The sequence below is a fragment of the Streptomonospora arabica genome, from assembly GCF_039531585.1.
Lineage (GTDB): Bacteria > Actinomycetota > Actinomycetes > Streptosporangiales > Streptosporangiaceae > Streptomonospora > Streptomonospora halophila.
The window spans coordinates 1-57,671 of the sequence record NZ_BAAAQI010000002.1 but is presented as its reverse complement, the minus strand read 5'-3'; the positions used below and the strand labels follow the sequence as shown (position 1 = coordinate 57,671).

The 57,671-nt window shown below is 73.2% G+C and carries 45 protein-coding genes, 2 tRNA genes and 1 pseudogene (1 of these 48 running past the window's edge); 37 read left to right on the top strand and 11 right to left on the bottom strand.

Features of this window, described 5'->3' with window-relative positions; all coding sequences use genetic code 11:
• The 5 genes from ABD284_RS03385 to ABD284_RS03365 all read right to left on the bottom strand — a co-directional run.
• A protein-coding gene (locus ABD284_RS03385) for a Fic family protein (protein WP_344140834.1) crosses the window boundary here: on the bottom strand, positions 1 to 949 show its 5' portion. The gene continues 344 nt to the left of window position 1, outside the view; the window shows 949 of its 1,293 coding nt (coding positions 1–949); its start codon is at positions 947 to 949; its stop codon lies off the left edge, out of view.
• Positions 950 to 1,235: 286 nt separating this feature from the next.
• Complete coding sequence (locus tag ABD284_RS03380; protein ID WP_344140832.1) at positions 1,236 to 1,610, bottom strand: hypothetical protein; 375 nt, start codon at positions 1,608 to 1,610, stop codon at positions 1,236 to 1,238.
• Positions 1,611 to 1,745: 135 nt separating this feature from the next.
• Complete coding sequence (locus ABD284_RS03375; protein WP_344140831.1) at positions 1,746 to 2,945, bottom strand: hypothetical protein; 1,200 nt, start codon at positions 2,943 to 2,945, stop codon at positions 1,746 to 1,748.
• Positions 2,946 to 2,958: 13 nt separating this feature from the next.
• Entirely contained in the window at positions 2,959 to 3,267 is a 309-nt protein-coding gene (locus ABD284_RS03370; protein ID WP_344140830.1) for a hypothetical protein, read from the bottom strand.
• A gap of 165 nt (positions 3,268 to 3,432) precedes the next feature.
• Positions 3,433 to 4,950, bottom strand: coding sequence for a plasmid pRiA4b ORF-3 family protein (locus ABD284_RS03365; protein ID WP_344140829.1), 1,518 nt, complete (start codon positions 4,948 to 4,950; stop codon positions 3,433 to 3,435).
• A gap of 476 nt (positions 4,951 to 5,426) precedes the next feature.
• Here ABD284_RS03365 and ABD284_RS03360 point away from each other — a divergent pair, with 476 nt between their 5' ends.
• A complete protein-coding gene (locus tag ABD284_RS03360; RefSeq protein WP_344140828.1) occupies positions 5,427 to 6,431 on the top strand; it encodes a recombinase family protein in 1,005 nt (334 codons plus the stop codon).
• Here the strand turns inward: ABD284_RS03360 and ABD284_RS03355 are convergent.
• Positions 6,397 to 6,481, bottom strand: a tRNA-Leu gene (locus ABD284_RS03355). The genes ABD284_RS03360 and ABD284_RS03355 overlap by 35 nt on opposite strands.
• 139 nt (positions 6,482 to 6,620) lie before the next feature.
• Between ABD284_RS03355 and ABD284_RS03350 the strand changes: the two genes are divergently transcribed.
• The 4 genes from ABD284_RS03350 to ABD284_RS03335 all read left to right on the top strand — a co-directional run bounded on the left by ABD284_RS03350 (position 6,621) and on the right by ABD284_RS03335 (position 12,032).
• Complete coding sequence (locus ABD284_RS03350) at positions 6,621 to 7,943, top strand: M20/M25/M40 family metallo-hydrolase (RefSeq protein ID WP_344140827.1); 1,323 nt, start codon at positions 6,621 to 6,623, stop codon at positions 7,941 to 7,943.
• 381 nt (positions 7,944 to 8,324) lie between these two features.
• Positions 8,325 to 9,380, top strand: coding sequence for a hypothetical protein (locus ABD284_RS03345; RefSeq protein WP_344140826.1), 1,056 nt, complete (start codon positions 8,325 to 8,327; stop codon positions 9,378 to 9,380).
• A gap of 175 nt (positions 9,381 to 9,555) precedes the next feature.
• The gene (locus ABD284_RS03340; protein WP_344140824.1) at positions 9,556 to 10,305 is read left to right on the top strand and encodes a chaplin family protein; all 750 of its coding nucleotides are present in this window, start codon (positions 9,556 to 9,558) and stop codon (positions 10,303 to 10,305) included.
• A gap of 305 nt (positions 10,306 to 10,610) precedes the next feature.
• Positions 10,611 to 12,032: a hypothetical protein gene (locus ABD284_RS03335; RefSeq protein WP_344140823.1), complete on the top strand. Its 1,422-nt coding sequence runs from the start codon at positions 10,611 to 10,613 to the stop codon at positions 12,030 to 12,032.
• A 542-nt stretch (positions 12,033 to 12,574) separates the two neighbouring features.
• On the opposite strand, the gene ABD284_RS03330 is transcribed toward ABD284_RS03335, so the two are convergent.
• On the bottom strand, positions 12,575 to 12,760 hold the full coding sequence (locus tag ABD284_RS03330) for a DUF5703 family protein (RefSeq protein ID WP_311543013.1): 186 nt from the start codon (positions 12,758 to 12,760) through the stop codon (positions 12,575 to 12,577).
• Positions 12,761 to 12,991: 231 nt separating this feature from the next.
• On the opposite strand from ABD284_RS03330, the gene topA reads away from it, so the two are divergent.
• The 6 genes from topA (at position 12,992) to ABD284_RS03300 (ending at position 22,734) form a co-directional block, all read left to right on the top strand.
• Positions 12,992 to 15,850: a type I DNA topoisomerase gene (gene topA / locus ABD284_RS03325; RefSeq protein WP_344140821.1), complete on the top strand. Its 2,859-nt coding sequence runs from the start codon at positions 12,992 to 12,994 to the stop codon at positions 15,848 to 15,850.
• A gap of 504 nt (positions 15,851 to 16,354) precedes the next feature.
• On the top strand, positions 16,355 to 18,796 hold the full coding sequence (gene tmk, locus ABD284_RS03320) for a dTMP kinase (protein WP_344140820.1): 2,442 nt from the start codon (positions 16,355 to 16,357) through the stop codon (positions 18,794 to 18,796).
• 206 nt (positions 18,797 to 19,002) lie between these two features.
• Entirely contained in the window at positions 19,003 to 20,202 is a 1,200-nt protein-coding gene (locus ABD284_RS03315) for a DNA polymerase III subunit delta' (RefSeq protein ID WP_344140818.1), read from the top strand.
• 160 nt (positions 20,203 to 20,362) lie between these two features.
• On the top strand, positions 20,363 to 21,982 hold the full coding sequence (locus ABD284_RS03310) for an alpha/beta hydrolase (RefSeq protein ID WP_344141468.1): 1,620 nt from the start codon (positions 20,363 to 20,365) through the stop codon (positions 21,980 to 21,982).
• A 163-nt stretch (positions 21,983 to 22,145) separates the two neighbouring features.
• A tRNA-Thr gene (locus ABD284_RS03305) sits at positions 22,146 to 22,218 on the top strand.
• A 168-nt stretch (positions 22,219 to 22,386) separates the two neighbouring features.
• A complete protein-coding gene (locus ABD284_RS03300; protein WP_344140816.1) occupies positions 22,387 to 22,734 on the top strand; it encodes a hypothetical protein in 348 nt (115 codons plus the stop codon).
• A gap of 187 nt (positions 22,735 to 22,921) precedes the next feature.
• On the opposite strand, the gene ABD284_RS03295 is transcribed toward ABD284_RS03300, so the two are convergent.
• Entirely contained in the window at positions 22,922 to 24,301 is a 1,380-nt protein-coding gene (locus ABD284_RS03295; protein ID WP_344140814.1) for a family 4 glycosyl hydrolase, read from the bottom strand.
• A 186-nt stretch (positions 24,302 to 24,487) separates the two neighbouring features.
• Here ABD284_RS03295 and ABD284_RS03290 point away from each other — a divergent pair, with 186 nt between their 5' ends.
• Positions 24,488 to 25,639, top strand: a complete 1,152-nt coding sequence (locus ABD284_RS03290; protein ID WP_344140812.1) for a carbohydrate kinase family protein — start codon at positions 24,488 to 24,490, stop codon at positions 25,637 to 25,639.
• 31 nt (positions 25,640 to 25,670) lie between these two features.
• Here the strand turns inward: ABD284_RS03290 and ABD284_RS03285 are convergent, their stop codons facing one another.
• Positions 25,671 to 26,519: an exonuclease domain-containing protein gene (locus ABD284_RS03285; protein WP_344140810.1), complete on the bottom strand. Its 849-nt coding sequence runs from the start codon at positions 26,517 to 26,519 to the stop codon at positions 25,671 to 25,673.
• Between the two features lie 326 nt (positions 26,520 to 26,845).
• On the opposite strand from ABD284_RS03285, the gene ABD284_RS03280 reads away from it, so the two are divergent.
• Both ABD284_RS03280 and ABD284_RS03275 read left to right on the top strand, forming a co-directional pair.
• Positions 26,846 to 27,109 carry a hypothetical protein gene (locus ABD284_RS03280; protein ID WP_344140809.1) on the top strand — a complete coding sequence of 88 codons (264 nt, stop codon included), beginning with the start codon at positions 26,846 to 26,848 and terminating at the stop codon, positions 27,107 to 27,109.
• A gap of 541 nt (positions 27,110 to 27,650) precedes the next feature.
• Positions 27,651 to 28,019 carry a hypothetical protein gene (locus ABD284_RS03275; protein WP_344140807.1) on the top strand — a complete coding sequence of 123 codons (369 nt, stop codon included), beginning with the start codon at positions 27,651 to 27,653 and terminating at the stop codon, positions 28,017 to 28,019.
• A gap of 16 nt (positions 28,020 to 28,035) precedes the next feature.
• Here ABD284_RS03275 and ABD284_RS03270 read toward each other — a convergent pair whose 3' ends face one another.
• Complete coding sequence (locus tag ABD284_RS03270; protein ID WP_344140806.1) at positions 28,036 to 28,593, bottom strand: hypothetical protein; 558 nt, start codon at positions 28,591 to 28,593, stop codon at positions 28,036 to 28,038.
• 702 nt (positions 28,594 to 29,295) lie between these two features.
• Here ABD284_RS03270 and ABD284_RS03265 point away from each other — a divergent pair.
• Positions 29,296 to 29,982, top strand: a complete 687-nt coding sequence (locus tag ABD284_RS03265; RefSeq protein WP_344140804.1) for a hypothetical protein — start codon at positions 29,296 to 29,298, stop codon at positions 29,980 to 29,982.
• 186 nt (positions 29,983 to 30,168) lie between these two features.
• On the opposite strand, the gene ABD284_RS03260 is transcribed toward ABD284_RS03265, so the two are convergent.
• The gene (locus ABD284_RS03260) at positions 30,169 to 30,690 is read right to left on the bottom strand and encodes an inorganic diphosphatase (RefSeq protein WP_344140802.1); all 522 of its coding nucleotides are present in this window, start codon (positions 30,688 to 30,690) and stop codon (positions 30,169 to 30,171) included.
• A 139-nt stretch (positions 30,691 to 30,829) separates the two neighbouring features.
• Here ABD284_RS03260 and dacB point away from each other — a divergent pair, with 139 nt between their 5' ends.
• From dacB to ABD284_RS03150, 22 genes and pseudogenes are all read left to right on the top strand, one after another.
• Positions 30,830 to 32,125, top strand: coding sequence for a D-alanyl-D-alanine carboxypeptidase/D-alanyl-D-alanine endopeptidase (dacB, locus tag ABD284_RS03255; protein WP_344140800.1), 1,296 nt, complete (start codon positions 30,830 to 30,832; stop codon positions 32,123 to 32,125).
• Between the two features lie 183 nt (positions 32,126 to 32,308).
• Entirely contained in the window at positions 32,309 to 33,454 is a 1,146-nt protein-coding gene (locus ABD284_RS03250) for a zinc-dependent metalloprotease (RefSeq protein WP_344141467.1), read from the top strand.
• Positions 33,455 to 33,479: 25 nt separating this feature from the next.
• The gene (gene tilS / locus ABD284_RS03245) at positions 33,480 to 34,496 is read left to right on the top strand and encodes a tRNA lysidine(34) synthetase TilS (protein WP_344140799.1); all 1,017 of its coding nucleotides are present in this window, start codon (positions 33,480 to 33,482) and stop codon (positions 34,494 to 34,496) included.
• A gap of 248 nt (positions 34,497 to 34,744) precedes the next feature.
• A complete protein-coding gene (gene hpt / locus ABD284_RS03240) occupies positions 34,745 to 35,299 on the top strand; it encodes a hypoxanthine phosphoribosyltransferase (RefSeq protein WP_344140798.1) in 555 nt (184 codons plus the stop codon).
• A gap of 438 nt (positions 35,300 to 35,737) precedes the next feature.
• Positions 35,738 to 37,855 carry an ATP-dependent zinc metalloprotease FtsH gene (gene ftsH / locus ABD284_RS03235; protein ID WP_344140796.1) on the top strand — a complete coding sequence of 706 codons (2,118 nt, stop codon included), beginning with the start codon at positions 35,738 to 35,740 and terminating at the stop codon, positions 37,853 to 37,855.
• A 29-nt stretch (positions 37,856 to 37,884) separates the two neighbouring features.
• Entirely contained in the window at positions 37,885 to 38,481 is a 597-nt protein-coding gene (gene folE, locus ABD284_RS03230) for a GTP cyclohydrolase I FolE (protein WP_344141466.1), read from the top strand.
• A gap of 386 nt (positions 38,482 to 38,867) precedes the next feature.
• Entirely contained in the window at positions 38,868 to 39,719 is an 852-nt protein-coding gene (gene folP / locus ABD284_RS03225) for a dihydropteroate synthase (RefSeq protein ID WP_344140795.1), read from the top strand.
• On the top strand, positions 39,716 to 40,180 hold the full coding sequence (locus ABD284_RS03220) for a nuclear transport factor 2 family protein (RefSeq protein ID WP_344140794.1): 465 nt from the start codon (positions 39,716 to 39,718) through the stop codon (positions 40,178 to 40,180). The genes folP and ABD284_RS03220 overlap by 4 nt, the downstream gene beginning before the upstream one ends.
• Positions 40,177 to 40,581, top strand: coding sequence for a dihydroneopterin aldolase (gene folB / locus ABD284_RS03215; protein WP_344140793.1), 405 nt, complete (start codon positions 40,177 to 40,179; stop codon positions 40,579 to 40,581). Before ABD284_RS03220 ends, folB begins: the two co-directional genes overlap by 4 nt.
• A gap of 43 nt (positions 40,582 to 40,624) precedes the next feature.
• Positions 40,625 to 41,140 (top strand): 2-amino-4-hydroxy-6-hydroxymethyldihydropteridine diphosphokinase, encoded by a 516-nt coding sequence (gene folK, locus ABD284_RS03210; protein ID WP_344140792.1) that lies wholly within the window; start codon positions 40,625 to 40,627, stop codon positions 41,138 to 41,140.
• Positions 41,141 to 41,203: 63 nt separating this feature from the next.
• Positions 41,204 to 41,752 carry a DUF3180 domain-containing protein gene (locus tag ABD284_RS03205; RefSeq protein WP_344140791.1) on the top strand — a complete coding sequence of 183 codons (549 nt, stop codon included), beginning with the start codon at positions 41,204 to 41,206 and terminating at the stop codon, positions 41,750 to 41,752.
• Positions 41,753 to 42,348: 596 nt separating this feature from the next.
• Complete coding sequence (locus ABD284_RS03200; protein WP_344140790.1) at positions 42,349 to 42,792, top strand: PH domain-containing protein; 444 nt, start codon at positions 42,349 to 42,351, stop codon at positions 42,790 to 42,792.
• Between the two features lie 2,328 nt (positions 42,793 to 45,120).
• Entirely contained in the window at positions 45,121 to 46,389 is a 1,269-nt protein-coding gene (locus ABD284_RS03195; RefSeq protein WP_386699743.1) for a PH domain-containing protein, read from the top strand.
• Between the two features lie 312 nt (positions 46,390 to 46,701).
• On the top strand, positions 46,702 to 46,944 hold the full coding sequence (locus tag ABD284_RS03190; RefSeq protein WP_344140789.1) for a DUF320 domain-containing protein: 243 nt from the start codon (positions 46,702 to 46,704) through the stop codon (positions 46,942 to 46,944).
• Between the two features lie 1,408 nt (positions 46,945 to 48,352).
• Positions 48,353 to 48,610, top strand: a complete 258-nt coding sequence (locus tag ABD284_RS03185; RefSeq protein WP_344140788.1) for a DUF320 domain-containing protein — start codon at positions 48,353 to 48,355, stop codon at positions 48,608 to 48,610.
• 398 nt (positions 48,611 to 49,008) lie between these two features.
• Positions 49,009 to 49,899 carry a Rossmann-like and DUF2520 domain-containing protein gene (locus ABD284_RS03180; RefSeq protein ID WP_344140787.1) on the top strand — a complete coding sequence of 297 codons (891 nt, stop codon included), beginning with the start codon at positions 49,009 to 49,011 and terminating at the stop codon, positions 49,897 to 49,899.
• A gap of 89 nt (positions 49,900 to 49,988) precedes the next feature.
• Positions 49,989 to 50,864 carry a pantoate--beta-alanine ligase gene (gene panC, locus ABD284_RS03175; RefSeq protein WP_344141464.1) on the top strand — a complete coding sequence of 292 codons (876 nt, stop codon included), beginning with the start codon at positions 49,989 to 49,991 and terminating at the stop codon, positions 50,862 to 50,864.
• Between the two features lie 61 nt (positions 50,865 to 50,925).
• Positions 50,926 to 53,550 (top strand): L-aspartate oxidase, encoded by a 2,625-nt coding sequence (locus ABD284_RS03170; protein WP_344140786.1) that lies wholly within the window; start codon positions 50,926 to 50,928, stop codon positions 53,548 to 53,550.
• A gap of 31 nt (positions 53,551 to 53,581) precedes the next feature.
• The gene (locus ABD284_RS03165) at positions 53,582 to 54,361 is read left to right on the top strand and encodes a type III pantothenate kinase (protein ID WP_344140785.1); all 780 of its coding nucleotides are present in this window, start codon (positions 53,582 to 53,584) and stop codon (positions 54,359 to 54,361) included.
• A 72-nt stretch (positions 54,362 to 54,433) separates the two neighbouring features.
• A complete protein-coding gene (gene lysX / locus ABD284_RS03160) occupies positions 54,434 to 55,930 on the top strand; it encodes a bifunctional lysylphosphatidylglycerol synthetase/lysine--tRNA ligase LysX (protein WP_344140784.1) in 1,497 nt (498 codons plus the stop codon).
• Positions 55,931 to 56,543: 613 nt separating this feature from the next.
• Positions 56,544 to 56,864 (top strand): LuxR C-terminal-related transcriptional regulator, encoded by a 321-nt coding sequence (locus ABD284_RS03155; protein WP_344140783.1) that lies wholly within the window; start codon positions 56,544 to 56,546, stop codon positions 56,862 to 56,864.
• 148 nt (positions 56,865 to 57,012) lie between these two features.
• Positions 57,013 to 57,534: pseudogene (locus tag ABD284_RS03150) on the top strand (amino-acid N-acetyltransferase); the annotation flags it as partial.
• Between the last annotated feature and the right edge of the window lie 137 nt (positions 57,535 to 57,671).

The following is a 57,671-nucleotide window of genomic DNA, read 5'->3' as shown; positions in this document are numbered from 1 at the left end:
TGGTCCAGTCAGAACGGAGCTCTTCGATCTGTTCCACGAGCGTCCGCGACTGTTCGACAGCGACAGCGGAGGCCTGAACGAAGGTCGACAGCCATCCGTTGATAGATGCACTCGCGTTCACGCCGGCAGCAGGCGCATCGTGGCGGTACGAGTTCAGTCCGGTGATGTAGGCGTCTCGCAGGGTGGCGAGTACAAGGCTGATGGGTAGAACGGCGCGTTCGGTCAGTCCGCGGCGGGCGAGGACTGTGTGGATGAGCGCACGGCCCACGCGTCCGTTGCCGTCGGTGAAGGGGTGGATCGTCTCAAATTGCGCATGGACGACAGCGGCTTGGATCAACGGAGCATGGGCGGCCCCGTTCATGTAGTCGATGAGGTCGGCCATCAGTTCGGGTACCCGGTCGGGGTCCGGCGGGACGAAGTCCGCTCCGACCGGGCTCCAGTTCGAGCCGCCGATCCAGTTCTGCACTGTGCGCAGGCCGTGGTGCTGCGGCTGGTCGGGAAGCAGCGACTGGTGGAGCCCCACGACGTGGTCGACCGTCAAGGTGTCGACCTCGACGAGCTCGGTCGTCGACTGCCGCACGATCGTCATATTGTTGGCCACGACTTGCGCCTGTTCGCTTACACCGCGGATGGCCTCAGACTGACCCAGCTCAGCGAGGGCGACCTGCTGTGCCGATGGGGAGATGCCTTCGATGCGCGAGCTGGCGATCGCCTCGGAACGCAGTAGGAATCGTGCGATGCCGGCCAGATTCTCCGCCCCCAGATCGTTGAGGGCGCGGATGTTTCGTTCGATCGCGGTGACCTCACGCGAGAGCCCTCCGTCGACACCCAGCGCGAAGCCGTCGATGGTGTCGGGAACGTACCGCTGGTACGGCCCCGAGCGTCGCGCGGAGCGCGGTAGGCCAGCGTCCACGCTGGACTCCCAGTGGGCTTCCTCCCACCTTGCCATCAGCGGTTTTTCCTTTCATGGGACTGTCCTCTATTAAAGGATAGTAGTCTTAGTTTTGATGGGTATGTGATCTGTTCAAGGATTTCCGTGAGTCCGTCCGTCCCATCGCGCGACGCCATGCGGAGTGCGGAGGAGTCGTGCCGGTGAGCCGTCGCAGCCGAGTCAACACGCCGCGTGACATCCGCTGGCAAGGCTGTGCGAAGTTCCGGAGGCAAGCGGATCCGGATCAGAGGAGTCCGCTCAGGAGGAGGCGCTGCATAAGCCTGTGGTGCCCCGCCCGTGTGTGCTACGTGTCGCGGAGCGAGTCCAGGAGCTTTCCGGTGTCGCTCACCCGCCAGAACCGCCAGCCGTTGGTGTTGGCGTTGCGTGCCGGGTTGTAGTGAGTGACGACCGCGATGGCGGCCGCGCTGGGTTTGGCGAACTCCTCGCCGTTCCACGGGGCGGACTCGATTGTCACCGTGTGGGTGTTCGGGTCGTACGTTCCCTCGACGCGGACCTGTCTGTAGACGGCGTGCACCGAGATGCGGCCATGCTCTCGGGGCTTCGGCTCGGGCCTCCGGTCGAGGAGGCGGGCAACCACCTCTCCTGCGGATATCCCTTCCCACGTGGCGATTGCGGAGAGCCTCGCATAGGTATCGCGACTGACTTCGATGTTCGTCATGGCCAGACTCTAGCATGAGGAGAACTTATAGTCGCAATAGTGCTTCCATGGAGAGTCGCTACCGCCCGGTTCGGTACCTACGGCCCCACACGTGGGTTCGGGGACGCTTGCACTCACCGCCGGCGCAGGTGCGCTTCAGCGAGCCACACCATCAGGTGGTGACGCGGCGCTGAGCCCCGCCCGATCGAACCGGGCGATGAGGCTGGGTTTGCGTCGATGCTCCTTGCGGAGTCGGGACAATCGCTGCGCGAACTCGTCGGTCTGGCCGACACGCTCGGCGACCTCCCGCAGACCATCGAGGAGATCGACGGCTGCGTCGTAGTCGCTCTGCCTGCGGGTGTGGATCAGTGCGTCGACGCGCTCCCAGGCTGCCTCGTGGTCGCGGGCCAGGGCGTCGAGTCGCTTCTCGCGGGCCAGCGCCTGTTCGTGTGCGCGGCGGGCTTCCTCTTCGGCGTGGGCGGCTTCGGCGTGCCGTCGGCGCTCCTGACGGGTGGTTGCGGCGGCATCCAGCAGTTCGGCCACCGAGCGGCGGGGACGGGCGTCGTCGCGGAGGCTGCCGGGCTCGCCGCGGAATCGGCGCAGCAACTCCATCCCGACCCGTGCACCGTGGCCTTGGGCGGTGCGGACCAGGAGCGTCTCCTTTTCCCTAGTGGGCAGGCCGCTGATCCACCGGGCCAGTTCGCGCCGGTCGGCTCCGCTCGCCGTCAGAGGTGGGCTGGCCTGGGCGGCGATCGCGAGAAGGGCGGGGTCAAGGCGAAGGAAATCGGCAAGGGCCCGCTGCGGCGTGGTGAGGTTGCCCAGACCGGCGGGCACCGGCGGTTCGCCTTCGTCCTCCTCCTCGTCGTAGTCGAAGGCGACCTCGTCGCGTTCCCACGTGCCGGAGCCGGCCAGCCAGGCCAGGTAGAGCGGCCGCAGGTCGCCGGCGGCGAGTTCGGCGCGGACACCCACGATGGCCGACAGGGACACCTCGGTCTCCGGATCCCAGTCCTCTTCTTCGGCTTCGCTGGTCAGATCGAGGATGAGGTGTTCCGTGGTGGTCCAGGCGTCCACGTAGGGGTCGATGCGGTACGGCTCGACGGTCTCGGGTTCGAGGGGGGCGAGGGGAAGGCGCAGCATGACCCGGTGGGTGCCCCAGTTGGCGAGGTAGAGGTGGGCGTCGTAGTAGCGCTGCATCAGGGTGTGCGGGTCGCCGCGGAAGTCGCCCCAGTGGTACTCGTTGGTGAAGCTCGTGGGGGTAATCCGGGCCCGTGTGGACACGGCGCGGACTTCGGCCTGTTGCCGCTCGTCCAGGGGCAGGTCGACGGCCAGGAATTCGTAGTACTGGTATTCGCTCATCGTCGCCGCGCTTTCACCGGGCCCAGTTCCGGTAGGCCTCGACCCATTCTGCGCCGGGCGGGGCCGGAGTGGGCAGCGGCAGGTCGAGGATGCCGATCGCCTGGCGGTGCTTGCCGCGGGTGCAGATCGCCACGATGTCGCTACCGGGTACCAGGTCGATCTTCGCGACGGTCACCTCGACACCGAGGACGGTGGTCTGGAACGGGACGGCGAGGTTGTCCTCGATCGCAGTTTGGAGGGCCGTGAACTGCTCGTCCTCGCCGTAGGCGTCGACGACGGCCTGCTCCACCAACTTTTCGAGTTCGGCTTTGCCCGGTTTCACCACAGTTGCACCTTACCGGCGCAGTGGGAGAAAACGCTGTCCGTTGAGGGAAACGGTAGAGCAGGGCCCTTCCTCTCTTGCGGTGGTGTGTCGTCCCGGTGGCGACTCTCCGGGCTCGGCGGTGCTGGTTTCGTGCCGGTCGAGGGCGGGGTCGTCGAGATCCCGTCAGCCGGTCCAGGAGCGCAGGGCGGTACGGGCGAAGGCGGGGCCGTGGGGGAGGGCGCGCAGGTGCCAAAACGCCCCGGCGGTTTCGGTGGCGCCGATGCGGTTCAGGATGTCGGTGGTGTCGCGGGCGGAGTGGAAGGCCTCGACGGGGCCGACCGGGGTGTGGTCCTCCAGACGCCAGCCGAGCCCGTTGAGGAGGTCGGCGACGAGCTGGAAACCGTCGCTGCGCTCGGCGGCGACGGCGAGGAGGACGAGGAGTCCGGCCTGGCGTGCGTGCGCGTGTCGGGTCGTCGGCGGCAGGCGCTGGGCCAGGTGGTTCCACAGGGCCGCGGGGTCGCCTGCGGCCTGCTGGCCCGCGGCGGTACGCAGGAGCCGGCCCCGGTGCTTGCGGAGCAGTCCCACGTCCTGAGCCGATGTGCGCAGGTGGAACACCGGGTAGGTCAAGCTCTCCCGGTTGAGCTTGCCGATCCCCTTTTCGTTCAGGCCGAGTTCCGCCGCTGCGGCCTCGACGCTGGCGGGCGGTAGGTAGCCGGCGCCGGTGAGTTTGATGCCTTCGGCGCCGATGTGGTCCAGCAGCCAGGAATAGGGGTGCACCATCGCTGCCGCGGCCGTTGGGTCGATGTCGGCGGGTTGGTCCAGGTGGGCCTGAAGGAACAGCTCCTTGAGGCGGCGTTCGGTGGTGGGGTCGACCGCGGCGGCCATCAGATCGGCGAGGGGTTTGGGAAGGTCGTCCGGGGGAGGGGTGAACAGCGCGGTCAGGGCGGTGTTGGTCGCGTCGATGTCGAACGGTGTGGGGGCGAAGTCGTCGGGGTCGGACTCGACTCCGAAGGCGGCGCGGTATTCGGCGAGGGCCGCGGTGTGGTCGCGGTGGCCGGGGTCGGTGGCCGCGGCCAGGAACTCATAGCCGCCGATGCCGCCGCAGTCTTCGGCCGGTGCGGGGCGCTTGCCTGCGGTGCACACCGCGCGTGGGGCGTCCTCGGCGCGCGGCAGTACGGCTTGCAGAGTGAGCCGGTGCTGCCAGTCGTCGCCGAAGTCGTAGATGTAGAACAGCCGGTCACCTGTCTCGGCGAGGACCTCGTCGAGGCGCACCTGCTCCGCGGGAATGCCCATCTCGCCCTCGTCGGCCTCGAACGGGCAGAAGTAGCGCTCGGTCTCGTCGCTGTAGTAGTCGGAGTCGCAGGCGAAGCGGTACAGGTGGTAATCCTGCCAGGCGAACACGGCTTGCAGGATGTCGTGCACCTCGTTGAGGAACAGGTCGGAGGCCAGCTCCAAGCGGCGGTAGAGCGGCGGTTTCGTCCCCGTGATCTCCACCCGCACCCGGTAGGTCGCGGCGTCGTCGCGGCGCGGCCGCCGCCGTGAGGCGGGCGCGGGTCGGTCGGACGGGTCGCCTGAAGAGCGCAGCGCGGCGAGCAGGCTGGTGATCGATGTCGGCTCGCCTGTGCTGCGGGACGTTGCCGCGTCCTGTACGGAGACGTCCGAGCGGTCGGAACCGGTGTCTGGGTCAGCATCGCAGGCCATAGGCACAGCCTAGGATGCAGGCCGGCACCCGGTCTGACGATCATGCCGACGGCGGCCTCGGCGGTGGAACCCTCCAGTGACGTCAGCACGTTCGCCGTCTCTATAGGAGATAGGTGCCGATCGCTCGCGAAGCGCCGATTCTGCGCGGCGTCGGTTTAGGGATCGACAGCAGCAGGTCCGCGTCTTCAGCAGCGGCAGTGTGTGGCGCCGCATCAGAGAACCTTCGGCTCATGTTTCGACGGTGCCCTGCGGAGTCTTGGGAAGCGGATCGGGATACACCGTCATAGACGGCCATGCGCTCCGTTCAGGGGGTAAGGACCCGGTTCAGTGGAAGGGGCGGTATGGCGGGGCGAGCAGCGCAGGGGCCCGATGAGCTGCGGCGGTGGATCAGTCGTGGTCGGTGCAAGGACCGGCGTAGCCGGCATGCGGTCCGGCCGCCCGGGGTGCGGTTCGCGTTCTACGGGCGCACGTCCACGGTGGAGTTCCAGGACCGGGACTCTTCACGTGGGTGGCAGCGTGAGGCCGCCGAGGAGGTGATCGCCGACTACGGCGGCATCGTGGCGGAGTTCTTCGACGCGGGGTGTTCGCGGCAGGTGGCGTGGGAGCAGCGTCCGCAGGCGGCCGCGCTGCCGGCGGCGGCTGCCCAGAGCGGGCGGCCATTCGACGCGGTGGTGGTGGGCGAGTACGAGCGGGCGTTCGCTGGCGGCCAGTTCGAGGAGGTCGTGGCCAAGTTGGCGGGATGCGGGGTGCGGGTGTGGTTACCGGAGGCCGGGGGACTGGTGGACCTGTCCGATCCGGAGCATGCGGTGTTGATGCGGGTGCTGGGGGCGCAGTCGCAGCGGGAGGTGTTGCGGTGCCGGTACCGGGTGCTGGCGGCGATCCTGGCCAACCCTCGCTATACCGGCCGCCAGGTCTGGCAGCGCTCGGGCGCGCGCTCGCCGGATAGCGGGGCGGGGCGCCCTGGCCGGGAGGAGTGGGCGGTGTCGAAGGAGGCGGCGCATCCGGCGCTGGTGAGCGAGGGGGAGTTCGTGGCGGCCCAGGCGGTGCGAAAGGCTCGTCCGACCAAGGACGGCAGCGCGCGCGAGTACGTGTTCGCGGGGCTGCTGGTGTGTGGGGTCTGCGGTCGGCGGATGGATGCGCACTGGCTCAATGGGCGGGCGGGGTATCGGTGCCGCCACGCATACAGCAGTTCCCGGCCGCGCGGCGTCATCCGGAAGAAGAGCCTGTACTTGCGCGAGGACCGTCTCCTGGAGGCTATTGCCCTCGGCCTTCCCGGGCGCGACTCGCTCGGTATCGCCCGGTATTTGCGCGCGAACGAGCTGGCGGTCGTGTGTGACACGGCGACGTGGGAGGTTGTCGGGGCCGAACACGCGAAAGGCCCGTCCCAAAGCGACCTCGTCGAGGCGCCCGAGCCGGGCCAGTACCCGCTTATGGGGAAATGGTTCGTGTCCGAGGGGGGACTTGAACCCCCATGCCCTTAACGGGCACTAGCACCTCAAGCTAGCGCGTCTACCTATTCCGCCACCCGGACGTAGCGGCCCTGCGCTCGGTGCGCGGGCTGGGTTAACCATAGCAAAGGTCCGGGGCCGCTCGGACATCGTTTTCTGCTCGTGGGGGAGCATGGAAGGGTCAGCGTGGAAGTCCGTGGTGGAGAGGAGGCGGTTCGCGTCATGGTGGGGGTTGGTGACGAGGTGAGCGCTGCCGAGCGCGAGGTCGTGGATCTGTGCCGGGAGCTCATCGCCATCGATACGTCCAACTACGGTGACCACTCCGGGCCCGGTGAGCGGGCGGCCGCGGAGTACGTCGCCGAGAAGCTCGACGAGGTCGGGATCGAGCCGACCGTCTACGAATCGCATCCCGGGCGCAGCAGCGTCGTGGCGCGGGTGCCCGGGGAGGACTCCGGGCGGGCGCCGCTGCTGGTGCACGGGCATCTGGACGTGGTCCCCGCCGACGCCGCCGACTGGACGCACGACCCGTTCGGCGGCGAGATCGTCGACGGGTGCGTCTGGGGGCGGGGCGCCGTCGACATGAAGGACATGGACGCCATGGTCCTCGCCGTGCTGCGCCGGCGCATGCGCGAAGGGCGGCGTCCGCCGCGGGACATCGTGCTCGCGTTCCTCGCCGACGAGGAGGCCGGCGGCACATGGGGCGCCCGGTGGCTGGTGGACCGCCACCCCGAGCTGTTCGCCGACTGCAGCGAGGCGATCAGCGAGGTCGGCGGGTTCAGCGTCACGGTCGCGGAGAACCGGCGGCTGTACCTGGTCGAGACCGCGGAGAAGGGCATCGCCTGGATGCGGCTGATCGCCCGCGGCACCGCCGGGCACGGGTCGATGACCAACGACGACAACGCCGTCACCGAGCTCGCCGACGCCGTCGCCCGCCTGGGCCGGCACCGCTTCCCCATCCACCTGACCAAGACTGTGCGCACCTTCCTGGAGGAGGTCTGCGCCGAGTTCGGCATCGAGTTCGACGAGAACGACGCCGAGGCGACGGTCGCCCGCCTGGGGTCGGTGGCCAGCATGATCGGCGCCACGCTGCGCCACACCGTCAACCCCACGGTGCTCGACGGCGGCTACAAGGCCAACGTCATCCCCGGCGCGGCAACGGCGCAGGTCGACGGGCGTTTCCTGCCGGGCCTGGAAGAGGAGTACTTCGCCGAGATCGACCGGCTCCTCGGCCCCAACGTGAGCCGCGAGTTCATCCACCACCTGCCGTCGGTCGAGACCGAGTTCGAAGGCGGGATCGTCTCCGCGATGTCGGAGTCGCTGCTGGCCGAGGACCCCGGAGCCAAGGCCGTGCCCTACTGCCTCTCCGGCGGCACCGACGCCAAGAGCTTCCAGTCGCTGGGTATCCGCAACTACGGCTTCGCGCCGCTGCGCCTGCCTCCGGAGCTCAACTTCGCCGGCATGTTCCACGGTGTCGACGAGCGGGTGCCCGTCGACGGCCTCCGGTTCGGGGTCCGGGTCCTCGACAGGTTCATCGGCATGAGCTGACCCCGTTCGCGACACACTCGCGGCCGGCCGTCCCCCGGCCCGCCACCCCGCGACCCCGCACCCGTTCGCACCGCCCGCTCCGCCCCGCCGCCCGGCGCCCGGCGGCAACCGGGGCGCGCGGTCGCCCCAGGTCCGGGGCGGACCGGCGCCGCGATGCGCCCTTCGCCCCCTTTGTCGCCCCGGGGAACCGGCACCGGAAAAAACCGCGGCCGGTTCCCCGGGTTTTGCACTTCACATCGCCCTCGGTGATGTTACGGTGACTTTCGGTTCGCAGGTGATCACTCTTTGCGAACCCCTCCGTGCGGCGGGTGACGCCGCATCCCAGCTTCCATCCGGTGTTCGCCGCAGAGCGAAGGGTTGTCCATGGTGCAGGCAGGTCGCATGAGGCGGGGTCGCCCCGCTCTCGCGTGCTGCCGCGCAGCGGGGCGCACCCTGCGCCGGGCAGGTCTGCTGACCGGCCTGGCCGCCGCCGGATGGCTCCTCGGTGGAGCCGCGGCCGCCGCGGACGACCTTCCCGGCCCGGGCCTCGAACCCGTCGCCGCGGTCGCGTCCGAGGCCGGCGGCATCGCCGGCACCGCACCGCAGGAGACCGGTCACGCCGACGAGCACACCACCAGGCACACCGCCGATGACGCGCCGGAAGCCGCCGCGGGCCGCGCCGACGCCGCCGGACGGGGCGGCGCCGCCGGGACCGGGGTGGCGGCGCTCGATTCGGTGGCCCAGCCCGGCGGCGTGACCGAGGCCGCCGGCGCAGCCGGCGCCGGAGCCCGCGACGTGGTGGAGACCACCGCGCAGGGCACGGGCGAGGTCGTCGCCGGCACCGTGAACGCCGGCCGCGAGGTCGGCGGGTTCGCGGAGGGCTCGCTGGGCGAAGGCTCGCTCGCCGATTCCGAGCTCGCGGGAGCGGTCTCCGACGGCCTCGTCGGCGACACCGGCCGCATCCAGGGCCGACTGGAGAAGACCATCCAGGAGGGCCCGCGGACCGGAATCGAGGGAATCGGCGGACTCGACGGCGTCTCCGCGACGCTCGTCCCGCACGGTCCCGCCGGCGACCGGGGCGAGGGCCCCGGCCGCCGCGGCTCCGAGGCCGCCAAGACCGAGGAGTCCGCAGCCGAGGACGGCGCCTCCCAGGCGCGTCCCGCACAGCACGCCCTGACCCGGGCCGTGCCCGCCGCCGCTGCCGAAGCGGAGCACACCGGAGCGGAGCCGTCCGCGGACTCCGCCGACTCCGGCGCCCCGCTGACCGGAGCGTCCTGGCACGACACCTCCGACTCCACCGGTACGGTGTCGCCCTCGCCGGTCCCCGCCGCGCCCGCCGGCTTCCTGATGAGCCGCGGCCACACGCTTCGGCTCGTCGCCCAGCGTGTCGCGCTGCCGGAGGACCCGGCCGTGGTCGTCCGCTACACAGCCGACGACCCGTCTTTCTCGCCTGACTAGTACGCGCCGCTCCGGCGTGCCTTCCGGGCACGCCTGACCGCGGCGCGCTTTCTCGCGCCCCGCCATCACCGGCGCCCGCTCCGCCAGCCTGCCGACGCGGTCCGACGGTTCCCGCTCGCCCGCTCGGCTGTCCGAAGCGATCCAGTCTCAGCCCGACTTCCCAAGGAATGGCCATATGTCCAGGAAAACCACCACGGCCCTCGCCGCCCTCGCGGCGGCCGGACTCCTCTCCGCCGCGCCGCTCGCCCACGCCGACACCACCACCAGCGGGAACGGCTCCGTCCTCGGCGGCAACCAGCTGGGCGCCGACGCCGACGTCCCCGTCAACCTGTGCGGCAACGCCATCGCCGTCCTCGGCACGGCCGGAGCCAAGTGCGAGGGCAGCGGCGCCTCCACCGGGTCCGGCGGCTCCGGTAGCGGAGCGTCGGTCTCGGGGTCCGAGGGCGACACCACGACCAGCGGAAACGGCTCCATCGGCGGCGGCAACCAGGCCGGCGTCGACGCCGACGTCCCGGTGAACGCGTGCGGCAACGCCATCGGCGTCGCCGGCAACGCGGGCGCCGACTGCGAGGGGGAGGGGAAGAAGGAGAGCGAGCCGACCCCGCCCGACGACAAGACCAGCCCGCCGGACGACGAGACCACCCCGCCGGACGACGAGACCACGCCGCCCGACGACAAGACCAGCCCGCCGGACGACAAGACCAGCCCGCCGGACGACAAGACGACCCCGCCCGAGTACGAGACGACTCCTCCGGACCACGGGACCACCCCGCCCGAGGGCCCGAGCGCGCCCCCGGTGAGCGACGGCGGCCTGCCGGTCACCGGCGCCGGGCTGCTGCCGCTGCTGGCGGCCGGCGTCGGCGCGGTGCTCGCCGGCCTGGGCGTGCTGGCCCTCGTCCGCCGCAAGGCCGGCCGCTCGTCCTGACCGGCTCGGCTCCCCGGTCCTCGGACCGGGGGGTTGACGCGAGCCCCGCGGTGCGGCCACGCCGCGGGACTCACGTCAGCCTCCTCGAACCAGAGGGAGCTGGTCCGGTGTGCGCCGCCCGCCGGGCGCCCTCCTGGCGCCGGGCGGGGGCACGCCCCGCGCTCCGCGTAGCCCGTACCCCCCAGGTGCGCAGCCGCGGAACGCCTCCGGACACGGAAGCCGGCGCCCCACCCAGGGGCGCGGGCGCCGGGTCCTCGCTACATCCATCTCGTAAAGCTGCACATTCGTCTCGAAAGGAATCCCACATGCACAAGTGGGTTCGCACCACCGCCAAGGCGGCCGTGCTCACGGCCGGCTTCGCGGCCATGGGCGCCGGCGTCTCCTTCGCCGACAGCCACCCCACCACCAGCGGGAACGGCTCCGCGCTGAGCGGCAACCAGCTGGTGGGCAACCTGGACCTGCCGGTGAACGTGTCGGGCAACGCCGTGGGCGCGGTCGGCGGGATCGCCGGAGCCAAGTCCGAGCACGACGGCGCCGCGGTCGTCGACCACGGCGGCAGCGGGCCGCACACCTCGGGCAACGGCTCGCTGCTCAGCGGCAACCAGGCCGTCCTGGACGGCGACGTGCCCGTGAACGTCTCGGGCAACGCGGTCGGCGCGGTGCTGGGCACCGCGGGCGCCGCCTCCCACGGCAGCGGCTCGGCGGTCGTCGAGGGCGACGGCGGCCACCACCACATGGGCGGCGACACGATCAGCTCCAGCGGCAACGGGGCGCTGGCCAGCGCCAACCAGCTCGTGGCCGACCTGGACATCCCCGTGAACGCGTCGGGCAACGCCGTGGGCGCGGTCGCCGGGATCGCCGGAGCGGCCTCGGAGGACACCGGCGCCCTGGTGGTCGAGGACGGCGGGCACCGCCACGGCCACCACGACAACGGCCACGACGGCTACCACGTCCACCAGGCAGCGCCCGGCGAGTCCACCGGCCTGCTGGAGTGGGCCAACCTGGGCCGCCCGCTGCACCTCAGCCCCAACTCGGTCGACGCGGGCCCCGTGCTGCACCAGCGTGCGGGCCACGGCGGCGACGACATCATGACCTCCGGCAACGGCTCGCTGCTCGGCGGCAACCAGCTGGTGGGCGACCTGGACGTCCCGGTGAACGTGTCGGGCAACGCGGTCGGCGCCGTCGGCGGCGTCGCCGGTGCGGCCTCCCACGACGCGGGTGCGGTCGTCGTCGACAAGGGCGGCGACGACATCACGACCTCGGGCAACGGCTCGCTGCTCGGCGGCAACCAGGCCGTCCTGGACGGCGACGTGCCGGTGAACGTCTCGGGCAACGCGGTCGGCGCGGTGCTGGGCACCGCGGGCGCGGCGTCCCACGGCGACGGTGCCGCAGTGGTGGAGGGCGTCGGCCACGACGTCCGGCACACCTCTCACGAGACGGTGCCCCAGGCCGCGGGCACGCTGCCCGAGGCCTCCGAGGTCGCCGACAAGGTGACCGAGCAGCTGCCGCTGCGCAACGAGCTGCCCGACCCGTCCGGTGTGCTGCCGCTCAACGCGGAGGTGCCGGGCTCGCAGGCCGTCGAGGCGCAGGTGCCCGCCGAGGTGCCCGAGGCCTCCGATGTCGCTCCCGCCGAGCTGAGCGGCCTGGCCGAGGCCACCGGCCAGGCCACGCAGGCCGAGCCCGTCGACCAGGTCGAGAACCGGGTCGGCACCGACCTGGGCCTCTAGGCCGGTTCGCGGCCCCTCCCGGCGCAGGCCGGGTGGCGGCGGGCCGCGGAGAAGTAGGAGATGGACCGGCGCGCGGCCGGTGCGGTGCTCTCCCGCCAGTAAGGATGTCGTGGTGGACATCGGGAGAGCCGGGACGGCGGCCGCGTCGCTGGAGCGGCGAGTCCTTTCGGGGCTTCCGTGATGGACCGGCATGCGGCCGGGCGCGCTCTCCCGCCAGTAAGGATGTCGTGGTGGACATCGGGGGAGCCGACCGGCCGCAGCGGCGGCCCTCTCGGAGCTTCCGAGGGGGCTCGCCGCTCGCGTGTGCGCGACGGCACAAGTGTGATCTCCGCTGGGCGCCCCGGCCGGGCGCGCAGGCGCCCCGGCCGGCGGCGGCCGCGGCCGGAACCCGGCGGATCCGCCCCGGTGGGCGGCGCACCGGGGCGGGTGTGGGCAGGCCGGTTCCCGGCGCCGGGCGCCGGGAACCGCGGCGGTCGGTCGGCGGGCCGGATCCGGCCACCGCCGTCGCGGTTACCGGTGCGTCGAGCCAAGTGTGGTGTAAATCACATCGGGCGGAGCTGTCGGAGGATCTTCCGACGCAGCGTCACGCGGCGGCTTCCGTCGGGAAACAGGCGTACCCGGGCAAGTTCCCACTTCCCGTACTCGGCCTGTTCGGTCAGCGCCTGACGGGTGGCGCTGCGCGAGGTGCCGCGTGGAAAGCGGATCTCGCGGTATTCGTACTCGAGCATCCTTCTTATTCTGCGACCGCCGACGGTGTTCGTGCCATACCGTTCGTACACGTGAACCACCGGTCCCCACCGGGCAGCGGGCCCGCTCGCGACGGTGCCGGCCGGTACGCGCCGTCTCGGGGGAGCGAATCCCGTCGCCGTCGGTTACCGTCAGTGGCTGGGAATTCCGATGGCTGGCGGACCCGTTGACCGGTCGCACAGACAGCGCAAGGCGAGATGTAGGGGAGCAGCGTGCCACCCAAGAAGGGCAGCGCCGGCGAGAACGGCTCCAAGGACACCGGGCAGCAGGACCGAAACCGGCTGGTCATCGTCGAGTCGCCCGCCAAGGCCAAGACCATCGCCGGCTACCTGGGCCGGGGATACGTCGTGGAGTCCAGCATCGGCCACATCCGCGACCTGCCCACCAAGGCCGCCGAGATCCCGGCCCGCTACAAGAGCGAGCCGTGGGCGCGCCTCGGGGTGAACGTCGACCGCGACTTCGAGCCCCTCTACGTGGTCAACCCGGAGAAGAAGCCGCACGTCAAGCGGCTGAAGGAGCTGCTCGCCGAGGCCGACGAGCTCTACCTCGCCACAGATGAGGACCGCGAGGGCGAGGCCATCGCCTGGCACCTGCGCGAGGAGCTCAAGCCCAAGGTGCCCGTGCGCCGCATGGTGTTCAACGAGATCACCAAGGACGCCATCCGCCACGCCGCCGAGAACACCCGCGACCTGAACCTGCGGCTGGTCGACGCCCAGGAGACCCGCCGCGTCCTCGACCGCCTCTACGGCTACGAGGTCTCGCCGGTGCTGTGGAAGAAGGTGATGGTCCCCAAGCTCTCGGCGGGGCGCGTGCAGTCGGTGGCCACACGCCTGGTCGTCGAGCGCGAACGGGAGCGCATCAGCTTCGTCTCCGCCGACTACTGGGGTCTGAAGGCCGTCTTCGACACCGTGGGCCGCGGCGCGGGCGACGACCCCGCCACCTTCACCGCCGCGCTCGCAAGCGTCGACGGAGCCCGGGTGGCGGTGGGCCGCGACTTCACCTCCTCGGGTGAGCTGCGCTCGGGCTCGGGCGTGCTGCACCTGGACGAGGAGGCCGCGCGCGGCCTGGTCCAGCGGCTGTCCGGCAGCGACTTCGCGGTCAGCTCGGTGGAGCGCAAGCCCTACAAGCGCTCGCCCTACGCGCCCTTCCGCACCACCACGCTCCAGCAGGAGGCCTCGCGCAAGCTGAGCCTGTCCTCCAAGCAGACTATGCAGGTGGCGCAGCGGCTGTACGAGAACGGCTTCATCACCTACATGCGCACCGACAGCACCACGCTGTCGGAGAGCGCGATCGCCGCGGCCCGCGACCAGGCCACCCGGCTCTACGGCGCCGACTACGTGCCCGCCAAGCCGCGCGTGTACTCCAGCAAGGTCAAGAACGCCCAGGAGGCCCACGAGGCGATCCGCCCGGCCGGCGACAGCTTCCGCACGCCCGCCGAGACCGGCCTGAGCGGCGCGGAGTTCCGCCTCTACGAGCTGATCTGGAAGCGCACCGTCGCCTCGCAGATGAAGGACGCGGTGGGCGAGTCGGTGACCGTTAAGGTCGTCGGCACCTCCACCGCCGGCGAGTCGGCCGAGTTCAGCGCCACCGGCAAGGTCATCACCTTCCACGGCTTCCTCAAGGCCTACGTCGAGGGGTCCGACGACCCCGAGGCCGAGCTCGACGACCGCGAGCGCCGCCTGCCGCCGCTGGAGGAGGACGACCCGCTCAAGGCCGAGGACATCGCGGCCGAGGGCCACAGCACCCGTCCTCCGGCGCGCTACACCGAGGCCAGCCTGGTCAAGGAGCTGGAGGACCGCGAGATCGGCCGGCCCTCCACCTACGCGTCGATCATCGGCACCATCCTGGACCGCGGCTACGTGTTCCGGAAGGGATCGGCGCTGGTGCCCTCCTTCCTGGCGTTCGCGGTGGTCCAGCTGCTGGAGCGGCACTTCGGCAACCTGGTCGACTACGACTTCACCGCGCGCATGGAGGACATGCTCGACGGCATCGCCCGCGGCGAGGCCGAGAGCGTGCCGTGGCTGCGCCGGTTCTACTACGGCGCCGAGGAGGAGGCCGGGCTCAAGGAGCTGGTGGGCGACCAGCTCAGCGAGATCGACCCGAAGGAGGTCAGCTCCTTCCCGCTGCAGGGCACCGACATCATGATCCGTGTGGGCCGCTACGGCCCCTACATGGAGCGCGAGAGCGACGGCCAGCGGGTGAACGTGCCCGAGGACCTTGCGCCCGACGAGCTCACGCTGGAGAAGGCCGAGGAGCTGTTCGCCCAGCCCAGCGGCGACCGCGAGCTGGGCACCGACCCCGAGACCGGGCGGCGCATCGTCGCGCGCAACGGCAGGTTCGGCCCCTACGTCACCGAGGTGCTGGAGGACCAGGAGGCCCCGTCGGCCTCGGGCGGCGCCAAGCCGGCCAAGTCCAAGGCCAAGAACGCGCCCAAGCCGCGCACCGCGTCGCTGCTGAAGTCGATGTCGCTGGACACCATCGAGCTGGAGGACGCGCTGAAGCTGCTGTCCCTGCCGCGGGTGGTGGGCGAGATCGACGGTGAGCAGGTCACCGCGCAGAACGGCCGCTTCGGCCCCTACCTGCGCAAGGGCACCGACAGCCGCTCGCTGGAGACCGAGGACCAGATCTTCACGGTCACCGTGGAGAAGGCGCAGGAGCTGTTCGCCCAGCCCAAGCAGCGCGGCCGCCGCGCCGCCGCCTCGGCCCCGCTGCGCGAGCTGGGCAACGACCCCGAGACCGGCAAGCCGATGGTGGTCAAGGACGGCCGCTTCGGCCCCTACGTGACCGACGGCGAGACCAACGCCTCACTGCGCAAGGGCGACGAGGTCGACGCGATCACCGACGCGCGCGCCGGCGAGCTGCTCGCGGAGCGGCGCGCGAAGGCCCCGGCCAAGAAGTCCTCGTCGGGCAAGTCGGCCGCCGGGACCTCCGGCGCGGCCAAGTCCTCGGGCAAGTCCTCGGCCAAGACGGCGGGTACGAAGAAGACCGCGACCAAGAAGAGCACCGCCGGTACCGGCGCGCGTTCGGGCGGGAAGGACGGAACGCCCAAGGGCGGCACGTCGCAGTCCTGACCCGGTCCGGGAGCGACCCGCGCCGCCCCCGCGAGGCGCCGCGCGGCCGCTCCCGGCACGACCGCCGACCGGGGTCGGCCGCTTCCGGCGCGGCACCGCCCCTCGCCGCGCGCCGGAGGAGCCGCAGGCCGCCGCCTCCAGGAATCCGGTGGGCGGGCCGCACGGTGTGACGGACAATTCACGCCCGCCGTCGCCACCGCCCCCCTCCAGGTCGGCGCCCGCACCCGTATCGGCAGCGGCGCCGGACGCGCCCGTTTGCGCCGGTGCGGGGGTGGCGCCCCGGTTCGCCCGGCGCTACAGTGCCGCGAACGCTCCTTGAACGCCGCGCGGCGCGAGGCGCGGGGCCCCGGATCCCGCTGTTGCCGAGCGAGCTATCGCCCTTCTCATGTTTCGCACTAGGCTGGCGACTGCGCCCGCAGCACGGCCGGTCCTTTTTCCGTCCCGGACCGATCGGGGCCCAAAGCCCACCTTCCCAGCACCAGAACAGTCGATACCTTCATCGCTATGAGCAGATCTGCCCCCCTAGGAGCACCGGGCGAGACGCGCGGCGTCCTGTCCAGCAGCAAGCCGTTGCGCCGCCTGTGGGCCGCGCTGTCGCTGTCGAGCCTCGGCGACTGGCTCGGCCTGCTCGTCCTCCTCTCCCTGGCCGCCGCACTGACCGCCGACTCCGACCCCCTGATCCGCGCCTACGCCGTCGCCGGCGCGGCCGCGGTCAAGCTCGCGCCCCCGCTGCTGCTGAGCCCGCTGGCCGGCCTGCTGGCCGATCGGTTCGACCGGCGGATGACGATGGCCGCAGCCGACGCCGCCCGCGCCCTCCTCTACCTGTCCATCCCGCTCGCGGGCCGCCTGGACTGGCTGCTCATCGCCGGCTTCCTCGCCGAGCTCGCGGCCCTGGCCTGGACTCCGGCCAAGGACGCCGCGCTCGCCGAGGCGGTGCCCAAGCGCAAGCTGGACCGCGCGATCCGGCTGGGCGTGCTGACGTCCTACGGGGCCGCTCCCGTGGCCGGCGCGCTGTTCGCGGCGCTGGCGTCGCTGAGCTGGCTGCTGGGCGCGCTGCTGCCCGGTGGCGGCGGGCGCCCCGACGGCGCCTTCTTCGCCCCGCAGGCCGACGCGGCGCTGTACACGGCCGGGGTCGCGTTCCTCGCGGCCGCACTGGCCGCCTGGGTGATGCCCAAGCCGCGCAGGAGGCTGGTGGAGGCCTCGCCGACCCCGGCGCCCACCGGTCCCGGCGCGAACCAGGCCCGGTCCTCGGCGGCTCCGGCCGGCTCCGCGCCGCCGGAGGCGGCCGACAACGAGCGCACGTCGCCGATCGCCGCCGGCCGGTCGGCCGACGACGAGGCCACCGCGCAGCTGCAGTCCACCCAGAGCGCCGCCGACAACGAGCGCACGGCGCCGATCGCCACCGGCACCCCGGCGGCGGACAACGAGGCCACCGCCGAGATGGCGCCCGCGCCGCAGCCCGAGGAGGCCCGCTCCGCCGGCCCGTCCGCGAGCGGCGCGGCCGCCGAACGCTCGGCCGCGGCCCGGCCCGCGGCGGAGCGGCGGTACCGGCCGGAGAACCTGCTGCGCACCGTGTGGCAGGGCGGCCGGTTCGCCGGCACCACCCCGTTCGTGCGGGGCCTGCTGGGCGGCATGGTCAGCGTGTTCCCCGCCGTGGCCGCCGTGGTCGGCGTCGCCCGGCTGCACGTGACGACCCTGGGAGCCGGCAACGCCGGGTTCGGGGTGCTCTTCGCCGCCGTCTTCGCGGGGATGGGCCTGGGCATGGTCGCCGGCCCGCGCATCCTGCACCACCTCAGCCGCCCCCGGCTGTTCTCGGTGAGCATGGTGGTCGCCGCCCTCGCCCTGCTGGCCGCCGGCCTGATCCCGAACATGGTCATGGCCGCGGTGCTGGTCGCGCTGGTCGGCGGCGCCGCGGGGATCACCTGGGTGACCGGCGTGACCCTGCTCCACCAGGAGCTGGAAGACGACATCCGCACCCGCACGCTGGGCTACCTCGACGCGGTGGCCCGTACCGAGCTGCTCGTCGCGGTGGTCGCGGCTCCGCTGGTCGCCGCGGTCGTCGGCGACCACACCCTCGGCTTCGGCGACCTCGACTACGCGTTCCTGGGCACCGGCGCGGTCCTGCTGATCGCGGGCGTGCTGGTGGTCCTGGCCTCGCTGATCACCTACCGCCGGGTCGACATCGGCGGCGAGGCCCCGCTGGGCAAGGAGCTGTTCGCCGCGCTGCGCGGGGTGCCGCTGCCCAGCGCCGAGGCTGCCCCGGAGGAGAGCCGCCTGCCCGGGACCTTCATCGTCCTGGAGGGCGGCGAGGGCGCCGGCAAGTCGACCCAGACCGGCCGACTGTCGGTGTGGCTGCGTGAAGAGGGCTTCGAGGTCGTGACCACCCGCGAGCCCGGCTCCACGAAGCTGGGGATGCGGCTGCGCGCCCTGCTGCTGGACCGCGAGCACACCGGGATGTCCGCGCGCGCCGAGGCGCTGCTGTACGCGGCCGACCGCGCCGAGCACGTCTCGTCGGTGATCCTGCCCGCGCTGCGCCGGGGCGCGATCGTCATCAGCGACCGCTATGTCGACTCCACGCTGGCCTACCAGGGCGCCGGACGCGAGCTCGCCCGCGACGAGATCGAGCGCGTCAACGAGTGGGCGACCGAGGACCTGGCTCCGCACCTGACCGTCCTCCTGGACATCCCGCCGGACCAGGGGCTGGCGCGGCTGGGCGGCAGCACCGACCGCATGGAGGCCGAGTCGGAGGAGTTCCACACGCGCGTGCGCCAGGGCTTCCGCGAGCTCGCCGAGCGCGACCCCTCCCGGTACCTGGTGGTCGACGCGCGGGAGTCCGCGGAGGAGATCGCCCGGGAGATCCGGGGCCGCCTGCGTCCGCTGCTGCCCGACCCGGTGCCCCAGGACGCCGAGGCGATCACCGGGATGATGCCCACCATCAAGGAGTAGGTCCGCCGCCCGTGCCCAGCCCGGCACGGCGGGGGCCGACCGCACGGCCGCCGGAGTCCGCCGCGACTCCGGCGGCCGTTCGCGTGTCCGGGGCGCCGCCGGCGGCGGCCGGATGTCGGCCGGGCGGTCTATCCTGGGAGCCGACCCGGAGGCGGTGCCGCACCGCCCGGGCCCAGTCGGCGATCGAGCGGCAGTGGGGCGCAGCGGTGAGCGAACGAGTGGAAGCCGGCCGATCCGGGGTCTTCGGCGACCTCGTGGGCCAGGACGCCGTGGTCGAGCGGCTCCGGGCTGCCGTCGGCGGCGCCGACGACCTGCTCGCCGGAGGGCCCGGCGAGGGCATGACCCACGCGTGGCTGTTCACCGGGCCGCCGGGGTCCGGCCGCGCCGAGTCCGCGCGCGCCTTCGCCGCGGCGCTGCAGTGCCCCCGCGGCGGCTGCGGCGCCTGCGACTCCTGCCACCAGGTGCTCGCCGGCACCCACGCCGACGTGCTCTACGTGCGCCCGAGCGGGCTGAGCTTCGGCGTCGAGCGGACCCGCGAGCTCGTGCTCCAGGCGGCGTCGCGGCCCACCGGCGGCCGGTTCCGCATCGTGTTGTTCGAGGACGCCGACCGCGCCACCGAGGCCGCCTCGAACGCCCTGCTCAAGGCGGTCGAGGAGCCCTCGCCGCGCACGGTGTGGCTGCTGTGCACGCCCACCGCCGAAGACATGCTGGTCACCATCCGCTCCCGCTGCCGCGAGGTGACCCTGCGCACGCCGCCGACCGGCGCGGTAGCCGACCTGCTGGTCCGGCGCGACGGCGTCGAACCCGGGCGGGCCGCCGAAGCCGCCCGGGCCGCTTCGGGCGACGTCGAGCGCGCCCGCCGGCTGGCCACCGACCCCGAGGCCCGCGAGCGCCGCTCGGAGGTGCTGGGCATACCGGCCCGCCTGGACGGCACCGGCGCGTGCGTGACCGCCGCGGCCCGGCTGTACGAGCTCGCCGAGGCCGAGGCCAAGACCACCACCTCGGACCTGGACGAGCGGGAGCGCAACGACCTCAAGGCCGCCTTCGGCGAGGGCTCCACCGGCAAGGGCGTGGCCAAGGCCGTGCGCGGCGCCGCCGGCGCCCTGAAGGACCTGGAGGAGCGGCAGAAGCGCCGCGCGACCCGCATCAAGCGCGACACCTACGACGTCGCGCTCATGGATCTGGTGGCGTTCTACCGCGACGTGCTGGCCGTCCAACTGGGCGCCGCGGTCGAGCTGTCCACGGCCGGGCACGAGGGCGACGTGCAGCGCCTCGCGCGCTCCTCGGCGCCGGAGTCCACGCTGCGCCGCATCGACGCCATCATGCTCTGCCGCGAGCGCATCGCCGCCAACGTGCACCCCCAGATCGCCATGGAGGCGATGACGGCGGCCCTCTACCAGGGCTGAGGCCGCCGCGGTCCGCGCGCAGCGGGCCGCTCGGCGCGCAGGCCGCGTGCAGGCCGCCCGGCGCCGAGCGGCCGGGCGCGCGACCACCGCGGGCGGCTCCGGGCGGGACTCCGGGCGGCGGCGGGGCCGCACCCATGGCTAGGGTGGCGCCGTGGACACCATGCAGGCCGCCGGCGCCTCCCCTTCGGTGCCGTTCTGCCGCGCCTCCCGCCGGCCGTCCGCCCGGCTCGCGGCGCGGACCGCGGCGGCGGTGCTGGCTCTCGCGGTCGCCGCGGCGGGCTGCACCGGCTCGGACGGCGGCTCGGGCGCAGACGCCCCTTCCGGCGCCGCCGACGCCCCCGGCGGAGCGCCGGCCCGGTTCTACGGCCAGACGATCGACTGGCGCGACTGCGGTGACGACGGCGCCCGGTGCGGCACCTTCGAGGTCCCCCTGGACTACGCGGAGCCCGGCGGCGAGCGGCTGGAGATCGCGGTCCGGCGGATCCCGGCGACCGGCTCCGACCCGATCGGCTCGCTGGTGGTCAACCCCGGCGGACCCGGCGGTTCCGGGTTCGAGTACGCCGACTCCGCCGCCCGCACCGTCGGCGAGGCGGTCCGCGAGCGCTTCGACATCGTGGGCTTCGACCCGCGCGGCGTGGACCGCAGCTCCCCCATCGCCTGCCTGGACCGGTCGGAGATGGACGACTTCATCGCCGTCGACTTCACCGGCCCCGGCGGCGGGTCCGACCCCGCCGACGTCGGTGAGACCGGGCTGCGGGAGCTCGCCCGGCTCAACCGCGGGTTCGTCGAGGGCTGCCGCGAGGACTCCGGCGACCTGATGATGCACATGGGCACCGACGAGGTCGCCCGCGACGCGGACGTGCTGCGCTCCGCCCTGGGCGACGACGAACTCACGTTCCTCGGCAAGTCCTACGGCACCTACATCGGAGCGCACTACGCCGACCGGTTCCCCGACCGCGTGCGCGCCCTGGTCCTCGACGGCGCGCTGCACCCCTCGGCCGACATCGTGGAACTGGGGATGCGCCAGGCCGAGGGCGCCGAGGTCGCGCTGCGGTCCTTCGTCGAGGCCTGCCTGGAGGTCGCGGACTGCCCGCTGGGCGGGCCCGGCGACGACGTCGAGTCCGCGACCGAGCGGCTGGCCGGCCTGCTCGAACGGGCGGGCCGCGAGCCGCTGCGCAGCGACCTGGACGACGGCCGCCCCGCCAACCGCTCCTGGCTGGAGCTGGGCATCCACTCGGCGCTCTACAGCGAGAGCTCCTGGCCGCGGCTGAGCACGGCCCTGGACGAGGCCTTCGACGGCGACGGCACCCGGCTGCTGCGGATGGCCGGCGACCTCTACAACCGCGGCGACACCGCCGAGTACACCAACTACACGTCCGCGCTGGTCGCGGTGAACTGCTCGGACCGGCAGAGCCCGCGCGACATCGGCGCGTTCGAGGAGGCCGCGGAGCGCGCCGACAAGACCGCCCCGCTGTTCGGCGCGCCGCTCACATGGGGAGGGCTGACCTGCGCCTACTGGCCCGAGGAGGCGGTGGCCGAGCCCGAGCCGCTGGACGCCCCCGGGGCGCCGCCGATCCTGGTCGTGGGCACGACCCGCGACTCGGCGACGCCCTACGCGTGGGCGCGCACGATGGCGGGCGAGCTGGAGTCGGGAGTGCTGCTCACCCGCGAAGGCGACGGCCACACCGCCTACGGCCGCGGCAGCGACTGCGTCGACTCCGCCGTCGACACCTACCTGCTGCGCGTCGAGCCGCCCGAGAAGGGCACCGTGTGCCCGTGAGGTCCGTGCCGCCCGGCCCTGCGCCACGGCGGGCGGGGGCGCGGCGGCCCGTGGGCGGGCCCGCGGCCGGCCCGGGGCGGGCGGGTCCGCAACGGTGATTTCGCGTACCGGTGCGCCCGCGCAAGGCGCTACACTGGTGACCGCTCCGCGCAGGCGGGGCAGCGCCGCCTTAGCTCAGTCGGCAGAGCGATTCACTCGTAATGAATAGGTCGTCGGTTCGATTCCGACAGGCGGCTCCGGATCGAGAGGCCCGGGCGCGACCCCACCGGTCGCCCCGGGCCTTTCGCTGTGCGCCCGCCGGCGGGCCCGGGGCGGAGGCGGGTGCGCGGGGCGTGCGACAGCCCGCCCCCGGTCGCATCAGTCGCATCCGGTGCAAGTCTCGTTGCATTGGGTAGTTGTCGGGTATGAGCATGCTGCTGATGGTGCTGGCGATGCTGGGCGCGTTGGCCGTGCTCGGCCTGGGGAGCTGGGTGTCGGCGCACGTCCGGCGCGGCCGCCGCGAGATCGAGCCGGGCGGCGACGCGCCGGAGGCCGCCGCCCCGGACGAGGCGCCCGCCGGCGGCTACACCCTGCTGGAGGGCGCCGAGGAGCGCGCCGCGGGGGAGCTCACCGGCGACGCGCTCGCCCGCGTCCGCGGGCTGCTCGCCGAGGGCCGCGGCAACGAGGCGGTCGGCGCGGTCCGCGACGCCACCGGCTGCGGCGCGCTCCGGGCCGAGGAGATCGTGGCCGGCCTCCGCCGCTCCGGGCGGTAGCGGCGGGCTGTTCGCGAGGGCGGCCCGTCCGGCGGAGGCGACCGCGGCAGGCGCCGGAGGCGGATGCGCGCGCGTTCGCGCTGGTCCGGAAGGCAAGTTGCGAAGCGGCCGCCGTCGCTGCGCCGGTCCCGCCCCCGGCCGGGCCGGGCCTTCGCCGGCCGCGCCCGCCTTCCCGGGCGGGATGCCGCTACGGGTTCGGCAGGACGTCGCCGAGGTCGCCGAAGGCCTCCAGGTACCCGTCCAGCAGGGTGCGGGCGGTGGTCACCGAGTCGACCAGGGGATGGGTGGCGAAGGCCCGCAGGGCCGCCGCGCGCGAACCGGTGCGCACCGCCTCCATGATGTCGCGCTCCACCGACTTGACCGCGAGCACCAGGGCCAGCTGGTGGCCTGACAGGGGCGCCGCGGCGAGCGGCTGCGCGCCGCCGCCGTCGACCAGGCAGGGCAGCTCGACCACCGCGTCGCGGTCCAGACCCGCCAGGGCTCCCCGGTTGCGCACGTCGACGATCAGGCGGGCCGGCTCGTCGCGGGCCAGGGCCCGCATCACGGCCAGCGCCACCTCCTCGTAGCCGCCGCCGTCCAGGTCCTGCTCGGCGCGTTCGACGCCCCCGGCAGCACGGCGGTTGTCGGCCATGTAGCCGCGCTCGCGGGCCAGCCGCGCGCGGTCCCACAGCTCGAACGCCTCGCCCGGCCGCGCCGCCGCCTCGCGGTAGAAGCCGTGCTGCTGCTCGACCAGTTCCTCGCCGCGGGTCAGGCCCTGGCGGGCCGAGTCGGCGGCGGCCGCGGCGGCCTCGCGGGCCATGTAGTAGTAGTGCAGGTACTCGTTGGGCAGCGCGCCCAGGCTGCGCAGCCAGTCGGCGCCGAACAGGCTGCCCTCCTCGAAGGACTCCAGCGCCGCGGTGTCGGCCAGCAGGTCGGGCAGCCGGTCGCGGCCGCCGCTCCACAGGCCGCGCAGCCAGCCCAGGTGGTTCAGCCCGGCGTAGTCGGCACGCACCGCCGCCGGGTCGAGCTCCAGTGCGCGCGCGGCCCGCCGGGTCAGGCCGACGGGGGAGTCGCAGATCCCGATCACGCGGTCGCCGAGCACCGCCGACATCTCCTCGGTGACCAGGCCCGCCGGGTTGGTGAAGTTCACGACCCAGGCCTCGGGCGCGTGCTCGGCGATCGCGCGGGCGACCCGCCGCGCGACGGGGAGCGTGCGCAGCCCGTAGCTGATGCCGCCCGCGCCGACGGTCTCCTGGCCGATGACCCCGGCCGACAGGGCTACGCGCTCGTCGGCGACCCGCCCCGGCATCGCGCCGACGCGGATGGCCGAGAACACCATGCCCGCCCCCTCCAGGGCCTCGGGCAGGCTGCCGGCGGTGCGCACGGTCAGCCGCGGCTCGCCGTGCTCGGCGGTGTGGGCGTCGCGCTGCCGGTCCAGAACGGCGCCGACGCCGCGCAACCGGTCCTCGTCGGTGTCGAAGAGGACCACCTCGGAGATCACGGCGTCGCCGCGCCGGGACTCGGCGAGCAGCGCCCGGTGCACGAGCGGCACGCGGAACCCGCCGCCGCCGAGAATGGCCAGTCGCACGTGTGCGTCTCCTCTCCGCCCGGCCCGCCCGGTTCGCTTCGTCCCACCGTAGTTTGCGGCGGCGCCCCCGGGGTGTGGGCGACATCAAGGGTGCCAGTGTCGGTGTCCTTGCATAGCCTGCACTTCTAGGACTCTTGAGCAGGCGCTCTCGAACGGGGGCGCCCGACCGCGGGGAAGAGTATGGGCGTGCAGACACGCGTGAACGCCGGCAAGCAGACGGCGAAGGCCGCCGCACGACTGGAATCGGAGCCTCTGGTCGGGCAGCCGCACGACGTCCTGGCCGCCGAGCGCGAGCCCGACAGCCCGGCAGTCGACCTCGCGCTCAGCGGGACTGTGTTCTTCGACATCGTGCTCACCGGGCTGGCCGCTCCACCCGCCGCGGGGACCGAGGTCGGCGCCGAGGGCATGGGCTCGTGCCCGGGCGGGGTGGCCAACCTCGCGGTCGCGGCTTCGCGGCTGGGCCTGCGCACCTCGGTGGCGGCGGCATTCGGCGAGGACGTCTACGGCGACTTCGCCTGGGACACGCTGAGCGTGCAGGAGCGCGTGGACCTGGCGGCGTCGCGGCGCATCCCGGACTGGCACTCGCCGTTCACCGTGTCGCTGGCCTACCGCGGCGACCGCAGCATGGTCACCCACGAGCACCCCTCGCCCACGCCGCACCGGGAGATGGCCCGCGCCCTGCCGCAGGCGCGCGCGGCGTTCGTCAGCCTCAGCATGGACGACGGGGTGCCGCAGTGGGCGCTGGACCAGGCCGCCAAGGGCGCGCGGATCTTCGCCGACGTGGGCTGGGACGACAGCGGGACCTGGAGCGGGTCGGTGCTGGAGCAGCTGCGGCGCTGCGACGTGTTCATGCCCAACGCCATCGAGGCGATGTCCTACACCCGCACGGGCAGCCCCGCTTCGGCGCTGTCGGCGCTGGCCGAGTACGTGCCGGTGGCGGTGGTCACCGACGGGCCGCGCGGCTCGCTGGCGGTGGACCAGTGCACCGGCGAGAGCGCCGAGGTCGAGGGGCTGGTCCTGGAGGCCATCGACACCACCGGGGCCGGCGACGTCTTCGGCGCCGCGTTCATCGTCGGGACGCTGGCCAACTGGCCGCTGGAGCAGCGGCTGCGCTTCGCCAACCTCTCGGCCGCCCTGTCGCTGCGCCACACCGGCGGTTCGCTGTCGGCGCCCGGCTGGGCCGACATCGCCTCGTGGTGGGGCCGGACCGCGGCGGGCCACAGCGCCACGGAGCGCAGACTGGCCCGCGACTACCGGTTCCTGGCCGACCTGGTGCCGTTGTCCTGGCTGCCGACCGAGCAGCGCCGCGCCAGCGCCACGATCGGTCTGCGCAACTAGGACCCGGCGGCCCCCGCCGCCGGGCCGGGCCTCAGACGGCGGCGCAGGGCCAGGTGCCGTCGACGACGGTGCCGTGCCCGGGGCGGCTCTTGTCGAGCCACTCCTGGCGGCTGCGGGCGTAGGCGGCCGCCCATTCGATCTGGCGCTGGTGGAGCGCTGCCAGGTCCATCGAGGCGACGTCGGGGCGGCGCGCGGCGATCTCGCACGCCAGGGCGAGGCAGGCCGCGGCGTCGCCCAGGGCGGTGTGCGCGTCGTTCAGGCTGACGCGGTAGAACTCGCACATGGCGGCGAGGTTGCGCTTGCCGCGCCGGTAGGGATCGGATCCGCGGTCGATGACCAGGGGGTCGACGACGGGGGCGACGGTGTCGGCGCCGAGGCGTTCGCTCAACGGCGCCAGTTCGTGGCGGCGGAGCTCGCCGGCCAGCACCATCAGGTCGAAGGGGGCGTTGAAGACGGCCAGGCCCCGCCCGGCGATCAGGTGGGCGCTGAGGGCCTCGGCGATCTCGTCCAGCGCCTTGGCTGCGGGGGCGCCCTCGGCGCGGGCGCGCTCGTTGGTGATGCCGTGGACGGCGATGGCGTCCTCGGGGATCTCGCGGTCTCCGGGGTCGACCAGCCAGGTGCGCTCGGTGCCCGCGGAGTCGACGAAGGCCGCTGAGACGAGGAAGGCTTCGCGGGGGTCGCGGGAGGAGGTCTCGCAGTCGTAGCCGGCGAGCGCGCCGGTGTGCCAGCCGATGTGGTCGCCGCGGGGCGGGGGCTCGGGACGGGGTTCGTGCTCGGTGCAGTAGGTGCGCCACCGCCCGTCCTGCTTGAGGACGACTCCGGCCTGGGCCGCGACGGGGGTGCCGCAGGAGGTGCATGTTCCGGGGTAACGGTTGCGCATCGTACTCCCCTGCTCTCTTTGCGTCCCGGACATGCTAGCGGCGGGTGACGACGATTCCGGCCGGATAGGGAGATCCGGGCCCGCAGGAGGTTCGGGAGCGCGGCGCCGCGCCGAGACGCCGCGCGGAGTGCGGGCGCCGCCGACCGCGTGCCGGCCCCCGGCTCGGCCCGCTGAGCGGGGAAGTCGCGCGATCCGCGACATGACCCCCCGGCCTCGGGGGTAGAGAGACCCAACGCGCGGCTCCTCGCGACGGATTCGCGCATGGAGCACCCGGAAGCCGAACGTCGCGGTCGGATGCGGCCGCACGCCGTAGGGAAGGGGAGACCATGAGCCTGGACGAGGCGGGACGCCAACTCGAAGCCGCCATCCACGACGCGCGCGTCGCGTTCGACTGCATCGAACTGGACGATCTGGAGCGGGCGCACACCAACGCCATCACCGCGCGCGCGGCCGTCGACGCCGCGGAGTACGCCATCCGGGTCGAGGCGGAGCGCCGCGAGGGCGAGGGCGAAAAGGAGTCCTCCAGCGGCGGGAGCGCGGAGCCGGGATCCACGGGCGCGTCGGACTCCTCGGAGGAGCTGTCGGGTTAGGCCCTGTCCGCGAAGGCGTGTTCGCCGGTGTCCGCGCCGGTGCGCCTTGCCGCCGGAGGACCAGGGCGCTCCCGCGGTGAACGGCGCGGCGATCGTCTCGCCGCTGGGCGGCGGCTCCAGACGGCGCCTGTGACCCACCTCGACGGTGGGCTCGGCGCGGGGGGAGGGCTCCACGGACCGTCCGGCGTGAGTCCAGCTCCTCGTCGGCCGCATCTTCGGGCGCGGCGCCGTTCGCCGGGTTGTGCCGCGCCCCCGGCTCAGCGGAGACGATGATCTCCCGCGTGCGCTTCGCGAACGCCGCCGGTTCGGGTGCGAGCGAGATGACGGGGACTCTTCGGCGCGCCCGGAGCCGCCGAAGGGGCGAGCCGCTGCGTTGGCCTCCTTCGCCCGCCCCGGGGCGCGCGGAGCTTCGTCTCACCCCTCTTCCAGCAGGGCTCCGGCAGGGGGTGCGCGTCTCGCGGCCGCGGAGAACCCGGCGGCCCCGGTGGCACGTCCGGCACCCGACCTCGAACGCATGTACGAACTCGGGTAGGCTTGTGGCATGCCTGACCAGCAATTATCTCCTGACTGGCCGGAGAGCGTGCATCCGCCGGGGTCGGACTCGTTCGAGCAGACGGCCGCCGTCTGGCTGTTCGACCACGTGCCCGCCGACTACCGGCTGCACGGCGTGCTGCGGCGGCATCCGGTGGCCCTGTCGCGGCTGGCGCGCCAGCACGTGGCCTCCTCGCTCGAAGGCGCGCGCCAGGGGTACCGAACCGCGCGGGTCGACCTGCGCGACCACCTGCCCCAGCACGCCGTCGACCAGGTCATGAACGCCTACCGGGAAGAGGGGCGGCGCATGGCGGCCGTGCTGCGCTCGATCGAGGCCGTCGACGAGGCGCTGCGCGCGGCCGCGGGCCGTGCCGAGTAGCCGGGCCGCGCCGGGTTCAGCCGGTGACGCGCACGACCACCGCGCGCCGGTCGCCGGTGTTGATGAGCTGGTGGTCGTCGCCCGAACCCAGTGCCCGGGCACGGTCGCCGGTCAGCTCCTGCACCGCCTGCATCTCGCGGTCGGGGGCGACCGTGACCATGTGCACGCGGCCGCTCGCCAGGTGCAGGACCGAGGCGCGGTGGGGCTCGTCGGGCACCGCGGCGAAGCCGTTGGGCTCCAGCACCAGGACGCTCACGCGCATCCGCCGGGCGGCCGCGCGCCGCGCCGGGCGCGGCGCAGGCTGCCAGCGCCCCCCGCGGCGCGGGCGCAGTCGGAGCAGGGTCGGAGCCGAGGCCGCGGCGCGTGCCGCGGCGGCGAGCCGGCCGATGGTCGGGGCGCTGCGGGTCTGCAGGTGCGGATAGGGGGCGGGGTGCCCGGCGAGCACGATGTCGCCGATGCCCTCCGGCGACACGGTCGGCGCCGCCGGGCGCGGGACCGGAGGCGACCCTTCGTGTCCGGTCCTGTTCGCAGAGTGCTCTGCGGTGGTCGCGGAGGCGGCGGTGTCGTAGGTCATGGGTGCGGCTGTCCTTCACGGCGTCGAGCCCTCGGCGCGGCGGCGCCGGGGCTGGCGGAACTCAGGGGGAGCCGGTCGTCCGGAGGCGGAGTCCTCGCGGCGGCCGCCGCCGCGCGGCAGCGGTTCCGGCGGGGCCGGCGGAAAGCAAACGAATGCGAACGAGAACGAAGACGCGCCGTCAGGCGACCGCCTGCGGCGCGACCCGGCTCAGCGGTGGTCGCGGCGGGCCGGACAGCAACACAGGCAGCGCACACCGACCGCACGGCGAGCGCCGGAGTGGGCGCTGCGAGCCATGGAGGATCGATCAGTACGGGTGCGCGGATGCATACCGCTAAGAACACCAAGCCCGGCCCGGGGTGTCAAGCGCACGCCGGTCACTCGGGTGTGTCGTCCGCGTCACGCGCCGCGCCGGGTCCGGCGCTGACCGCCCGCCGGGAGACCCGGCCCGGAGCCGTCCGGTGCGGGCGGGAGGCGCAGCGCCGGCTTCGGCAGAGTCCGGAATCATGGGATCTGTCCGGGCCAAATTTAGGTAAACGCGTTGCGGTGCCGCCTGAATCGGTGATGGCATAAGAGACCGCTAAAGACCGGAACCGGCGCAGGGGCCGCGGTTCCGGCGAAGGCCCCGGCGCCCGGCGCCGGTCGCGGCGAAGCGGGACGAGAACGAGTGCGCGCCTGCGGGGCGGGTCGCGCCGGAGGTGATCGTTGGGGGGCGACGGAGCGGTGCGGCCCGGCAGAAGCGGGCAGTCCTCCGCCGCGCCCGCGGGAAGATGGGCCCGGATCGGAGCGAGCGCGCTGGTCAGCGCCGCCGCCGGGGTGATGGCCGCCGGCTTCGTGGACTGGCGCGCCGGTGCGCTGGTGGCCGGCCTGACCGCCCTCACCTACGTCCTGTCGGGCACGGTCGGGCGGCGCGTGCCGCGATCCAGCGGACCGGGCCCGGCGCTGCGGGCCCTGCGCGCCCGCGGCTACCGGCTGGTCCCCGACGGCCCCGCCCGCCATGTGGCGGTCGGGCCTGCAGGCGTGTTCCTGCTGGCGGCCACCGGGCGATCGGCCGCATGGCACGGCCCGCGCGGATGGCGCGTCGGAGGTGCCCCGGCGGACCGGCTCGCCCAGCGCCTGGAGGAGCAGGCCGCCGGCCTGGACCGCGCCGCGGCGGGCGGCGGGGCGGACCCGGACTCCGCGGACGCGCCGGGACCGGCACCCGCGGCCCCCGCCGTAGCGGTCATCCTGGTCGCCGGGCGGCGGCCGGAGTCGGTCGTGGAGCTGGGACGGGTGCTGCTGTCCCGCCCCCGCCCCGCCGTCCGGCACATCCTCGCCCGAGGCGACGTGCTCTCCGCGGAGCAGGTCGAACACGTCGCCGAGCGGATCGGGCGGTATCTCGACTCGGCCTGAGCGGTCGCGATCAGGCCGGGCGGCCGACCGCGTGCGCCGCCACGGCGCCCGGCGCCGCACGCTTCGCCGACCTCACTCGCAGGCCCCCTCCGGCCCCGCCTCAGACCGCGGCCGGGTCCTTCGGAGCCCGCCGGGCCGCGGCAGGCGGCACGGCGGCGTCCCGCACCGGATCGGCCCTTCGGCGGCCTATTCGCTCACCTTGATGTGGGAGGTGTCGCCGTGCACCCCGTGCTCTTCCGCGCGCTTGACCGAGGCGATGACCTCCTGCTCGGCGTCGTGGCGGCCCACCCACGTGGCGCCCTCCACCGACTTCCCGGGCTCCAGGTCCTTGTAGACGCTGAAGAAGTGCTCGACCTCCAGGCGCTCGAACTCGTTGACGTGGTGGATGTCACGCAGGTGCTCCATGCGCGGGTCGGTCGCCGGCACGCACAGCACCTTGTCGTCGCCGCCGGCCTCGTCGCGCATGCGGAACATGCCCACCGCGCGGCAGCGGATCAGGCACCCCGGGAAGGTGGGGTGCTTCAGCAGGACGAGCGCGTCCAGCGGGTCGCCGTCCTCGCCGAGCGTGCCCTCGATGAAGCCGTAGTCGGCCGGGTAGCTCGTCGACGTGAACAGCATCCTGTCCAGACGGATACGTCCTGTTTCGTGATCCATCTCATATTTATTACGCTCGCCCTTGGGGATCTCGATCGTGACGTCGAATTCCATGCTGTTCTCGGCTTCCTCTACGGCTAGTGTCGCTAAAACAGTCAAAGGTCGTCGCATGCCAACGGAAGGCAGGTCCAGGGTGCGGCAGGTACGGGCCCGAGCGCTGTCAGCGTTGGCCGTCCTCAACATATTCGTGCTGGTGGCAGGCGTCGTCGCGATCGACATCATCGATTCCCGCCCACCCGCGACGATGCCCTACCCTGTCGCCTTCGCCGAGGACGCGCCCGACGCGGCGCAGCAGGACGCCGCCCAGGTGGATCCGGAGCGGCTCCGGGACAAGCTCGATGATCCCATGTCGGCCTCCGGTATCGCCGATGGGCTCTACGCCTACGTGGCCGACGCCGAGACCGGCGAGCGCCTCTACGGGCGCGAGGCCGACCACGGAGCCGTCCCCGCCTCCACCACCAAGCTAGTCACCGCTGTAGCCGCACTGCACGCCGCGGGCCCCTCCGCGCGGCTGTCGACCGACGTGGTGCGCGACGACAACGGCGGACTCGTGCTCGTCGGCGGCGGCGACCCCACCCTCACCTCCGACAACGGGTTCGACCACTACCCGCGCCCGGCCAGCCTCGAGGACCTCGCCGCCGAGACCGCCGCCGCGCTGCAGGAGTCCGGGACCGACTCGGTGCACCTCAGCTACGACGACTCCCTCTACCGCGGCTCCGACATGGCGCCGGGCTGGAAGCCGGGCTACGTCGACGAGGGCAGCGTCTCCACGGTGCACGCCCTGATGCTCGACGGCGGCCGCGTCGACCGCTACGACCACTACAGCCAGCGCGTCGGCGACCCGCCCGGCGTCACGGCCGACGCCTTCGCCGAGCAGCTGGAGGCCGCCGGCGTCGAGGTCTCCGGCGAGCCCGCCCCCGCCGAGGCGCCCGAGGGGGCCGAGCCCGTCGCCTCCGTCCAGTCGCCGCCGATCTCGTCGCTGGTGGAGTGGATGCTGCTGGAGAGCGACAACAACATCGCCGAGGCGCTGTTCCACAAGGTCGGCCTCGCCCGCGGCCACGAGGCCTCCTTCGCGGGCGGCGCCGAGGGCGTGGCCGAGGTGATGCGGGAACTCGGCGTGCAGAACGTGCACACCGAGGACGGCAGCGGGCTGTCGGTGAACAACCACATCACCCCCAAGGCGCTGGTCGAGCTGGTGCGGCTGGCCGCGGAGCGGCCGAAGCTGTACCCGGCGCTGAGCGGCCTGCCCACCGCGCACTTCACCGGCACCCTCACCGACCGCTACTCCTCGGCCAGCGGCTCCCAGGCCGGCGCCGGGCGCATCCGCGCCAAGACCGGCACGCTCAACGGGGTGAGCACGCTCGCGGGCACCGCCTACGACTCCGACGGCCGTCTGCTGGCGTTCGCGTTCATGGCCAACGACCCCGCCGCGCTGGGCAGCACCCTCGACACCTTCGCCGCAGCCATCGCCGAGTGCGGCTGCCGGTAGGCCGCGCCGGACGCCGCCGGACGCCGACCGCCGCGGCCCCGCGCCGGCAGGCCGGCGCCCGCGGCGCCCGCGGCGCCCGCGGCGGCCCCGGCGGTCCGCATCGGGAACTTCCCTGAGGAAACCCGGAAATACCCGCGCCGCACGCCCGTTCGGCGGTTTCGTGGGTACGGTGAAGACGTGAGTTTGATCGACTGGGACGTAGCCGTCAGCACCGGTGTCCGACTCGTCCGGCCCGGTCCGCAGGTGGACCTCGCCGACGCCCGCCAGGCGGTGGCGCAGCTGCGCGAGCTGTCCGTCACCGCGCAGGGCCACGTGCGGGAGTTCACCGGTATGGAACCCCTTGAGCCTGCGGGACCGGCGGTCGTGGTGGACCGTCCGGGCTGGATCAAGGCCAACGTCGACGGGTTCCGGGTCGTCCTGGAACCCATACTCGACCGACTCGGCGGCGAACGCCTGAACGACGGCAGCGCCGCCCAGCTCACCACCGCGGTGGGCTCGCGCGTCACCGGCGTCCAGCTCGGCGCCGTGCTCTCCTATCTGGCCGGCCGGGTGCTGGGCCAGTACGAGCTCTTCCTGCCGCCCGACCCCGACGGCCGGGCGCCCACCGGGCGGCTCACCCTCGTCGCCCCCAACATCGTCCACACCGAGCGCGAGCTCGACGTGGACCCCCGCGACTTCCGGCTGTGGGTCTGCCTCCACGAGGAGACCCACCGCATGCAGTTCACCTCCTCGCCCTGGCTGCGCGACTACGTGCAGCAGCAGATGCAGGAGATGCTGCTCGCCTCCAACATCGACGCCGGCGACCTGCTCAACCGCCTGCGCTCGGCCGGCGAGGCCGTCGCCGAGGCGATCCGCGGCGGCGACGGCAACCTCATCGAGGTGTTCCAGAGCGAGGAGCAGAGCGAGATCATGGACCGCATCACCGCGGTCATGTCGCTGGCCGAGGGCCACGGCGACTACGTGATGGACGCCGTCGGCCCCGAGGTCGTGCCCACGGTCGCCGAGATCCGCCGCCGCTTCCAGCGCCGCCGCGAGGGCGCCAACCGCGTCGACAGGGTCATCCGCCAGCTGCTGGGGATCGACCTGAAGATGAAGCAGTACGAGGAGGGTGCGGCCTTCGTGCGCTCCGTGGTCTCGCAGGTGGGCATGGCCGACTTCAACCGCGTGTGGGAGTCGCCGGAGACCCTGCCGACCATCAAGGAGATCCGCAACCCCGACTCCTGGATCGACCGCGTCGTGCGGCCCGCCGCGCTTCCGCGGGAATCCGGGCAGAGCCCTGCCGGCCCGCCGCCCGGGGGCGGGTCCGCGGACGGTTCGCCGCGGGAGTGAGGCCCGCCGCGGCGGCAGGCCGGCCGTGACCGGCCCGCCGCCCGCCGTCGCCGCGGTGCGCAGCGCCGTCCGCGGCGCACTGTCGGGGCTGGATGCGGGCTCGCTGGTGCTGGTGGCCTGCAGCGGAGGCGCCGACTCGCTGGCGCTGGCGGGCGCCACCGCGTTCGCCGCACCGAGGATGGGACTGCGCGCCGGAGGGGTCACCGTCGACCACGGGCTCCAGGAGGGCTCCACCGAGCGGGCCGCCGAGGTCGTCGCGACGATGCGCGGGTTGGGCCTGGACCCGGCCGAGAGCGTCGCCGTGCGGGTGGGGGCCGAGGGCGGGCCCGAAGGGGCCGCTCGCCGCGCCCGCTTCACCGCCCTGGACGAGGCCGCGCGCCGACTGGGCGCCGCCGCCGTGCTGCTCGGCCACACCCGCGACGACCAGGCCGAAACCGTGCTGCTGCGCCTGGCGCGCGGCTCGGGCGGCCGCTCGCTCTCGGGAATGCCGGCGCGCAGCGGGCGCTATCTGCGGCCGCTGCTGGCGGCGCCGCGCGCGCAGGTGCACACCGCCTGCGCGGACATGGGCCTGAAGGCGTGGTCCGACCCGCACAACTCCGACCCCGCCTACGCGCGTTCGCGCGTGCGCACCGACGCGCTGCCCGTGCTGGAGCGGACCCTGGGCCCCGGCATCGCCGAGGCGCTCGCCCGCACCGCCGACCTGCTGCGCGACGACGCCGAGGCGCTGGACGCCTGGACCCGTGCCGCCGAAGCGGGAGTGCGCGAGGGCGCGGGCGCCGACACCGCACTGGACGCCGCCTCCCTTGCGGAGCTGCCGCGCGCGGTGCGCACCCGGCTGCTCCGGCGGGCCGCCGTGGCGGCCGGCGCGCCGGCGGGCTCGCTGTTCGCGGTGCACGTGGCCGAGCTGGACCGGCTGGTCTCCGACTGGCGCGGGCAGGCGCACGTCGACCTGCCCGGCGGGATCCGCGGCGTGCGCCGCCAGGGCCGGATCGCCTTCGACCCGGCCGCGGGCGGCGGGGGCCACGGTGACCGACCCTCCTGAGCTGCTCCGACGACCTGACACGCCGCGGAATGATCACTCTCACACCGGCCCCCGGTGCCGCGCGCACGCGGCCGCGTCCTGCGGACGGCCTCCCGCCCGATCGCCGGACCGCCGCGCCGCCGGCCGCAAGCGCGGCCGCGTGCTCCGGTGCGCCGGCCGCGGGGGCGCCGGAGCACGCCGGCCGCCGGCGCCCGTCTATTCTGGGGGCGTTCTGCCAATCCCGACCTGAGCAGCGAGGTCAGCCAAGCGTGGACGCGAAAGACATGGGCGAGGATCTGGAGAAGGTCCTGGTGACCGAGAGCCAGATCAACACCAGGCTGGGCGAGATGGCCGCCGAGATCGACGCTGACTACGCCGGGAAGGACCTGCTGCTCGTCGGGGTCCTCAAGGGCGCGGTCATGGTGATGGCCGACCTCGCCCGCGCGCTGCACCATCCCTGCGAGATGGACTGGATGGCGGTGTCCTCCTACGGGGCGGGCACGACGTCCTCGGGTGTCGTGCGGATCCTCAAGGACCTGGAGATCGACATCAAGGACCGCAACGTCCTCATCGTCGAGGACGTCATCGACTCGGGGCTCACCCTCTCCTGGCTGGTGGGCAACCTGAAGTCGCGCGGGCCGGCCTCGGTGGAGATCTGCACGATGGTGCGCAAGCCGCTCGCCTTCGACGTGGAGCTGGACGTACGCTACGTCGGCTTCGACCTGCCCAACGAGTTCATCGTCGGCTACGGGCTGGACTACGCCGAGAAGTACCGCAACCTCCCCCTGATCGGCACCCTGGCGTCGCACGTCTACCGGAGCTGAAAGCCGCCGGCGGGACCGCGCCGCGCGGCCGGAAGAGGGGCCGCCGGGGCGGCGGGCGCCGCGTTCGGGGTGACGGCGAGGGCGGTCGGGAACAACACGCCCCTTCCCACGCGTTGGAGGCATGACGGTTTCCACCGTCCGCGAACGCGGGGGAGCGTGAGTGCACCCGGTGATGAACGGGGTGTACGGTCGATTATCCCGGCGTTGTGGGGAACTGCGGGAGTCTGCGCGAAATCGCAGGCCCAGCGCAGTGCATGAAGGAAAACGTGTCCGATAGGTTCCGCTTCCGGCGGCCACATGGGGCTACTCGGCCAAGCGGTGCGGGTTTGGCAAACGGCGCGTACGCGCCCGCGCCGGCACCGCCGCCGCGCCGACCCCTGCGGTTTTCGGGGCAAGCCGGCTGGTCAGGAGGGACGGACCCAGCGGGGTTCCGGATAGATGAATCTCAAGCGCTTGTACCGCGGGCCGTGGCTTTGGATCGTGGCCATCGGCCTGCTGATTATCGCCGTTTTCCAGTTCACCGGCCTGGGCTCGGGCACCGAGCCGGAGAAGGTCGACTCCTCCAAGGTCTTCGACCTGATCGCCCAGAACAAGGTGGACAACGCCCGGCTGGTCGACAAGGAACAGCGGATCGAGGTGACCACCACCGGCGGCAAGGTCTATGAGGCCTACTGGGTCGCCGGCCAGGGCGACGAGATCGCGCAGCGGCTCGAGAACCTGGAACAGGACGGCGACAACGCCGACGGCAGCGGGAACCTCCAGTCCTACGACATCGAGGTCCCCCAGGACAGCATGTTCGTGTCGCTGCTGTTCAGCTTCCTGCCGCTGATCATCATCATCGCCATCTTCCTGTTCATCATGAACCAGATGCAGGGCGGCGGCGGCCGCGTGATGAACTTCGGCAAGTCCAAGGCCAAGCTGATCACCAAGGACACGCCCAAGAGCACGTTCGCCGACGTCGCGGGCGCCGACGAGGCCATCGAGGAGCTCGGGGAGATCAAGGACTTCCTGCAGAACCCCTCGAAGTTCCAGTCGATGGGCGCGAAGATCCCCAAGGGCGTGCTGCTCTTCGGCCCTCCCGGCACCGGTAAGACCCTGCTCGCACGCGCCGTCGCGGGCGAGGCCGGCGTCCCGTTCTACTCCATCTCCGGTTCCGACTTCGTTGAGATGTTCGTCGGTGTGGGCGCCTCCCGGGTGCGCGACCTGTTCGAGCAGGCCAAGGCCAACGCGCCGGCCATCATCTTCGTCGACGAGATCGACGCCGTCGGGCGCCACCGCGGCGCCGGCATGGGCGGCGGCCACGATGAGCGCGAGCAGACGCTGAACCAGATGCTCGTCGAGATGGACGGGTTCGACATCAAGGGCGGGGTCATCCTGATCGCCGCCACGAACCGCCCGGACATCCTCGACCCGGCCCTGCTGCGCCCCGGCCGCTTCGACCGCCAGATCGTCGTGGACCGCCCCGACATGGAGGGCCGCAAGGGCATCCTGGAGGTCCACGCCAAGGGCAAGCCGATGGCCGATGACGTCGACCTCGACGTCATCGCCCGCCGCACCTCCGGCATGACCGGCGCCGACCTGCAGAACGTCGTCAACGAGGGCGCCCTGCTGGCGGCCCGTGCCGGGCACAACCTGATCGACCTGGCCACCCTGGAGGAGGCCATCGACCGGGTGATGGCCGGTCCCGAGCGCAAGACCCGCGTCATGTCCGACGCCGAGAAGAAGGTCATCGCCTACCACGAGGGCGGGCACGCCCTGGTCGGCCACGCGCTGCCGCACGCGGACCCGGTACACAAGATCACCATCCTGCCGCGCGGCCGCGCGCTGGGCTACACCATGTCCGTGCCGATGGAGGACAAGTTCCTCACCTCGCGCTCGGAGATGATGGACCAGCTCGCCATGATGCTGGGCGGGCGCGCCGCCGAGGAGATGGTCTTCCACGAGCCCACCACGGGCGCGGCCAACGACATCGACAAGGCCACCAGCCTGGCCCGCAACATGATCACCGAGTACGGCATGAGCGAGCGGCTGGGGGCGCGCAAGTTCGGCAGCGGCAACTCCGAGCCGTTCCTGGGCCGCGAGATGTCGCACTCGCGCGAGTACTCCGAAGAGATCGCCTCGGTGATCGACGAGGAGGTGCGCCGCCTCATCGAGTCGGCCCACGACGAGGCGTGGGAGATCCTGGTCGACTACCGCGCCGTCCTCGACGACCTGGTGCTGCACCTGCTGGACAAGGAGACCCTGTCCAAGGAGGAGGTCCTGGAGATCTTCGCTCCGGTGGCCAAGCGTCCTTCGCGCGGCTCCTACACCGGCTACGGCAAGCGCCAGCCCTCCTCGCGTCCGCCGGTGAAGACGCCCAAGGAGCTGGCGGTGCTGGGCCCGCGCGACCTGGAGGACGTCTCCTCGGGCAACGGCCAGGGCGAGTACTCCGGCGGCGAGCCGTGGAGCGAGTCCGACCGCGGCGGCGAGTCCGCCGAGGGCGGCCCCGCGGGCGGGGTCAACGGCAGCGGGCGGCAGTCGGGCGAGTCCGAGGACGGCAGCGGGGACCAGGTGTGAGTGCCGAGGGCCCCGAGCCTGACACCGACATTCCGCTGGTCGTGCCGGAGCGGCACGCCGTCGACCACGCCCGCATCGAGAAGGCGGTCCGGGAGATCCTCGTCGCCATCGGCGAGGACCCCGACCGCGAGGGCCTGCGCGAGACCCCCGCCCGGGTGGCGCGCGCCTACGAAGAGCAGTTCGCCGGCCTGGGGCAGCAGCCCGAGGACGTGCTGACCACGGTGTTCGAGGCCGGCCACGAGGAGATGGTGCTGGTCCGCGACATCGAGCTGTACTCGACGTGCGAGCACCACCTGGTGCCCTTCTACGGCAGCGCGCACGTGGGCTACATCCCCAACAGCAAGGGCCAGATCACCGGGCTGTCCAAGATCGCCCGGCTCGTGGACGTCTACGCGCGCCGCCCGCAGGTGCAGGAGCGGCTGACCACCCAGGTCGCCGACGGCATCATGACCCAGCTGGAGCCGCGGGGCGTGATCGTGGTGATCGAGGCCGAGCACCTGTGCATGACGATGCGCGGGGTGCGCAAGCCCGGAGCCAAGACCGTGACGTCGGCGGTACGGGGCGACTTCCGCAACCGCGACCGCACCCGCGCCGAGGCGATGAGCCTGATCCTCGGGCACCACTGAGCTCGGCGGGCGCCGCGCCTCCGCTCTTCCGCCGACGCTCCGGCAGCAGAGCGCCGACCTGCCGCGCCGGACTGCGGCGGCGTGCGCCGCCCTGCACCCTCCTAACCCCCGACCCGGCTTTCGGCCCAGAGCGCAACCGGTCGACCCGCGGCGGTGGCGCCCGGCATGATCGATCAAAGGGCGGGTCGCAGCGGAAGCCGGGGTTCTCGTAGGCTGATCGCACGATCCCCGTCAGCCGCGGCGGCCCACGTACGGGAGGGGAAGAGAAGATCACGGCTATCGAAGCGAACGGGTCCGAGCAGTGGGAGGGCGCCGGAGCCGGTTCTGCCCCGCTGCCCTCGGGCCGGGACCTCCCCGGGCTTCCGATCCGGCGGAGATGCCTGGTGATGGGCGTCGTGAACGTGACCCCGGACTCCTTCTCCGACGGAGGGCGCTGGTTCGACACGGCGAAGGCCGTCGAGCACGGTGTCCGCCTCGCCGAGGAGGGCGCCGACATCGTCGACGTCGGCGGCGAGTCCACCCGGCCGGGCGCCCAGCGCGTCTCCCGCGACGAGGAGCTGCGCCGCATCGGGCCGGTCGTCCGCGAGCTGGCGCGGCAGGGCATCGCCGTCAGCGTCGACACCATGCGCGCCGAGGTCGCCGCCCACGCGGTCGAGGCCGGGGCGCGGCTGGTCAACGACGTCAGCGGCGGGCTCGCCGATCCCGCCATGGCCCGGCTGGTCGCCAAGACCGGCGTCGCCTACGTGCTGATGCACTGGCGCGGGCACAGCCACCGGATGCAGGACCGCGCCCGCTACGACGACGTGGTCCAGGAGGTCCACGACGAGCTGCGCGACCGCCTGTCGGCGATGGCCGACGACGGAGTCGACCCCGGCCAGATCGTCCTCGACCCCGGACTGGGGTTCTCCAAGCTGCCCGACCGCGCCCACAACTGGGCGCTGCTCGCCCATCTCGACCGATTCAACGACTTGGGGCGTCCACTCTTGATCGCAGGCTCCCGCAAACGCTTCCTGGGCCGACTGCTCAGCGACGCCGACGGCAACGCGCGCGACTTCACCGCATGCGACGACGCGACGATCGCGCTGACCACCCTCTCCGCCGCCCAGGGGGCATGGTGCGTTCGCGTGCACGACGTGCGGCCCAACGCCGACGCGGTGCGGGTCGCCGCGGCATGGCGCACCGGCGGGGCGCTCCTGGACGAAGGGCGCGGCGACCTCATCGGCCGGAGCGGCGTGTGAGGTCCCGCCAGGAGGTCATGGAGCGCGTCGCCGAGGCCAACGCGCAGTTCTACGGCGCCATCGAGAACGGCGACATCGACCTGATGCGCCGCGTGTGGGCCGAGGAGGACGAGGCCCCCGACCTGGTCTGCGTCAACCCGGGCTGGCCGCTGCTGCGCGGCCGCGCCGAGATCATGCGCGCCTGGGCGCTGATCATGGCGAACGTGCCCTACATCCAGTACGTGCTCACCGAGACCCACATCGGCGTCAGCGGCGAGGTGGCCATGGTCACCTGCGAGGAGAACGTGCTCACCGCCGAGGACGACACGCCGGGCTTCGTCGCGGGCGGGCAGGTCGTGACCACGAACATGTTCGTGCGGACCCCGGAGGGCTGGCGGCTGTGGTCGCACCACGCCTCGCCGGTCCTCCTCGACGAGAGCGACGAGGACGGCGAGCAGGACGGGGACGGGGACATCGTGTGAGCGAGGAGCTGGACCGCCTCCGGCTGAGCGGCCTGCGCGCCCGCGGCTTCCACGGCGTGCTGGAGCACGAGCGCCGCGAGGGCCAGGACTTCGTCGTGGACGTCGAGCTCGGCCTGGACCTGGGCGAGGCGGGGCGCAGCGACGCCCTCGCCGACACCGTGCACTACGGTGAGCTGGCCGAGGCCCTGGTGGCCGTCGTGCGGGGCGAGCCGCTCGACCTGATCGAGGCGCTGGCCGAGCGCCTGGCGCGGGTGTGCCTGGCCGAGCCGAGAGTGCGCCGTGCCGAGGTGACCGTGCACAAGCCGCAGGCGCCCATACCGCACGCCTTCGACGACGTGGCGGTCACGATCGTGCGCAGGAACGAGAAGGAGGCGGGCGGAGACCCGCGGGAACAAGCGTGAGCCGCGCGGGGCTGTCGGCAACGGCCGGTCGAGGGGGTGGACGATGAGCGGACTGGCGGCGCAGCGCCGGGTGGTGCTGTCCCTGGGCAGCAACGTGGGCAACCGGATGACCGCCCTGCAGAGCGCCGTGGACGCGCTGTTCGACGCGCCGGGTCTGGAACCGGTGGCGCTGTCGCCGGTCTACGAGACCGCCCCGGTGGGCGGCCCGGAGCAGGAGCCGTTCCTCAACGCCGTCGTCACCGCCGACACCACCATGCCCGCCGACGTGCTGCTGGAGCGAGCGCAGTCGGTCGAGGAGGCGCTGGGCCGCGTGCGCGACGTGCGGTGGGGGCCGCGGACCCTGGACGTCGACATCATCGCGGTCGGCGGCGAGCGCAGCGACGACCCGCGGCTCACGCTGCCGCACCCGCGCGCCCACGAGCGGGCGTTCGTGCTGCGGCCCTGGGCCGACGTCGACCCCGGCGCCGAGATCGCCGGCCGCGGAGCGGTGCTCGACCTGCTCGCGGCGGTCGGGGGCCAGGAACTGAACCGCCGCGACGACCTGGAGCTGCGGGTGTGAGCGCCGCCGGGCGGGGGCGTGGACCCGTCATCGGGGATCAGGGGCATCGGCGTCTTTGAGGTTGTGAGGACTGTGTACGACGACAACGAGGACGGGCCCGAGGACCACCGGAGCGGCGGCGGCTCCGGCGACGGGGGCGACAACGGCGAGGGCCGGATCCGGCCGACGGGCTGGCAGACGCCGTCGGCGGTCGCGGTCGTCTCGGCGGTGGCGGCCTTCCTGGTGATCGACGAGGTCTACGGCGCGATCCCGATGCTGCCGTGGAGCGCCATCCCCACGCTGCTGCTGCTCGCCGCCGCGGAGGCCATCACGGCGGTGCACACCCGGCGGCGGATCCGCCGGGTGCCGGGCACCGAGCCGATCGAGCCGCTGAGCACCGCCAGGCTGGTGGCCCTGGCCAAGGCGAGCGCGGTGTTCGCGTCGATCGCCGTGGGCGCCTTCGCCGGGATGCTGGTCTCCCTGCTCGACCGCCTCGGCGCGGTCGACGTCCGCACCGACGCCCTGACGGCCGGGGGCACCCTGCTGTCGGCCGCGGTCCTCCTCGCGGCGGCGCTGTACCTGGAGTACGCCTGCCGCGTCCCGGACGACTCGGCGGGGCAGGAGTCGTCCTAGAGGGAGTCGGGGGCGTCGGGCCGCGCCTCCCGCGGTGAGCACGCCGGCGTAGCCGAGCGCCGACCTGGGGCCGCGATCGCGAACAGCAGTGCCGCGCTGGAGCCGACCGTGTTCTCGACGTGCCCGCTCGCCAGGAGTCCGAGCCGGGTCCTGCCCGGCCCTTCGTCGACGTGTTCTCTCCCATGCGCCGGGAGGGCCGGCAACGGCCGAGGCGCACGACTCCACTCATCCATCGGGCGCCGAGCGGCGGTCAGGGGACGTGCCATGGCGAATCCCCTTCTCTCGGGCATGGTGCGCGTGCACCCGCTCGGAGCAGTGCGGCACGCCGGAAACCGCCGCTTGGCGGTGCTGTCGGGCGGTTCGTCCTGCCCTGTGCGCGGCGCCGCCGCGGAGTGGCATCGGGATGATTGACTGGAATCGTGGACTTTGCCGCGTCTGAGCCAGTCTCCGAGCAAACCGCCTCCAGCCCGCGGGAGGACAGCGGGCCGCCGACCGAACAGGACACGTCCGCGACCTCCCAGCCGGTCGGCCGCGAGGCGCGCGCCGCGCGCATCGAGGCTGCCTTCGCCGCGCCGGAGGGCAGCTCGTGGACCCGTGTGTCGACGTCCCTGACCTGGTATCGCAGGTTGGTGCTGCTCGCCGTGCTTGTCCCGGTGCTGCTGCTGGGCGGGGCGGCGCTGTGGGCCGTCGGCTGGGTGTGGGCGCTCGCCTGGGCCGTTCTGGTGGCCGCCGGCGGCGCCGCGGGGTGGTGGGCCGCCCGCGCCATCCGCGCCACCTGGGGCTACGCCGAAGGCGAGACCGACCTGTACCTGACCTACGGCCTGGTCACCCGCCAGCTGGTGGTGATCCCGTACGGGCGCATGCAGGTCGTCGACGTCACCTCCGACCTGTTGGAACAGACGCTGGGTATGGCCACGGTGCAGGTACGCACGGCGGCGACGACCGCCGACTCCCGCATCCCGGGCCTGCGCCTGGACGACGCCGTGCAGCTGCGCGACCGACTGGCCGCGCGCAGCGAGACCTTCTCGACGGGGCTGTGATCCGTGAGCGACGCCGACCACCCCGCGTCCGGTCCGCCCGCCGGCGGCCGGCCCGCCGACGGCCGCCGCAGGCCGGACTCCGGTTCCCCGGGCGCCCGCCCGCGACCGTCCGAGTCCGCCGACCCGGCGCACCCCGCCGCCGAGTGGTTCGGTCCCGAGCCCGCCGAACCCCGGAACGATCCGGATGCCGCTGAGGAAGCCGGCGAAGCCGCGGTGTCCTCGGAGGCCGCCCAAGACGAGCGTGACGCGCGGAGCGACGATGCGCCCGATGCCGGCTCCGAAGCCGAAAGCGGAGCCGGTGCTGCGGCGGGTGCGGGCCGTGGTGGTGATCGGTCGGTGGTGTCGGCCGAGGGGTGGTTCATGGCTGAGGCCGCGGAGGCCGGTCCGGGGCGCGAGGGCGTTCGCGGAGCGGGCTTTGGTGACCGTGAGCCCTTCGCCGGTGGGGAGTCGGAGGTCGAGGGTCCCGGTGGTGCGGTTGCAGGTTCCGGCAGCGGTGGGGAGCCGGAGGCGCAGGGAGTCGAACACCAGAACACCGGACAGGGGACCGGCCACAGCACCGGCCGGGACCGTTCCGCGCGGCAGCCGCCCGCGGAAGCTGTCGGCGGCGACAACGACGAGGCCGCAGCCGCGCCCGCCGAGACAACGCGCCGGGACGAGTCCGACGCTCGTGAAGCGGCGGTGCGCGGATGGGCGGGCGAACCGGGTGCGCCCTCGGCGCACTGCGAGCCGGACCCGGACGAGGGCGCCGAGGACTGGGTCTTCGAACGTCCCGCCGAGCGCGGCCTGTCCGAACTCCGCCCCGTGACCGCGCCGACGGACACCCACCGCCACGAGCAGGTGGCGCCTCCGCCGATCGCGGACCGTCCCTACTACGCGCCGCGCGGCGCCGATGACCTCGATTCGGACCTGAGCCCGTCCGCGCGTGCGTCATCTCGCTCCGACGGCGCGGCCGACGTGCCCCACGGCGAATCCGAGGACCCGGCTACCGGCTCGGCCCGTCCGGCTGAAGAGACCGCAGTGGAGCAGCCAGGGGCGGAACGATCGGCCGATGACGGCCCGCGGCTTCCGCGGGGCGCAGTCGGAGACCAGGCGAGGGATCACGCTACGTCTTCCGATGCTGGCCCGCGCCACGCCGCGGGTGCGGACGGCGATGCCGCCGGTGGCGAGTCGGGGCCGACGCGTGCGGCATCTGATGCCGGGCCGGGGCATCGCGGCGCCCGTGGCGCGGTAGGTGATCAGCCGAAGGACATCGGCGCGGCATCCGGGGCGGGTTCGCCTGCCGCCGCAGAGTCGGACAGCGCCGCGCGTACCGGCGGCGACGCCGCCGTCGGCTCGGAGGAGGCCCCCGGGCCGCCGAGTGTCACGCGCGGATCGTTCGGCGGCGGCCCGGACCGGTGCACCGGCGACGGCCCGCTGGGCGGTATCGCCGAGCCCGCTACGCATGCGGGCGCTGCCCAGCGGTCGGACGCGCCCGGCGGCGCTGACGAGGGCGAAGGCGATCTCCTCGGGACGGGTACCGGCGGAGAGGCCCAGCGCCTCGATGGCGACGGCGGTGCCCCAGGACGCTGGGAGGACGCAGCCGCCCGCACCGCTGGCGGCGGTGCGCCCGGCGCCGACGTGGTCGGCACGGACGCGTCCGGCGTCCCCGTCGCCGAGTCGGACAGCCAGCACCCCGTCGGACAGGCGAAGCGCCGACCAGGCCCCAGGATCGTGCCCGCGCACCCGTCGCCGCCCAGCGGAGCCGCGGCGCAGCCGTCGGCCGGCGCGGCCCCGCAGCAATGGGCGCGTCCGCCCGCCGGCGATCCCGGCCGCCCCGAGCAGTCGGCGCCTTCGCACACGTCGGTTCAGGGTGCGTCGGGCGTGTCGCACTACGGCGCCGGACCAGCGCAGTCCGGGCCGCCCCCGCCCGCTTACGGGCCCGGCACGACGCAGTACGGTCCGGGGTCCGGCTTCACGCAGAGTGCATCGTCGGGTCATGCCGGCCCTGGGGGTTCGCCGGATGCTGCTTCGCCCGGTCGTTGGGGGCCGGTCGCTCCGCCTGGGCACGGCGGTAGGGCGCCGGACGCGCCGGGCGCGGGCGGCACGAGCGCCGGCGGGCCGCCGGGTGCGGCCCCGCCCGGTTATGGGGGGCCGCTCGGCCCACCCGGACACGGCGGTATGGCGCCGAACGCGCCCCGTCCCGCCGACGGGCCCGTGCGCTTCCTTCCGCCGACGGTCGCGGGCCATCCCGCTCACCCCGGCCAGGCAGCGCCGCAGACCGGTGCGGCCCAGGCAGGGCCGAGTGAGCCCGACATCGCCCATGGCGCCCACCGCACGCACTGGGCCTCCGTGCCCCTCCAGGTCCTCCTGGTCACTCTCGTCTTCCTGGCCCTGCCGGGATCACTGCTGGTCCAGTTCGGCCTCGTCTGGGTCCTGCTGATGACGCTGGCGGTCGCCTGCGGCGCCGTCGCGTTCGCGCTGCTGGCCTGGTGGAACTCCTCCTTCGGGCTCCGCGACGACCACCTGGTCGTCCACTCCGGCCTGCTCCGCCGCTCGTCGCGCGAGATCCCGCTGAGCCGCCTGCAGGCCGTGGACGTCGTGCGTCCGCTGCTCATGCAGGTCCTGGGCCTGGCCGAACTGCGCGTGGAGCTCGCCGGAGGCGACTCCAGCGAGATCAGGCTGCGGTACCTGTCGTGGGGGCGGGCGGAACGGCTGCGCGCCGCGCTGCTCGCGCACGCCGCGGGGCTCGCGGGCAGCACGCCCAAGGCGCCGGAATGGCCGTTCTTCCGGCTGCCGTTCGGGCTGCTTCTGGGCGCCCTCGCCTTCCGGCTGCCCGTGTTGGGCAGCGTGGTCCTGTTCGTGCTCCTCATCGCCGCCGGCGGTGCGGTCGTCAGCAGCACCGGCCTGTTCGAAGCAGGGGTCCTCGGCGGCGCCGTGCCGCTGCTCCTGGGTCTGATGCGCGGGTTCCTCGGCCCGTTGATGCGCTACACCGACTTCTACAGCTCCCTGTCACCCGACGGGCTGCGGCTGCGCTACGGGATCTTCCAGGCGCGCATGCAGACCGTGCCGCCGGGACGGGTGCAGGCGGTGCGCATCGTCGAGCCGCTGCTGTGGCGCGCGATGGGCGTCGTGCGGGTGGAGGCCAACGTGGCCGGCTACGTCGGCGAGCGGCAGATGGATTCCTCGACCCTGCTCCCCGTCGTCCCGCGGCGGATCGCCTACCTGCTGGTCCGTGAGCTCTTCGCCGGCGCTGACGTCTCCCGAACGGCCCTGCACCCGGCCGCGGGCGGGCGGGCCCGCGACGGCGATCTCGGCGTCGACGAGCAGTTGTTCGTCGCACGCCGCGGCCGGGTGTGCCGCGTCACCGAGATCGTGCCCCATACGCGGACCCAGAGCATCCGGATGACCGCCGGCCCGGTGAGCCGCCGGCGTGGAGTGGCCACGGTCGAGGCCGACACGCCGCCCGGACCGATCCGGGCGCACGCGAGCGGCCGTGAGATCGCGGAGGCGCGCCGGATCGTCGAGGGCATGGCCGCCTTCGGGCACGCGGCCCGCCACTCGAACGCGGGGCCCGAGCGCTGGGCAACCCGTAGCGAGCCGCCGCCTTCGGCGCGCTGACCGACCGGTCCGCCCCGTGCGCGATGAAGTACAGGCGCCTGTGGCGTGTGTCACATGGCCGGCCGGCGGTCGCCGCGAAGGCCTGTCTGGCCCGGAGGTTCGTGGGGGAATGTCCGGACAATACGTGCCACGCTAAGTGCCTGAATGATTGCCGCCAGTTATTCGCTTTCGCCGAGTTGGTGAAAAGACGGGACGCGGGTGCGAGTGTGTGGCTAGATTGGTGTCTCGAACGCGATGTGTAATCGTGTTCTCACGCACAGTCGACAATCCCGGGTGGCCCTGTCCGCCCGGCCTGGATAAGGGGAAATCCACGTGCTGAAGAAGACCCTGGTCGCCAGTGCCCTGACCGCCGCCGCGGCCGGCGCGATCCTCGCGAGCGCGCCGAGCGCTTCCGCCGACGACGACATCATGACCTCGGGCAACGGCTCGATCCTGGGCGGGAACCAGATCGTCGCCGACCTGAACGTCCCGGTCAACGTCTGCGGCAACGGAATCGGCATCCTCGGCAACGGCGGCGGTGCCTGCCACAAGTCCGGCGCGATGGTCTGGGAGTAACACTGCGCCGCGTGCTTCCGCCAAGCGGGGGCACCCACCGAGCACCGCGAGCCGGCGTCGTCCACGGGCGGCGCCGGCTTCGCGCTGTTCGGGGCTCCGATGTCGCCCTCCGCCCTGTTGCGAAGAGGGGGTGACGGTTCGGATGGGATGAAGCAGGCATTCCAGGCGAATGGGGCCGAGTAGGAGCGGATGGCGGCCGTCGAGAGGGCGACGAAACCGCTCTGATGCATGCCCCTGCACCCCGGCGCGCCGCAGTGGGTCTTCTGATTAGAGAACTTATACCACTTTGACCGATTTGCCCCCGGATCGCATGCCCCCTGCTCCCGCGAGGGCGACGACATGCGCCAAATACTCCTCTCCGAGGCCTCTCGGCGCTGGTTCTGGCGGTTTCGTCGCCATTCGGGTGCATGCGGTGGGCGTCAATACTGACATAGCGGGCAAATCGACCGTCATTTTTTCGGATTGCGGAATGATGGTGGGGTGGCGGTGCCTTCCCGCTGTTCGAGCGCGGATCGTGCTTCCCGTGCCAGCAGGGGGTGCCGATATGACCGGAACGTCAAACTCCAGTGCCTTCGGCGCCTGCACCCCCGTGCGCGGCCGTCGCTGCCTGCCGCGTCGGGCGCGTGACTGGCGGGTACCGGGACCGATGTCCTGAGGTTGGGCCCTCCGCTGCTTTTGGTGCCGCGTCGCCTGCGTGGCCGGCGGGCGCGGGGTCCGATGCTCACGCGCTGAACCGTCGCATGCGTGACCGACGGGAACCCGGTGCGATGTGCGCGGGCTGGACCTTCCACGGCTGTTGCTGCCTCGTCGGGCGCGTGACCGGTGGGCACCGGGTGCGATGTGCGCGGGCTGGCCGTGCGCTGTCGTTGCTGCTTCGTCGGGGGCGTCACCGGCGGGCACCGGGTGTGGTGTGCGCGGGCTGGACCTTCCACGGCTGTTGCTGCCTCGTCGGGCGCGTGACCGCGGGCACGGGGGCCGGTTCTCGCAGGCCGGGCCGGGAACGGCCGTTGCTGCTCCGTCGGGGGGTTCCGGTCCGAACCGGTTCCGGTGGTGGGTGTCGTGTGGGGATTCTGTGTGACCGCAACCGGGGCAGAAGTTTTGTCGCCGAAACTCCCGATAGCTCGTGCGCGGAACCGGGGCTGCTGGGGAGCGAGGAGTGTGGCCTGGGTCTCATTCGGCCTCTGGTGTGGTGGTACGCGTGCGAGGTACCCCGCCCCATGTCCGGACAAGTCCGTTCACTAAGAGTGCGGTACCAACCTCTTTCCGTTATGGATGCAGGTGAACGTGTGTGTGAGTGAGGGTGCCGACGGCTACATCCCTGCCAGGCGCCCGAGGATGCAGGGCGCCCGGACGCAAACGACCACGACGACCGGCCGCCCCCGACCGGTCTCCCAAGAAGGGAAGCCACGTGCTGAAGAAGTCCCTCGCCGCCGCTGCAGTCGCCGCCGCCTCCGGCGCGGTCTTGTTCGGCGCCACCCCCGCCTACGCCGCCGCCTACCCCTACTCGGACGTCATCCCCGCAGGCAACGGCGGCTCCGTCTCCGGTGGCAACGGGTCCTGGGTCGACTCCGAGAACACGACGAACGGCTGCGGCAACTCCTCGTCCACCCTCGGCACCTCCGGAGCGGGCTGCCAGAACAACGGAGTCATGATCAACACCGACTGAGCCGCGGGCAGCGGTCGCGCTCGACTCGGCGGGTCGGTGCACCGCATCGTCCGTCCCCCACCCGCGCGCGGCGTCCCGTGCCCCTGGCGCCCGCGCGGGGCGATCGGCGCCTCATCCCAGGCGCCCGCCCCTCTACCGCCCTCACCACTCTCCCTGCGCAACCCGCACACCGCCCCTCGCTCCCTGAGCTCTACCTCACCACCTCCCGCCTCCACGCCCACACCCCCACACGCCCGCGCCCCCGCGCCCTTCACCTCCGCACCCCCACGCCCGCACCCACCCACCCCCCACACCCCCCCGCCCACGCCCTCACGGGTGGCATGGACACCCATGCCCTCGGCTGAAAGTAAGCTGGCCGCGCAGATGTCCGGTACCCGGGTGGACTGGAACGAGGTGCGATGCAGCAGGCGGAGAACACGCAGCGGCCGGCTCGGCTGAGCGTCGGCGTCGTCGGCGCCGGCCGGGTCGGATCGGTCTTGGGGGCGGCGCTGGAGCGTGCGGGCCACCGGGTGGTCGCGGCCTCCGCGGTCTCCGAGGCCTCGCGCGAGCGCGCGGCCCGGCGCCTGCCCTCGGCGCGCATCGCCGAGCCCGCCGAGGTCGTCGCCGAGTCCGACCTGGTCCTGCTCACCGTGCCCGACGACGCGCTGGAACCGCTCGTGGGCGGGCTCGTCGAGACCGGCGCGGACTTCACCGGCACCTTCCTGGTCCACGCCAGCGGCGCACACGGATTCCACGCGCTCGCACCGGCCACCTCCGCCGGAGCGCTCCCCCTCGCCCTGCACCCGGTGATGACCTTCACCGGCCGCGACGAGGACCTCGACCGCCTGGCCAGCTGCTCCTTCGGCGTGACAGCTCCCGACGCCCTGCGGCCCATCGCCGAGGCGCTGGTCGTGGAGATGGGGGCCGAACCCGTGTGGATCGCGGAGGAGCACCGCACCCTGTACCACACGGCCCTGACCGGTGGCGCGAACCACCTGGTCACCCTGGTCGCCGAAAGCGCCGCGCTGCTGCGTGCCGCGGGTGTCGAGCACCCCGCGCGCATGCTGGGGCCGCTCCTTGGCGCCGCCCTGGACAACGGTCTGCGGCTGGGTATGGACGGCCTCAGCGGCCCGGTTCTGCGCGGCGACACCGAGACCGTGTCCGCCCACATCGACGAACTGCGCCGCCATTCGCCCGAAAGCGTGCCCGCCTATGTGGCCCTCGCCCGCCTGACGGCTGATCGCGCTCTGGCCGCCGGACTGCTCAAGCCCCACGATGCCGAACGCCTGCTGGACGTCCTCCAGGCGTGAGCGACTTCCCCCGCAACCAGAGAGACATCCCCATGACGGACCCCACCGATACACCCGGCGGCGCCGCGCCCGACCCCGCCGCCACCCCCATGAGCCCCCACACCCCAAACACCCCCACCACCCCCGCCCTCGCACGCACCCCCGAGGAGCTGGCCCACCTGCGCGCACGCCTGGGCGGCCGCGTGGCGCTGGTGCCCACCATGGGCGCGCTGCACGGCGGGCACCGCGCGCTGATGGCCGCCGCCCGCGAGCAGGCGGACGCGCTCATCGTCAGCGTCTTCGTCAACCCGCTGCAGTTCGGCCCCGGCGAGGACTACGAGAACTACCCCCGCGATCTCGACGCCGACATGCGCGTGTGCGCCGAAGAGGGCGCCGCCCTGGTGTTCGCGCCGTCGGCCGAGGACATGTACCCCGGCGAGCAGATCGTGCGCGTCGACCCCGGTGAGATGGGCGGGGTGCTGGAGGGGGAGTTCCGCCCCGGCTTCTTCAGCGGTGTCCTCACGGTCGTCTGCAAGCTGTTCAACCTGGTCCGGCCGGACGTCGCCGTCTTCGGCCAGAAGGACGCCCAGCAGCTCGCGCTGGTGCGCCGGATGGTGCGCGACCTGAACCTGCCGGTCACCATCGCGGCGGCGCCGACCATGCGGGACCCCGACAACCTCGCGTCGTCGAGCCGCAACGCCTACCTCGGCCCCGAGGAGCGCCGCAGCGCGCTCGCCCTGTCCAAGGCGCTGCTGTCGGGGGCGGACGCCTCGCTCACCGGGCCGGTGGGTATTCTCAGTGCGGCCCGGGCAGTCCTCGACGAAGCGGTCGCGGGCGACCCACCGGTCACCGTGGACTACCTGACACTGGTCGACGCGAACACCTTCGCGGAGGTCCCCGGCGACTTCCGCGGGGACGCCGTGCTCCTCGTCGCGGCCCGTGTCGGGGGGACCAGGCTGATCGACAACGTGCCGCTCACTCTGTGAACCGCTCCGGTGAACCGCTCCCCGGGGCGGCGGGCGGCACCGGGACGAAGGAGGATCCGCGGTGTCGGACACGCCCCCCGAGCTTCCGCGCAAGCTGACCGCCCCCGACCCGGGCTGGACGGCCTCGGCCGACGTCGTGGTCGTCGGCTCCGGTATCGCCGGCCTCAGTACCGCCCTCCGCTACACCGAGCTGGCGCCGCACGGCCGGGTGGTGCTGGTCACCAAGGATCTCCTCGCCACGGGTTCGACGCGTTGGGCCCAGGGGGGCATCGCCGCGGTGACCGACCCGGCCGACGCCCCGCTGTCGCACATGGTCGACACGGTCGTCGCCGGGCGGGAGCTGTGCGACCCGGCGGCCGTGCGCACCCTGGTCACCGCCGGTCCCGACGCGCTGCGCTGGCTGGTGGAGCGCGGTACGGCGTTCGACCGCTCCGCTGACGGCAACCTGGACCTGACGCGCGAAGGCGGCCACCGCGCCCGCCGCATCGCCCACGCCGGAGGCGACGCCACCGGCGCCGAGATCGAGCGGGCGCTCATCCACGCCGTCACCGACGACCCGCGCATCGAGGTGATCGAGCACGCCTTCGCCCCCGACCTGCTGACGGCCCGCCCCGCCGGTGCGGGCGGCCGACCGTCAGCCGCCGGAGTCACGGTCCACGTCATCGGCGAGGGCGAGCGCGGCGGCGTCGGCCGGGTCCGGGCGCGCGCCGTCGTACTCGCCACCGGCGGGATCGGCCAGGCCTTCGCCTCCACGACCAACCCCGAGGTCTCCACCGGCGACGGCCTGGCGCTGGGCCTGCGCGCCGGCGCCGTGGCCGAGGACCTGGAGTTCGTGCAGTTCCACCCCACGGTGCTGTGGCTGGGCGCGCAGGCGCGCGGACAGCAGCCGCTGATCTCGGAGGCGGTCCGCGGCGAGGGCGCGTTCCTGGTCGACACCGAGGGCCGCCGGTTCATGAGCGACCGCCACGAGCTGGGCGATCTGGCCCCCCGCGACGTGGTGGCCAAGGGGGCGGCCGAGGCGATGGCCCGCACCGGCGCCGACCACGTCCTGCTGGACGGCCGCCACTTCGGCGCGCGGATGTGGGAGGAGCGCTTCCCCACCATCCTCGCCGCCTGCCGCAAGCACGGTATCGACCCGGTGACCGACCTGGTTCCGGTGGCCCCGGCCGCCCACTACGCCTCCGGCGGCCTGCGCACCGACCTGCGGGGCCGCTGCGGGATCGGCGGCCTCTACGCGGTCGGCGAGGTCGCCCGCACCGGCGTGCACGGCGCCAACCGGCTGGCGTCCAACTCGCTGCTGGAGAGCGTGGTCTTCGCCCACCGCGCCGCCGAGGATCTGGCCGAACGCACGGCCGCCGACTCCGCCGACTCCGCCGAGCCCCTGCCGACCTCGCCGACCGCGGCCGCGCCGGAAGGCCGCCCCGGGCTGGTCGCCCCCGCCAACGTCGCCCGGATCCGCACCGTGATGTCGCGGTGCGCCGGCGTGGTGCGCGAGGAGGCGGGCCTGCGCGCCGCCCTCGCGGAGCTGGCGGAGATCGCCGAGGACCCCGCCAACGGCGGCGCCGTGCCCGGCACTGCCGCCTGGGAGGCCACGAACCTGCTCACCGTCGCGGCGACACTGGTCCACGCCGCTCTCCTGCGGGTACGGGCCGACGCCGACGCCGCCGGAGCCTCCGGCCCGGCCGCTGCGCTGCCGGCCCGGCTGAACGTCCGGGTGGCGCTGGGCGGGCGCCACGAGCTCGCCCCCGCCGAGTCGGACCCGCTGTCCGGGCCGCTGGAGAAGGAGCTGGAGGGCGCCGCCCGCTCGGGCGGCCACGCCGGCGGGGGAGCGGCCGGCGTCCTCGACCGGGTGCGCACCGCGCTGAGCGAGGACCTGAGCCTGCCCGGCGGGGAGGGCGGTACGGGCGTCGACACGACCAGCGTCGCGACGATCCCCGCCGGCCAGATCCGCACCGCCGACGTGGTGGCCCGCGCCGACGGCGTGGTGGCCGGCCTCCCGGTCGCCGAGCTCGTCTTCGCCGCGGTGACCGGCGGCGTGTTCGAGGTCGAGCGCCGCGCCGCCGACGGCGACCGGGTCGCCGTCGGGGACGTGCTGATAAGCGTCACCGCCCGCACCCGCGACCTGCTCACCGCCGAGCGCACCGCGTTGAACCTCCTCACGCACCTGTCCGGAATCGCCACCGCGACCGCCGCCTGGGTCGAGGCCGTCGCGGGCACCGGCGCGCGCGTGCGGGACAGCCGCAAGACGCACGCGGGCCTGCGCGCGCTGGAGAAGTACGCGGTGCGCTGCGGCGGCGGGGCCAACCACCGGTTCGGCCTGGCCGACGCGGCGCTGATCAAGGACAACCACGTGCTGGCCGCGGGCGGCGTCGCCGAGGCCGTCCGGGCCGTGCGCGAGGCCTTTCCGGACCTGCCCCTGGAGGTCGAGGTGGACCGGATCGACCAGATCGAGCCGGCGCTGTCCGCCGGAGCCGAGGAGATCCTGCTGGACAACTTCACCGCCGGGCGGCTGCGCGAGGCGGTTGCGCTGACGGCGGGGCGGGCGCGGCTGGAGGCCAGCGGCGGCCTGCGGCTGTCCGAGGCGGCATCGGTCGCGGCGACCGGTGTGGACTTCCTGGCGGTCGGCGGGCTGACCCATTCCAGCCCAGCGCTGGACATCGCGCTCGATCTCCGGGACATTCGCTGAGATCCGCACAACTCATCACGAGAGGCCCCAGATGCTCCTTGCGATCGACGTCGGCAACTCGCACACGGTCCTCGGCCTCTTCGACGGCGAGCTGCTGGTCGAGCACTGGCGGGTCTCCACCGAGGCGCGCCGAACCGCCGACGAGTGGGCCGTGGTGCTGCACGGCCTGATCGGAGGGAGCTCCATCATCGCCAGCGGGCAGGTCGACGGCATCGCGCTGTGCTGTTCGGTGCCCTCGGTCCAGCACGAGATGCGCGAGATGTTCCGCCGCCACTTCGGCGACGTGGCCGCCGTCATCGTCGAGCCCGGCGTGAAGACCGGCGTGCCGGTGCGCATGGACAACCCCAAGGAGGTCGGCAGCGACCGCATCGTCAACGCGCTGGCGGCGGTCCAGCAGTACGGCGGCCCGGCCGTGGTGGTGGACTTCGGCACGGCGACGACGTTCGACGCCGTGAGCCCCAAGGGCGAGTACGTGGGCGGGGCGATCGCGCCGGGAATCGACATCTCGGTCGAGGCCCTGTCGCGCCGCGGAGCGCAACTGCACATGGTGGAGCTGGTCAAGCCCCGCTCCGTGGTCGCCAAGAACACCACCGAGGCACTGCGTTCGGGCATCGTCTACGGGTTCGCCGGGCAGGTGGACGGGATCGTCGACCGCATGGCCCAGGAGCTGACCGACGACGCCGACGACGTCACCGTCGTGGCGACCGGCGGGCTGGCGCCGATGGTCGTCGACGAGTGCGAGACCGTCGACGTGCACGAGCCCTGGCTCACGCTGGTCGGGCTGCGCCTGGTCTTCCAGCGCAACGCCTGACGGGGCCGGCGGCCCGGCCGGGAGGCGATCGCACGTCGGGGCCACCCGCGCCGGGCCGATAGGATTCACGACGTGAGCGAAGGACTGGACGAATCCTACGACGACCTGCCCGAACAGATGCGGGTCCGGCGGGAGAAGCTGGACCGCCTGCGTGCGGAAGGCACCGACCCCTTTCCGTTCGGGTTCCCGCGTACCACCACGATCGGTGATATCCGCGACAAACACGGGCACCTCACACCGGATTCGGCCACCGGCGAGCGCGTCGGCATCGCCGGGCGCGTCATGCTCTACCGCACCGGCGGCAAGCTGTGCTTCGCCACTCTCCGCGACGCCACCGGCGACCTGCAGGTGATGCTGTCGCTGGACAAGCTGGGCCCCGACTCGCTGGCGGCCTGGAAGAGCGACGTCGACCTCGGCGACCACGTCGGGGTCGAGGGCGAGGTCATCACCTCCCGCCGCGGCGAGCTGTCGGTGATGGTCGACTCCTGGAAGCTGACCGCCAAGTGCCTGCGCCCGCTGCCGGAGAAGCACCGCGGCCTCACCGACCCCGAGGCCCGGGTCCGCCAGCGCTACGTCGACCTGATCGTCAACCCCGACGCGCGCGCCATGGTGCGCAGCCGGGCCGCAGCCGTGCGCGCCCTGCGCGACGGGCTGCACGAGCGCGGCTACACCGAGGTCGAGACCCCGATGCTGCAGCGGGTGCACGGCGGCGCGACCGCGCGGCCCTTCACCACGCACATCAACGCCTACGACCTGGACCTGTACCTGCGCATCGCGCCCGAGCTGTACCTGAAGCGGCTCGTCGTGGGCGGTATCGAGAAGGTCTTCGAGATCAACCGGAACTTCCGCAACGAGGGCGCGGACTCCACGCACAACCCCGAGTTCACGATGCTGGAGTTCTACCAGGCCTACGCCGACTACGACGTGATGGCCGACCTCACCCGCGAGCTGCTGCAGGACGCGGTCCGCGCCGCGTTCGGCGGCACCGTGGTGGAGCGCGGCGGGACCGAGTACGACCTCAGCGGTGTCTGGCCCTCGGTCCGCCTCTACGACGCGGTCTCCGAGGCGGTCGGCGGGGAGGTCACCCCGCGCACGCCGCTGGAGTCGGTGCGCAAGCTCGCCGACGCCCGCGGCGTCGAGTGGAGTCCGGACTGGGGGCAGGGGAAGCTGGCCGAGCACCTGTTCGAGGAGCTGGTCGAGCACACGCTCCAGCAGCCCACGTTCGTGCGGGACTTCCCGGTGGAGACCAGCCCGCTGACCCGCCGTCACCGCGAGGACCCGCTGGTCACCGAGAAGTGGGACCTGATCGGCTTCGGCATGGAGCTGGGCACCGGCTACTCCGAGCTCGTCGACCCGGTCGAGCAGCGGCGCCGGCTGACCGAGCAGTCGATGATGGCCGCCGGCGGCGATCCCGAGGCGATGCAGCTCGACGAGGACTTCCTGCGCGCGCTGGAGTACGGCATGCCGCCCTCGGGCGGGGTCGGCGTGGGCGTCGACCGGCTGCTGATGGCGCTCACGGGGCGCAACATCCGCGAGACCATCCTCTTCCCGATCGTCAAGCCCGAGTGAGCGCGGCCGGGCCCCGGCGGGTGCCGGGCGCCCCGCCGCGCGATCTCGTTGCCGGATCGTGATGTTCCGGGATTCGGGGAAACCGCAGGTCAGTGGCTGTGTATCAGAACACCCCCAGTAAGCTCCGCGTGGTGCCCGCGCGGGGTGCTCAAGGCCGCGGTGTGAAGGTTCTTTTCGCAGGTCAGTCTCATCTATGAGGTTTCCTCAGGCGCCACGCCTGTGACCTGGGATGATTGCGATATCACGCAAAGTAGTCAAACCGACCTTGACGGGCAGTTCGCATCGGCCTAGCGTTTCAAACCAGCGGAGCTCCGCTCCGCTGGTTTGCCGTAGTGGATCGATATGACGGTGAGTGAGGATGGCTGGGCACGGCTTGGCCGGTTCCACCATTCTTGGCCGTGAGCGCCCGCGTGCGATCTGTCCGTCCCAGACCGCACCGACCGGTGGCGAACGCCCCTGCTCGCCGGGCGCTTCGTCCTTGTGCCAGAAGGACGTCGCAGCACCGGAGCCGGGAAGTCGCACCGGGGAACGTCGGCGCCCGCGTGTCCAGAGGCGCGCCTCCGCCCATCGCAGATCTCTTCGGTGACGAGTTGTTGTTCCGCACTCACCACGGATGAGGGAGGACGGAGTGGAACAGGCCACACTCGTACGTCGTGCCGCGAACGACCCGGGGACCCCGCTTGTGCGCGAAGGAATCGTGCCGACCCCGGTGCCGGTCCCCGAAGGGGGAAAGAACCTTCCGGTCAGCCTGACCGACGACGAACTCCAGCTTCTCGCTGAGATCGCCACCGGTGTGACCACGGACGTGGCCGCCCGGCGCCTGGAGCTGAGCGCGCGCACCCTGCGCCGCCGACTCCGGGCGATCTGCGACCAGCTGGGGGTCAACACCCCCATCGAGGCTGTCGTCTGGGCGGCGCGCAAGCAGCTGATCTAGCCAGAGGTACCGAAACCGACCGCACCATCCGGCTGAACGCACCCCTCGATAACCGACGTCGCGGCACGCCGCCCCCGCCCTGTCCCGGCGGGGCGGCGGGCCCGCCCCGTGGCTGCGCGGCGCCGCAGGCGAGTAACCTGATGCGGTCATGCACGCAACCCAGGTCACCGTGCGCCGCGCGCGCACCCGCGACGTCGCCCACATCCGGAGGCTCGTCGACTCCTTCAGCGGCGAGCGCCGGGTGCTCACCAAGAGCACGGTCAACCTCTACGAGGACGTCCAGGAGTTCTGCGTCGCCGAGATCGGCGACGGCGCGGACCGCGCCGTGGTGGGCTGCGGCGCCGTGCACGTCCTGTGGGAGGACCTCGCCGAGGTCCGCACGGTGGTCGTCGACCCCGTCGCCCAGGGCCGCGGCGTCGGCCACAGCATCGTCGCCGCGCTGCTGGACCGGGCTCGCGAGCTGGGCATACGCAGGGTGTTCTGCCTGACCTTCGAGACCGCCTTCTTCGCCAGGCACGGTTTCGAGCCGATCCAGGGCGCGCCCGTCTCGCCGCGCGTGTACGAGGAGCTGCTGCGCTCCTACGACGAGGGCGTGGCCGAGTTCCTCGACCTGGAACGGGTCAAGCCCAACACCCTGGGCAACACCCGGATGCTGGTGCACCTCAACGAGCCCGGCACCCCGCGCACGCCTCACAGCAGGCGCATCTGCTTCTCGCGCGGCCGCCGGCGCGTGGCCGACTCCTCGTCGACCGGCATGGTCAGGCCCGGGTCGATCGCCTCCAGGAACGCCGAAGGTGCCGTGTCGTA

Excerpts from the sequence above, each read along its gene's own strand:
- ABD284_RS03310 (WP_344141468.1), top strand. The coding sequence starts at position 20,363 with ATGCAGGCCGCCGGCGCCTCCCCTTCGGTGCCGTTCTGCCGCGCCTCC.
- folP (WP_344140795.1), top strand. The coding sequence starts at position 38,868 with ATGGGCGTCGTGAACGTGACCCCGGACTCCTTCTCCGACGGAGGGCGC.
- ABD284_RS03330 (WP_311543013.1), bottom strand. The coding sequence starts at position 12,760 with ATGCTCGAGTACGAATACCGCGAGATCCGCTTTCCACGCGGCACCTCG.
- ABD284_RS03270 (WP_344140806.1), bottom strand. The coding sequence starts at position 28,593 with ATGACCTACGACACCGCCGCCTCCGCGACCACCGCAGAGCACTCTGCG.
- panC (WP_344141464.1), top strand. The coding sequence starts at position 49,989 with ATGAGCCCCCACACCCCAAACACCCCCACCACCCCCGCCCTCGCACGC.
- ABD284_RS03280 (WP_344140809.1), top strand. The coding sequence starts at position 26,846 with ATGAGCCTGGACGAGGCGGGACGCCAACTCGAAGCCGCCATCCACGAC.
- ABD284_RS03350 (WP_344140827.1), top strand. The coding sequence starts at position 6,621 with ATGGTGGGGGTTGGTGACGAGGTGAGCGCTGCCGAGCGCGAGGTCGTG.
- ftsH (WP_344140796.1), top strand. The coding sequence starts at position 35,738 with ATGAATCTCAAGCGCTTGTACCGCGGGCCGTGGCTTTGGATCGTGGCC.
- ABD284_RS03260 (WP_344140802.1), bottom strand. The coding sequence starts at position 30,690 with ATGGAATTCGACGTCACGATCGAGATCCCCAAGGGCGAGCGTAATAAA.
- tmk (WP_344140820.1), top strand. The coding sequence starts at position 16,355 with ATGAGCAGATCTGCCCCCCTAGGAGCACCGGGCGAGACGCGCGGCGTC.
- ABD284_RS03380 (WP_344140832.1), bottom strand. The coding sequence starts at position 1,610 with ATGACGAACATCGAAGTCAGTCGCGATACCTATGCGAGGCTCTCCGCA.
- ABD284_RS03180 (WP_344140787.1), top strand. The coding sequence starts at position 49,009 with ATGCAGCAGGCGGAGAACACGCAGCGGCCGGCTCGGCTGAGCGTCGGC.
- ABD284_RS03275 (WP_344140807.1), top strand. The coding sequence starts at position 27,651 with ATGCCTGACCAGCAATTATCTCCTGACTGGCCGGAGAGCGTGCATCCG.
- ABD284_RS03340 (WP_344140824.1), top strand. The coding sequence starts at position 9,556 with ATGTCCAGGAAAACCACCACGGCCCTCGCCGCCCTCGCGGCGGCCGGA.
- ABD284_RS03335 (WP_344140823.1), top strand. The coding sequence starts at position 10,611 with ATGCACAAGTGGGTTCGCACCACCGCCAAGGCGGCCGTGCTCACGGCC.
- ABD284_RS03165 (WP_344140785.1), top strand. The coding sequence starts at position 53,582 with ATGCTCCTTGCGATCGACGTCGGCAACTCGCACACGGTCCTCGGCCTC.
- ABD284_RS03365 (WP_344140829.1), bottom strand. The coding sequence starts at position 4,950 with ATGGCCTGCGATGCTGACCCAGACACCGGTTCCGACCGCTCGGACGTC.
- ABD284_RS03375 (WP_344140831.1), bottom strand. The coding sequence starts at position 2,945 with ATGAGCGAATACCAGTACTACGAATTCCTGGCCGTCGACCTGCCCCTG.
- ABD284_RS03345 (WP_344140826.1), top strand. The coding sequence starts at position 8,325 with ATGAGGCGGGGTCGCCCCGCTCTCGCGTGCTGCCGCGCAGCGGGGCGC.
- ABD284_RS03285 (WP_344140810.1), bottom strand. The coding sequence starts at position 26,519 with ATGCGCAACCGTTACCCCGGAACATGCACCTCCTGCGGCACCCCCGTC.
- ABD284_RS03155 (WP_344140783.1), top strand. The coding sequence starts at position 56,544 with ATGAGGGAGGACGGAGTGGAACAGGCCACACTCGTACGTCGTGCCGCG.
- ABD284_RS03300 (WP_344140816.1), top strand. The coding sequence starts at position 22,387 with ATGAGCATGCTGCTGATGGTGCTGGCGATGCTGGGCGCGTTGGCCGTG.
- folK (WP_344140792.1), top strand. The coding sequence starts at position 40,625 with ATGAGCGGACTGGCGGCGCAGCGCCGGGTGGTGCTGTCCCTGGGCAGC.